Raw genomic sequence first — 57671 nt, 5'->3', positions numbered from 1 at the left:
TGAGGGCGATGGAGCGGCGGCGGAGGCTGGAGGAGAGTGCCGTGGTCGGCGCTTCTCCCGCGCGGGTGTACGCGCTCGTGTCGGAGCTGCGGAACATGGGGCGCTGGAGCCCCGAGTGCCGCGCCGTGTGGGTGCGGCCGGGGGCGGGGGCCGGGGCCCGGTTCGTCGGGTTCAACCGGCGGGGGCCGTTCGTCTGGTTCACCGTGGGGCGCGTGGTGGAGGCGGTGCCGGAGCGGGAGTTCGTCTTCGACGTCGGCGTGTTCGGGCTGCCGATCGCCCGCTGGGGCTACCGCTTCGAGGCGGCGGGCGAGGGCACCCTCGTCACCGAGTTCTGGGAGGACCTGCGCTCCGGTGGTCCCCGCGGCCGGTCCGCCGACCTGCTCGGCACGGTGTTCGCCGGGACGAACCCGGCCCGCCGGGTCGCCCTGAACCGGGCGGGGATGCGCGCCACCCTGGCCGCGATCGCCGAGACCGCGGCCCAGGGCCGGCCGGGGGTGTGACCCGTCCTCACACCCGGACGCGGGTGCGGGAGAGGGCCGCCGAGCGCCAGGCGGGGCGGAGCCCCGCCGTCGCCGGGCCCGAGAGCCGGGGGTGGTGGGTCTCGGCCTCGCGGTCCCCGTACAGCATGGTCACGTTGACCCGGAGGTTCTCGTAGCCGGGGTGGAAGCGGACCGCGTCCGAGGCGTGGAACAGGTCGGAGTTGAAGATCACCGCCCGGTTGTGCCGGTACGGCACGGTGACGCTGCGGGAGCGGCGGCTGCGCAGGAACGGGCGGATCAGGTCCTGCCGTCCGTTGTAGCTGTCGAAGCCCCAGGACAGCGGGGCGTCCACGTCGTGCACCACCAGGCCGCCCGAGTCCGGGTCGGCGTTGGCGCTGTCCGGCGTGATCCAGAAGTTGACGTTGACCGCGGCGAAGTCGGCGTGCGTCGTGACGTCGGCCGGGACCTCGGGGCCGCATTTGAAGCCCCAGATCTGGCGCAGCGGGTACCGCTCGCCGATCAGCTCCGGCAGGGCGTCCCGCAGCTCCTCGGCGATCTGCATGAGCAGCGGGTTGACGAACCCGTCCTGCATGAGCGAGCCGAGCCGGCCGTGGTCGTAGCGGTTGCCGAACCAGATCGTCGACTCCAGGCAGAACCGGTACAGCCCGTCCAGCGCCTCCTCGGTCAGGAAGTCGTCGACGGTGACCACGCCCGGCGCGTTCGCCAGGTACTCCCGCTGGACGGCCGCCGGATCCCACCGCGCGGACAGTGCCCGGTCCACGCGCGGGGTCTCCCGGACGTGCAGCAGCCGGTTGTACGTGCCGGTGAGGCCCGGGTGCGCCTCGGGGTCCAGCCGCTCCCGCGCGTCGGGGCCCCGCTCCGCGAGCCGCGCGTGCGCCTCCTCGTAGGCGGCGATGACGTCCGCGTACGCGGGGCCCAGGACGCCGAGCCCCCGCAGGTGCCGCAGCTGGGCGAGGTCGTGCCGCAGCTTGGGCACGCTCAGCGGCACCAGCGAGCGCGCCGCCGGGTCGTCCGCGCCCCAGCGCAGCCGCGCGAACAGCCGGGCGCAGCCCTCCGCGAGGGTGAAGTCGCACTGTTCGAGGGCGGCCGTCACGGCGTCCGGCAGCCAGTCCTCCAGCGGGCCCGCGCCCGTCACGGCGGGGTCCTCCGCGGCCTCGTCCCACCGTCCGGCGGCGAGCAGGAGCAGGACGGACTCGCGGTGGGCCGTCGGGTCCGCGGGCCCGGCCCGCAGGGCGTCGGCGAGGGCGCGCGCCCGCTCCTGTGTCCGGCCGGAGCCGGTGGCCGCCCGCACCCGGGCGACCACCGGACCGGCTTCCCATGTGCTGCCCACCCGCGTCACCCGAGCCGGAACGCGCCGCGGGCGCGGAGCTCCACCGCGTACCGGGCGAGGCCGTCGAGCGTCACCGTGACGTACGGCGGCGCGAAGTCGGTGCCGATCGCGTGGACCTCCTCGACCTGGGTGGTCCTGATCCAGGTGGTCCAGGTGATGGAGGTGAGCGGCGTGATGCCGCGCGGCTCGATCGCGGTGCCCTCGCGGGCCGCCTCCCCGTCGGGCCTGGCGCGCTCGTCGCCGCAGAGGGTGTGCGCGGCGTGCAGGTTGACGAAGTAGTGCAGCAGGTCCTCGGTCAGACCGTGAATGCCGGTCTCCGCCGCGCAGCCCTCCAGGAGGGCGGCGACGACGTCCTCGCCGCCGTGGCTCACCGTCGCCGCGCAGAAGTCGGTGAGGAAGGCGGCGCCGGTGGGCACCCGGTCGGTGTGCTCGTGGATGTAGTCCTGGAGCCAGCGGACCAGCCGCGGGTTGGCGAAGACGGTGTAGACGAGCCGGTCGGTGAGCAGCGCCTGTGGGGCGGTGACCGGCGGGACGTCGAGGTATTCGGTGAGGATCCGGGACGGGCCGGTGATGAACTGCTCGCGCAGCAGGAAGTCGGTCTCCATCGCCTGGAACAGGGCGTCGATGCGGCGCACGTTGGCGGCGCGGACCATCATGACGGCCCCTTGGGCGCCCCGGCTCCGCTCCCCCGGCCGCCCGTCGGGCTGCCCGCCGGTCCGTTCCGGAACCCGGTCCACGGGCACGTCCAGGGTCCTCTCCGCGGTGGTCTCCATGCTCTTCTCCTTCGGTGCCACGCCATGGGTGGGGGTCGTGGGCCGGGCGCAAAAGATCCCGGGCGACCCGGCCCGCGCCCATCGATACCAGCCGACGCCCGGGACACCGGGGAGCCGTCACCCGACGCCCCCCGACTGCATCCCAACAGCGGGCGCGCGCCGGGGGCACCGACGGGGCGCCCGGGCCCGAGGGGAACCACCGGGCACCGCTTCGCCGCGATCAACGAAGGGCTGTTCCTGCCGGGAGCGTCGGCCCCGCATGTCATTCTGGCCGCGATCAGGTCAGCGGGTCGAGGGGAGACAGGGCCGATGGGGGCTGCGTACTACCGGGCCGACAGCGAGAGCGGCGACCATATCGAGGACCCGTCCGAAGACGCGCTGTTCCTGCTGATCGACGACCTCGACGACTCGGGCAACACCTTCGTCGTCATCCAGCCCGACGAGGACGACCCGGCATGGTTCACCTCGGTCACGGTCCTGGCGGAAGGCGGCTACGAGGTCGTCCGGAGCGACACCACACGCCACGAACACGACGTCGCTGTCGAGACCAGCATCGACCGGATCGCCCGCGGCCTGACCATCTGGATGGCAGCGCGCAACAGACGGCCCACCCAGCACACCGGCAGATCCGAAACCGGCGGCTCGGCACCCGTGCCTTCGCCGGCATGCGCCTGCCAGACAACCGTCCGCGGAGAAGGTGGCGCTGCCGGCTCACCGGACACCCCCTAGCGCCAGTCGTCCCAGGGCGGCTCCTCCTCGTCGAACGGGGGCTCCTCGTCCGGGTCGAAGGAGGGGGCGCCGTCCTGTGGCGCCGGGCGGGCGGGGGTCCGGCGGCCGGCGGCTGCGGGTGCGGTGGCCGGGGGCTCGGTGGCGGCCGGAGTCGAGTCGGTGGCCGGGGCGGCGGCGGTGTGCTCCGCCAAGGTGTCGAGGACGCCCTGGCCGTACTTGGTCAGCTTGGCCTCGCCGACGCCGCCTACCGTCCCCAGTTCCTCGATGGTGCCGGGCAGGCGGGTCGCGATCTCCCGGAGGGTCGCGTCGTGGAAGACGACGTACGCCGGGACGCCCTGCTCCTTGGCCGCCGCGCCGCGCCAGGCGCGCAGGGCCTCGAAGACCGGGACGGCGGCGGCCGGAAGGTCCACCGGGGCCTTGGCGCCCTTCGCGGAGCGGGAGCCGGACTCCTTGCGGGAGGCCGCGGCCGGGGCCTTCTCCTTGCGCATGGGGACGCTGCGGCGCCCGCCGAGCACCTCGCCGCTGCCGTCGGTGAGGACGAGCGTGCCGTAGTCGCCCTCCACGGCGAGCAGGCCCTGCGCCAGCAGCTGGCGCACGACGCCGCGCCACTCCGACGTGCCGAGGTCCGCGCCGACGCCGAACACGGACAGCCCGTCGTGGTCGAACTGGATGACCTTGGCGGTCTTCTTGCCCTGGAGGATGTCGATGATCTGGCCCGCGCCGAACTTCTGGCGCCGCTCCTTCGCCAGCCGCCACACGGTGGACAGCAGCTTCTGCGCGGCGACCGTGCCGTCCCAGGACTCGGCGGGGGTCAGACACGTGTCGCAGTTGCCGCAGGGCTCCGCCTGCTGCCCGAAGTAGGCGAGGAGCCGGACCCGGCGGCACTCGACGGTCTCGCAGAGCGCGAGCATGGCGTCCAGGTGGGCGGCCAGCGAGCGGCGGTGCGCCTCGTCGCCCTCGGAGCCGTCGATGAGCTTGCGCTGCTGGACGACGTCCTGCAGCCCGTACGCCAGCCAGGCCGTGGCGGGCGCCCCGTCGCGGCCCGCGCGGCCCGTCTCCTGGTAGTAGCCCTCGACGGACTTCGGCAGGTCCAGGTGGGCCACGAAGCGCACGTCCGGCTTGTCGATGCCCATGCCGAACGCGATCGTCGCGACGACCACGACGCCGTCCTCGCGCAGGAACCGCGACTGGTTGGCGGCGCGCGTCGCCGCGTCCATGCCCGCGTGGTACGGCACGGCGTCCACGCCGTTCTCCACGAGGAAGGCGGCGGTCTTCTCGACCGAGGCCCGGGACAGGCAGTAGACGACGCCCGCGTCCCCCTCGTGCTCGGTACGGATCAGGTCCAGGACCTGCTTGAGCGGGCTGTTCTTCGGCGCGATGCGGTACTGGATGTTCGGCCGGTCGAAGCTGGCGACGAAGTGCCGGGCCTCCTGGAGGCCCAGCCGCCCGGCGATCTCGGCGTGCGTGGCCTCGGTCGCCGTCGCGGTCAGCGCGATCCTCGGCACCTTGGGCCAGCGTTCCTGGAGCATCGACAGGGCCAAGTAGTCAGGCCGGAAGTCGTGGCCCCACTGGGCGACGCAGTGTGCCTCGTCGATCGCGAAGAGCGAGATCTTCCCCCGGTCGAGCAGCCGCTGCATCCCCTCCGTACGCAGCCGCTCGGGCGCCAGATAGAGGATGTCGAGCTCGTCCGCGAGGAACGCCCGCTCGACCTCCTGCCGCTGGTACCCGTCCTGGGTGGAATTGAGGAAGCCGGCCCGCACACCGAGCGCGGTGAGCGCGTCCACCTGGTCCTGCATGAGCGCGATCAGCGGCGAGATGACCACGCCGGTGCCCTCTCTGACCAGCGCGGGAATCTGGTAGCAGAGCGACTTGCCGCCGCCGGTCGGCATGAGCACGAGGGCGTCGCCGCCGGCGACGACCTGCTCGATGATCTCTTCCTGCTCGCCGCGGAAGGAGCCGTAACCGAAGACGCGGTGCAGTACTCGCAGCGCGTCGGAGGTCTCGGGGGAAGCGTCGGTGAGGGCCATTCGAAAAGCCTAGCCGCCCGGACCGACACCCTGGGACCGCCCGCCGCGGCCTGTGGATAACTCGGACCCGGACCGTACGGACCCCCATCCGCGCCCCGGCCGCGCCCCGGGCACGCAACTTCCCGGCCGCCCCCGGCGTCCTTCCGCTCAGCGGGGGCGCAGGGCCGTGCCGCTCATGGAGCAGACCAGGGAACGGGACAGACGATGAGCGAGAAGGCTCGGATCCTCTTCGACGCGCTCGACCTCGACCAGGACGGCACGCTCACGCGGGCCGAGGTGATCCGCGCGCTGCGCGCCAAGGGACCGACGCTCGCCGCCCAGGGGGTGATCCCGGCCTGGGGGGTGGGGGACGACGACGCCTCGTCCGCGCTGTTCGACCAGGCCGACCAGAACGGCGACCGGGTGCTCAGCTTCGCGGAGTTCGCGGCCCTGGTGAACCGCCGCTTCGGCTGGTGACCGGCTCGTGATCAGCCAGGTGACCGGCTGGTGAACCGGCTCAGGGGGTCGTCCGCACGGGGAAGCTGAAGGTGTGGCCGCGCTGCTTGAGCCAGGGCAGCACCTGGTCCAGGGCGGCGACGGTCTGGCGCCGGTCGCCGCCGCCGTCGTGGAAGAGGATCGTCGGGCCGTTGGACAGCTCGTTCTTGACCGTGCGGACGATCGAGGCGGTGCCGGGGCGCTCGAAGTCCTTCGTGTCGACGTTCCAGCCGAGCGGGCGCATCCCGGCCGCCGCGGCGATGCGCCGGCTGTCGGGGGTGAACGCGCCGCCCGGGGCCCGGTAGTACTCCACCTTCGCGCCGCCGGACGCGTCCTCGATGAGCTTCTTCGCGTCCAGGATCTGCTTCTTCTGGTACGCGACGGACTTGCGGTCCATCGAGGTGTCGTGGTCCATGGTGTGGTCGCAGAGCCGGTGGCCCTCGGCGACGATCCGCTTCACCAGCTGGGGGTGGGCCTTGGCGTTCGGTCCGACCATGCAGAACACGGCCTTGACATCGTTCTCCTTCAGGATGTCGAGCATCTTGGGAGTCCACCGGGGGTCGGGGCCGTCGTCGATCGTGATGTTGACGGCGGAGCCGCCCGCCTCGGCGGCGTGCGCGATGCTCACCGGCACCTGCTCCGGGCGCACCCGCTCGGGCCCCTTGTCCGTCTGCCCGCCGCGCTCGCCGGGCGCGCTCGTCCCCGGCGCGGCCCCGGCTCCGGATCCGGACGCCGCGCCCGGATCCGTCAGCGCGGCGGCGCCCCACGCCGCCAGGCTCAGACCTATCGCCGACGCCACCACCGCTATGTGGGTGGTGTACGTGCGCTTCTCTCCCATGGAATGCCCACTCCCCGTAGGTTCCTGACCGTATCCCAGAAGAAAGGACGGCCGACCCGCCGGGAAGGTTTCACGCATACAGGACGCGAATGTCACACATTCGTCATGGTCAGGGGCGTGCGGCCGTCGTCGGCGCGGGGGTTCGCGGGCCCGTGGGGGCGGGGTGCGCGCAACGGGGCAGCGCGGGCCGGTCCTTGGTACGGACGGCGGGCAGCCAGGCCGTCGCGGAAGTCTTGGAAGCCCCGGAACCGGAAGACCCAGGAGACCCAGGAGACCCGGAAGCCCCGGGATGCGCGGGAGACCCGGAAGCTCCTCCCGTCCCCCCGCCCGGAAGGCGGACCCGGTACCAGACGGTCGAGGTCCGGTCCTCCTCGTCGATGACGGGCAGGCCGTCCGGCAGCCGGCACTCCGCCTCCAGCACGTCGCCGTGCCAGACCCGGGTCGGCACCACGTTCCGCGCGGTGTACGGGCGCAGCGGGTCGATCGCCAGGCCGAGGCTGCACTGCCGGTCGCGGTCCGCGCGCCCCTGGCAGCCGCGCTCGGCGTTGAACACCCGCACCGGCACCGGGGCGTCGGCGGCGCGGCCGTCCGTGCCGCCGGATCCGGCCGTCCCGGCCAGGACCGGGTACCACCAGGGCGAGGTGCCCGCCGCCGCCGCGCAGACCGCGAGCGCGAGCAGGGCGCCGAGCCGCCGGAGCGGGCCCCGGCCGGAGCGGGGGCGGCGCCCGTCGGGGGCGGGCCGAGCCGCGATGCGCGCCAGCAGGCCCTCGGCCGTGTGCGCGGCGCGCGCCTCGTGGCCGGGGGCCAGGCAGTCGGCCGCGAAGGCGCGCCAGAACGCGGGGACGGCGTGGTCCATGCGGAGCGGGGCGCGCCCCTCCGCGTACTCCCGCACGGCGGCGGCGCGCGCGGCCGGTGTGGCGCCGGGGAACGGTGAGGCGCCGGCGGCGAACACCTCGTGGACGACGACGCCCAGCGCCCAGATGTCGGCGCTGGGCCGGACCCGGACGCCGCGCTCGCCGAGCGGCTCGCGCCCCCGCTCGGGCGGCAGGTAGTCGAGGGTGCCCATCGGGGGCGTGTAGCCGTGGGTGCCGGTCAGTTCGATGGCGAAGCCGAAGTCGGAGAGCTTCACCGTGCCGTCCCGGCCGATGAGGATGTTCTCGGGCTTGAGGTCGGTGTGCACCCAGCCCGCCCCGTGCAGATGGGCCAGCCCCTCGCAGATCCCGGTGATCAGCCGGGCCCCCTCCGCCTCGCCCACCCCGGCGTCGAGGAGCTCGCGCAGGCTGCCCCGGGCCCGCTCCATGACCAGGACGATCGCGCCGTCCAGGACGGGGTCCCCGGCGGCGCCGAGGACGAAGGAGTCCAGCAGCCGGATCAGGCGCGGGTGGGCGGCGCGGCGGCCGAGGGCGACCTCGCGGGCGGCGGCCTCGGCGACGTCGCGGGCCTGGCGCGGGGCGAGTCCGGCGGTCGGCATGATCTTGAGCGCGACCTCTTCGGGCCCGTCCCCGGCCGGCCCGGCGGGCCGCGCCGCGTAGACGGTCGCCCAGCCGCCGGAGCCGATCGGCTCGGTGACGGCCCAGGCGCCGACCCGGTGGCCCGGCGGCAGGGGCTCCGGCCGCCCGCTCCCCCACGAGACGGTCCGCTCCTCCACGTGCACCACGCCCCTACCGTCCCCGCTCGGCGGGTTCGGCGCCGGGGGGTAAGAGCGCGAGGTGCTCCTCGCGGACGATGCCGAACTTGAGAGCGACGCCGACGACGGCCTCCCGCTTGCCGTTCCTGCGGTCCGCGCGCCCCGCCTCGTCGGCGCCGGGGCCGCCGATCCGCAGCTTCTCGTCGGCGAGGTAGTCGATGTGCGAGCTGACCGCGCGGGCCGTGAGCCGCGCGCAGGCGGCGTGGCCGCGCAGCCGCTCGACGACCTGCGGGGTGGTCGGCACGGCGGCGGGCGAGCGGTCCCGCAGCCAGGGCTCGCAGAGCGCGACGAGCACCAGGAAGTACGTGGCGGTCTCGTCCAGGGAGTACGCGGTGAGGGTGCGGCTGCCGCCGGGGCCGCCCATGCCGCGCGGGTCCAGGTAGACGTGGTCGGGCGCGAACACCTGGAAGGAGACGGCGGTGTCGCCGCGGGTGGGCAGCACCACACGGGAGAACTCGAAGGGGATGGGCGCGCCGGAGCGGCGCGGCGGCACCCGCAGGTACTCCCCCGCGCCCTCCGGGTTCTCCACGAGATAGCTGTGGGTGGTGCTGAGGTTGCTGAGCTGCCAGTGGTCGTCGGTGGCCCGGATCTCGCCCGCGAGGCGGGAGATGGCGGCGTCGGCGAGGCGGAGCTCGACGGGCGTGCCGGCCGAGCCCCGGCCGAACCGGGCCCGCTGCCCGGGCCCGAGGCGCAGCGTCACCGCGCCGCCGTCCGCCGTCCCGTCCGCGCCTCCGCCGCTGCCCTGCGGCAGGTGGATGACAATCCCGCTCACCGGTCCCCCGTCCCGCGTGCCGACCGCTGTCGCTGTCCGACACCCCGAACGTTACCGGGTGCAACCGGTGATGCACCGAGTGGCATCGGCCACTTCCACGGCCCGGTACGCGGCCCCTACGTGCGGGTTCGCCCCGCATGTGCCGTTCGTGACGGTCAGTCAGGGGGCGGGGGCGCCGGAGCGGAGCGTTGCGACCGCGCGGTCCCCGAACGCGGCCCACGGCAGCGTGCCCCCGCCGGTCCCGCCCTGGACGCGGAAGCGGATCCGGCCGTCCTCGGCGACGGCGAAGAGGTGGAGGCGGCCGGAGGCGTCGAGCGCGCCCGACGGGGTCGCGGTGAGCGTGACGCCGGGCTCGCCGTACTCCTCGGCGGGTCCCCAGGATCCGCCGGGCACGGACTGGCGGCGGCGGTCGAGGCGTTCGCCGCCGGGGGCGAGGACGACGGCCTCCAGGCATCCGTCGGCGCCCGCGACGAGCAGCGGGGCGGCGGTGGACCAGCCGAAGAGCGGCTGCCAGTCGTCCCAGCCGCCGCTGGGCACGGACTGGCGGCGCTGGAAGGAGCCGACACCGGACGGGGCGAGGGCCGCGACGGTGAGCCGGCCGCCGCCGTCCCGGGCCACCCGGGGCGCGTTGCCCGCGGCGGTGCCGAAGGCGCTCCAGGCCGACCAGGCCCCGCCGGGGGCGAGCTGCCAGCGGTGCCGGAGCGCGGTGCCGCCGGGCGCGAGGACGAAGACCTCCAGGCGCCCGTCCGCGTTGGCGGCGACCACCGGCGGCGCGCCCGCCGGTCCGCCGAAGCCCGCGTCCCAGGGGTCCCAGGCCGTGGACCCGGGGGCGGTCTGACGGCGCCGGGCCACGACGGAGCCGTCGGGGCTGAGCGCGAACGCCTCCAGGCGCCCGTCGGCGTTCCGGGCCACGGCGGGCGCGGCGGCGGCCGGACCGCCGAACTCCGCCCAGTCGCCCCAGCTCCCGTCCGCCCGCTGCGCCCGGTGGTGCAGGTTGACGCCGCCGGGGGCCAGCGAGAAGACCTCAAGGCGTCCGTCCGTATCGCGCGCGAGGGTGGGCACGGCACCGGCGGGGCCGCCGAAGCGCTCCCACTCCGACCAGTCGTCGGCGCCGGGGCCGAGCTGGACGCGCCGCAGCATCGAGCGGTCGGCGGCATCCAGGGCGAAGACGTTCAGCCGCCCGTCCACGTCGAGGGAGACGGCCGGGTTGTCCGGGCTCTGCCACGAGGGCGGGGTGGTACGCCACAGCAGCGGCGCCACGGACAGGCCGCGCCCGAACCAGCCCGCCGCGCTCGCGTACCGCCGGGCGCCGCCGGAGCTGTCGGTGCCGTCCGTCACGATCTCGACGGCGTGTCCGGGGACGTGCCCCGCGTACCCGTCCAGGGTGAAGCGGAACGGGTCGCGGGAGACAAGCACGTCGGTGCCCTCGTAGCCGACCCGGGGCCCGATGAACAGGTAGTACCAGCCGTCCTGTTCGAGGACGAAGGGCGATTCGGTGACCGACACCCCGGTGGCCTCGGTGGTCTCGTCGGCGTAGGCGGTGCCGGGCTCGCTCCAGTGGAGCAGGTCGTCGGAGACCCGGTGGCACACGAGGTGCCGGCCGTCCGTCGCCGAGACCTCCGTGTAGTACATGACCCACCGGCCGCCGATCCGCGTCACCATCGGGTCGCGCGCCGTGCGCCCCCGGAACAGCGGCCCCGAGGGCAGCCGGGTCCAGGTGACGAGGTCGGTGGAGGTGGCGAGGCCGATCGCCGCGCCGTCGGCGCCGCCCGCCGCGTAGAACATCCGGTAGGCGCCCTCGGCCTCGATGACGTGCGGGGCCCACAGGTACTCCTCGCCGAAGTAGTCGCGGTCGAGGGTCAGGGCGTCGGGATGGGTGGTCCAGGGGCCGTACGGGCCGGGGGCGGAGGCGTGGGCGAAGGCGGTCTCGGCCGAGCTGTCCGGGTTACGGCCGGGCGGCGCGCTGTCGCCGACGATCGAGAACAGGTGCCAGCGCCCGTCGGCCCGGATCAGGGTGTGGTCGTTGAGGTAGCGGCGGCGGCCGGGGACGGAGGGGTCGTACACGGGGGTGAAGGGGCCAGCGCCGACCCACCGGCGGGGCGGGAGCGTCCCGGCGGCGGCCGGGGTGGGCGCGAGGCCGGGAAGGACGGGAAAGCCCGCAAGGCCGAGCAGGCTGGGAAGGCCGGGAAGCCCGAGGGCGCCGACCGTTCCGGCCGCGACGCCCGCGCGCAGCAGCCCGCGGCGGCTGAGGGGATGCATGACGGGGGTCTCCTCGTGGGTCCCGCGGCCGGCCGGGGCCTACGGGGGCTGGTCCGGCCGGTCGCGGGGGTCATCGGCATCGGGGCGCCGGGGCATCGGGGCGTGGGGTCACCCGGTCACCGGGTCACCGGGTCACCGGGTCACCGGGTCACCGGGTCACCGGGTCAGTCGACGGCGGGCCCGGAGGTGCTGTTCAGCCAGGCCCATTCGGACCAGGCCGAGAAGCCGGTCTGCCACTTGTGGTACACCCCGGCGTGGCTGGTTCCGAACACCTCGATGCGTCCGTCGGCGTTGGTGGCGGCCGTGATCTCCGTACCGCCGCCGCCGTAGTCGACCCACTGGCCGTAGGCGCCGTTGACGTTTCCCTGCCAGAGGTGCTGGGCGACGGTCCCGTTGATGGCGAAGACCTCGACCCGCCCGTCCGGCGACCGCTCACTCGTCAGCTGCGAGTCCGCGGGACCACCGGTCGGCTCCCAGCCCGACCAACTCGTCGGATTCGTCTGATACTTGTGGAACACCCCGATCGGACCCGAGGCGAACACCTCGATCCGACCGTCCTGGTTGTGATCCACGGTGAGGTCGCGCCCGCCGCCGCCGAAGTCCTCCCACGCCGACCAGCCGCCGTTCACCGCCGTCTGGTACTTGTGCTGGAAGGTGCTGCCGTTCAGCGCGAAGACCTCAAGGCGCCCGTCCGGCGACTTCTCGACCTCCACCCGGGCGTCGGCGGGACCGCCGCCCGTCGGCTCCCAGCCCGACCAGCCGCCGTTGGGCGCCGTCTGGTAGCGGTGGAAGAGGCCGACCGGGCCCGAGGCGAAGACCTCCATGCGCCCGTCCGCGTTCGTGCCGACGGCGATGTCACGCCCGCCGCCGCCGAAGTCCTCCCAGCCCGACCAGCCGCCCGAAGGAGCCACCTGATAGCGGTGCTTGAACGTGCTGCCATTGATCGCGAACACCTCCAGACGCCCGTCCGCGTTCGCCGCGATCGCCAACTCCGCGCCGCCCGGGCCGCCGAGGGGCTCCCACTCGGACCAGGCGCCGTTCACGGCGAGCTGCCAGGCGTGGTGGATCCCGTCGGCACCGGCGGCGAAGGCTTCGAGCCGCCCGTCGGCCGAACGGGCCGAGACGACCCGGCCGGACTCCGCCGGGTAGACCACCGGGGCGGGCCCCGGGCCGGGGTGGCCGAGCCGGTCCACCGCGGCGCGCGCCTCGTCCAGGTGGCGCCGGTGGTAGCCCGCGTTGTAGGTGGACCAGGGCTCCCAGTTGGTGCCGCCGTTGGAGATGGTGAACGCCGCGTTCGCGTTGCACTGGGCGTCGTACGCGCAGGCGTCGTCGACCTCGGGGTGCCAGTAGTCGTTGATCTGCCACAGCCCGCGGTCGCGGGACGGGGGCGTGTTGTTGGTGGTGTTCGTCGCCGAGGGGTCGCAGCTGGACTCGGCGAGGGCGACGGCGACGGCCGTGACCAGGCCGTCGCCCCGGAAGCCCGCCTGGTAGCCGACCTGGGCGCACAGGTCGCTCGACGCGGCCTGGGCCGGCGAGGCGGTGCCGGAGAGGATGCCCGCCGCCAGGAGCAGCGAGGCGAGCGCCGACAGGACGGCGCGGTGGGGTGCGCGGGGGGACCGCCTTGCGGTTCTCACTGCTGGCTCCTCAGTCCGATCCGATTCAACTTCCACTCACGCCGCTTCAGTCGATCGCGGGACCGGCGGTGGCGTTCACCCACGCCCACTCGGACCAGGTCGCCGGGCCGGTCTGCCATTTGTGGTAGACGCCGGCGTGGCTGGTTCCGAACACCTCGATGCGTCCGTCGGCGTTGCTCGTCGCGGTGATCTCGGTGCCGCCGCCCCCGAAGTCGGCCCACTGGCCGTAGGGGGCGTTGATCCCGCTCTGCCAGAGGTGCTGGGCGACGGTCCCGTTGATCGCGAAGACCTCGACCCGCCCGTCCGGCGACCGCTCGCTCGTCAGCTGCGAGTCCGCGGGACCACCGGTCGACTCCCAGCCCGACCAACTCGTCGGATTCGTCTGGTACTTGTGGAACACCCCGACCGGACCCGAGGCGAAGACCTCGATCCGCCCGTCCTGGTTGTGATCCACAGTGAGGTCGCGGCCACCGCCGCCGAAGTCCTCCCAGCCCGACCAGCCGCCGTTCACGGCCGTCTGGTAGAGATGCTGGAAGGTGTTCCCGTTCAGCGCGAACACCTCAAGGCGCCCGTCCGGCGACTTCTCCATCTCCACGCGCGCGTCGGCGGGACCGCCGCCCGTCGGCTCCCAGCCCGACCAGCCGCCGCTGGGCGCCGTCTGATAGCGGTGGAAGAGCCCCACCGGGCCGGAGGCGAAGACCTCGATCCGGCCGTCGGCGTTGACCCCCGCGGCGATGTCACGCCCGCCGCCGCCGAAGTCCTCCCAGCCCGACCAGCCACCCGAAGGCGCCACCTGATAACGGTGCTTGAACGTGCTGCCATTGATCGCGAACACCTCCAGACGCCCGTCCGCGTTCGCCGCGATCGCCAGCTCCCCGCCGCCCGGACCGCCCAGGAACTCCCAGGTGGACCACTCGCCGTTCGAGGCGAGCTGCCAGGCGTGGTGGATCCCGTCGGCACCGGCCGCGAACACCTCCAGGCGCCCGTCGGCCGAACGGGCCGACACCACCCGGCCGGACTCCGCCGGGTAGACCAGCGGCCGGGGCTGCGGGACGCCGCCGGGGACGCAGGAGAGGGTGACCCCGCGCTCGGCCAGGTAGACCTCGGGATCGATCCCGTACGAGGTGGAGGTGTCGCCCCAGATCCGCAGGTGCAGGTGGGGGCCGGTCGAGTTGCCCTCCTGGCCCATCAGGGCGATCCGCTGCCCGGCCGTCACGTGCTCGCCGACGGCCACGAAGCGCTGGTACATGTGCCCGTACTCGGAGATCCGGCCGTCCGGGTGCAGGATGCGGATCCACTGGCCGTAGCCGTCGGCGTAGCCGGAGTGGGTCACCTCGCCGTCGCCGATGGCGAAGATCGGCGTGCCGATGTCGTTGCCGATGTCCACGCCGTTGTGACCGCTGTGGAAATGCTGGGTGACCTCGCCGGCGGCCGGGCAGGCCGCCGTGGCGGCGGCCCCCCGGACCGCCGCCGGCGCGGAGGCCGCGGCGGGGGCGGTCCGGGCGGCGGCGGCCGGGGCCGCGAGCAGTCCGGGCGCGAGGGCCGCCGTCACGGCCAGCAGGACCCGCAGGGCGCCGCGGGCGCGCCCGGCTCGGCGGGCTCTGCCGGCACGCGGAGCGCGCGAGGCACGCGAGGCGCGCGGGGGAAGGCCGGGCAGCACGTCGTGATCCCCCGTCATGCCTTGCGCAGGCGCGCGACGACGCCGTCGATGTCGCGCTGCAGCATGTCGTGGCGGACGAAGTGGCCGCCGGGCAGCTCGTACGACTCGTGCGGGATGCCGGCCCGGTCGAGCAGCGAGCGGAACTCGCGCTGTCCGGCGAGGACGTGCGTCTCGTTGGCGGTGTCGAACCAGCTCACCGGGTCGGGGCTGGTGCCCGCGACGAGGAAGACCCGCTTGTTGCGGTAGCTCTCGATGCGCTGCACCGGGTTGTCGGCGCTGACCCGGGCCTCGTCCCAGAACGGGGCCCCGTAGACCGTGCCGCCGCCCAGGTCCAGGGCGGACGTGGCGTTCGCCCAGTGGACGACGGTGCCGTTGTCGCGGCGCAGGCTGGCCGGGCCCGAGTGGGCGCTGACCGAGGCGAAGTGCCCGTAGTACTTGGCGGCGTACTTCAGCGCGCCGAAGCCGCCCATGGAGAAGCCGGAGACCGCCCGCCCGTCGTACTCGGCGAAGGTGCGGAAGTTGGCCTCCACCCACGGGAGGAGCTGGTTGATGTGGAAGTGCTCCCAGTTGCGGGGGCCGACGTTGGAGCTGACCGGGTTGGAGTACCAGCCCAGGTGGCCGCCGTCGGGCATGACGACGATGAGCCGGCGGCCGGCGGTCCAGTCGCGGATGCGCTCGCGGTCGAAGGTGATGAAGTCCTGGTCGTTGCCGCCGCCGTGGAAGAGGTAGAGCACGGGGTAGGTGCGGCCGCTGTAGTGGTAGTCGTCCGGGAGCAGCACGTTGACGCCGGGGTTCCAGCCGATCGCGTCCGTCGCGAAGCGGTAGTACCACATGCGGTAGTCGCTCTCGTTGCGGTCCACGATCCGCAGGCCGAAGCCGTCGCCGGCCGCGGCGGCCGAGGACGCCGAGCCGAGCACGCCTCCGGCGCCGAGGGCCAGGGCGGCGGACAGGCCGCCTGCGGACTTGAGGATGCTCCTGCGGGTGGGGGGCTGCGCGGTCAACGGGACCTCCTGGTCGTCGCGCGACGGTACCGGTGGATCGGCATGAGGACGCTAACGACGCGTCCCGGCCCGGGGAATCCGGAACCTTACGGACTGACAAAGGCGGCCGGCCGGGCTACTGGCGGAGGTCCACCCGTACGGCTCAGAGGCCCGCCGGTCCCAGGAGGCGGCGCAGCGCCTCGTAGCCGCGCCGGTCGTACGGGTCGCCGAGGTCGACGAACACCGTGTGCAGGGCGCCGTCGCGGGTGTACACGTCCAGGTGGCCGCTGGAGTAGGCGGGGCGGCGGCCGGTGGCCCACTCGGCGGACTCGATCTCGGCCGGGTCGAAGCTCCGGGAGCCGAGCCGGACGGGCTCCCCGGGCAGCAGGAAGCCGGGGTCCAGGTCGTGCAGCAGCGTGCGGGCCTGGCCCGCGGTCAGCTCGTCGCCGTCGGCCATCGCCCGCAGATAGACCTCGCGCGCCTCGGGCAGCCGGTCGGGGGCGAGTTCGACGAGCCGCCGGTGCGCGCGGTGGGCGGTGTCGCCCCGGAAGGGCGGCTCCATGGCGCGCAGCCACAGCTCACAAGCCTCGTCGGCCGCGCCCTCGTCGGCGGCGAGCCCGCCGAGGTTCAGCAGCGCCTTGCGGGCGTGCTCGGGGTGCCCGCTGTCGAGGGCGCGCCGGTACAGCTCGCGGGCGTGCGCCGGGTCGCCGGAGCGCTGCTCGAAGACCGCGTAGTTGAAGAGTGACTGCGGGGCGTGGTCGGGGTGGCCGGTGGCGATGGCCCGCTCGAACGCCTCGCGGGCGGCGGCGGCGCGCCCGTCCTGGGCCTCCAGGACGGCGAGGTTCGCGAGGGCCATGGGCCCGATGTCGGGGTGCCCGGTGCGGGCGGCCCGCCGGAACGCCTCCCGCGCGCCGTTCACCCACCCGGCGGTCCGGTCCTGGACCCCCTGCTCGAACGCCGCCCGGGCGGCGGCCTCGATCTCGTCGGGCGTGCCGGGTGAACTGCCGCCCGCCGTAGCGCCCGTACGGCCACCCGCCGTGCCGTCCGTCGTCCCGTCCACCATCACGTCGCCCCCCATGTCGCCCGATATGTCGCCCGGTATGCCGTCCCGTATGCCGTCCCGCCGGTCGCCCCGCACGCCGTCCGAGGCCGTCGGCTCCCCCTCGTACGCGCCCCGGCCGCGCCTCGTACGGGTCCGCGCCCGCTCAGCGGACCTCCGCCGCGATGCGGCGGGCGCAGTCCATTGCCTCGGTGTGCGTGGTGTCCACCTCCAGGTCGTAGCGGACGCCCTCGTGGACCTGCCCGGCCTGGAGCGCGGCCATGCCGGGGGTGCGGTCGCCCCGGGCGGTCTCGCGGCCGGTGGCCACCCGGGGGTCGCAGCGGACGCCGACCCACAGCACGTCGAGGCCGTCGAGGTGCCGCAGCCAGCGCCGCTGGGAGGCGGCGCCGCCGAGGAAGACCTCGTCGACGACGATCCGCGCGCCCGCCCGGGCCATGGCGGCGATGCCCGCCGTCCACGCCTCCTCCAGCCTGCCGAACTCGGCCCCGACGCTCACCCCGCCGTCCTCGGCGAACGCGATGCCGTCGTCGGACGCGCGTGTCCGGGCGGGCAGCGCGTCCACGAACGCGTCGGTGCCGAAGGCGAGCCAGGAGTCGGGGAGCACGGCCTGGAGGCAGCGTACGATTCCGGACTTCCCGGCGCTGGAACCGCCGTTGAGGATGATCACCCGAGTCGTCACCGCGCCACCCTAGGCACACGGGCGCGGCCCGGGGAAACGTGTTTCGGCGCGGTCCGCCGCTTCTCAGTCACGGGCGAACCGGCGTACGTACGGGGGTGCCGTGTCGGGCAGGTACGCGGGCCAGCCCGGGTCGCCGGTCGCGGTGAAGGCGGCCAGCGCACCACTGAACGCGCGGGCCAGCTCCCGGTCCCGCGCGTCGACCGGGCCCAGCATCGGGGCCTTCGCGTACGCGTCGAGCCGGTCGAAGGCAAAGGGTAGGTCGGCGCAGTGCGGGGCGCCGAGTCCGGGCACGCCGGTGGAGGCGCGGGCGAAACGGTACACGTGGGCCGGGGTGCCGTGGGCGGCGCATGCGCGGGCGAGGGTCTCGACACCTTCGCCGAACGCGGACCGGGTGACACCGGCGACGAGTTCGGCCGGGGCCTCGGGCCCGAGGAAGGCGGTGGCCTCGTGCTCGGTGCTGCCGACGAGGACGCCCTTGCCCGCGAGCGCCCCGGCGGCGAGGGCCGTCGGCCACGCGGTCCGGTGCCCGGCGCCGCCGAGGACCGGGTGCAGGGGCGGGGAGGCGTCGCGCGGGCGGGCGAGTTCGGTCGCCACGCGCGCGTACGCGTCGAGGAGCCGGGGGACGGGCACCTCGCTCAGGGCCTCGGCGAGCCCCGCGCCACGGGCGAGGCCGAGCGCGGCGAGGAAGTGGTCGGCGGCGCGGTCGGCGTCCTCGGGCCGCTGCGGGAGGAGGTTCCACGGACCGCTCTGGAGCACGAGCCGGTGGACCAGCGGGCCGGTCTCCGGGTCGAGCGCGAGGGCGAGGGCGGAGTACGCGCCCGCCGACTGGCCGCCGACGGTGATCCGCGCCGGGTCGCCGCCGAACGAGCCGACGGTGTCCCGGACCCAGCGCAGGGCGGCGGCCTGGTCGCGGGAGCCGAGGTTGTCGGCGCCCAGCTCCGGCAGGCGGAGGTAGCCGAGGGGCCCGAGGCGGTAGTTGGCGGAGACGACGACCACGTCCCCGGCGGCGGCCAGGCGGGCCCCGTCGTACCAGTCCCAGCCGCTGGAGCCGCTGCTGAAGCCGCCGCCGTGGAACCAGAGCAGCACCGGGCGGGGCCGGTCAGCCGCGCCGGCCGGGGTCCAGACGGTGAGGTGGAGGCAGCCGGCCTCGTCGCCGTCGGGGGCCCGGTCGCCCATCACCCCGGCGAGCCGGCCGGGGCCCTGGGGCACGGACGGTCCGGGGCGGGTGGCGTCGCGGACGCCCCGCCAGCCGGGAGGGGCGGCGGGCGGGCGGAAGCGGAGCGGGCCGACGGGCGGGGCGGCGTACGGGATGCCCCGGAAGGCGGTCACGCCGGGCACCCCGGGCGCCCCGCCGTCCGTCACGCCCCGCAGGCGCCCTTGCGGGATCTCCAGGACCACGCCCGTGGCCGCGCCGGTCGTGCCCGTCATGGAGCCGTCTGTGTAGTCGTCTGTGCTGTCGTCCCTGGTCACGCGTCCAGTCTGCCCGCCCCGTCCGCCGCCTTCGGCGCGGGGCCGAGCACCCGGTCCAGGTACGGGTTGGCGAAGAGGCCGGTCGGGTCGACCTCGTCCCGTACGCCCGTGAAGGCGTCGAAGTGCTCGTAGCGGGGGCGCAGCGCGGCTGCGTCCAGGTCGTGCATCTTGCCCCAGTGGGGGCGTCCGCCGAAGGAGCCGAGGATGTCCTGGCAGGCCCGGAAGTACCGCTCGTGGGGCATCCGGTGGTACTGGTGGAAGGCGATGTAGCAGCTCTCGCGCCCGTACGCGGTGGAGAGCCAGATGTCGTCGGGGGCGGCGAAGCGGACCTCCAGCGGGAACGACACCCGCTCGTCGTGGCGGTCGATCCACGCCTTGATCTCGCGCAGCGCGTCCACGACGTCCTCCCGGGGGATGGCGAACTCGCCCTCGTGGAAGCGCACGTCGCGGACCGAGGCGAAGACCTTGTACGAGAGGTCGGTCCACTCGCGGGCGGACATGGCGCGGGCGGCGAAGCGGGTGATGGGCGGGACGAGCCCGGGGAAGCGGGTGCCGAGCCGGTTGAGGAGGTCGAAGCCGGGGCCGCTGACGGCCTCGTCGAGCCTCCGGGAGAAGTCGCCGATCGGCTTCAGCGGGGTGTCGCCGGGCAGCCGGGTGAAGCTCCGGGTGAGCGTAGTGCCGCTGTGCGGGAACCAGAAGAACTCGAAGTGGTCGTGGGTGTCGGCGAGTTCGTGGACCCGCGCGAGGGTCTCGTCGACCGGGCGGGCCTCGTCGCGGGCGTGGAGGGCGAAGAGCGGCACGCACTGGAGGGTGACGCGGGTGAGGATGCCGAGGGCGCCGAGGCCGACGCGGGCGGCGGCGAAGAGTTCGGGCCGCTCCTGGGCCGAGCAGGTGACGAGGGTGCCGTCGGCGAGGACCAGTTCCAGGGCCCGCACCTGGGTGGCGATGCCGCCGAAGCCGGTGCCGCTGCCGTGGGTGCCGGTGGAGATGGCGCCGGAGACGGTCTGGCGGTCGATGTCGCCGAGGATCTCCAGGGCCAGTCCGTGCTCGGCGAGCAGCGGGTTCAGCCGCCACAGCGGCATCCCCGCGCCGACCGTGACCAGGCCGGTAGTGCGGTCCACCGATTCCAGCGTGGCGAGCCGGTCCAGGCGGAGCTGGACGCCGGGGGCGACGGCGACGGAGCTGAAGGAGTGGCCGGCGCCGACCGCCTTGACCCGGTTCCCGGCGCGCGCGGCGGCCGTCACGGCGGCGGCGACCTCGCCGGCGTCCATGGGGCGCAGCACCCGTACGGGGCTGGCGTGCTCGCTGCCCGACCAGTTGCTCCACGTGCCCGCCACGTTCGTCATGCCCGGGGTCCTCTCGCAGGGTTCGGCGGTCCGCGCGCCGTAGCGGACGCGGTGCACGGAAGACTGAACTCGGTCAGTTGTCCAAGTCAAGCGTCCTGAACCATTGACTTGGACGGGCGACCGGGAGATGGTGACGGCCCGAACCGCGCAGTCAGGGGAGCAGCCATGCCGGCCACCACCGCACTCCGCGCCGCCGCCGCGCCGATGTCCTTCGAGGAGCTGCGCCGGGTCACGGCCGAGCTCAGCCCGCCGTTCGCCGTGGTCGACCTCGGCGCGCTGCACGCGAACGCGGCGGGGATGGCGCGGCGGGCCGGCGGCAAGCCGATCCGGCTCGCCAGCAAGTCGCTGCGCTGCCGCCCGCTGATCGAGCGGGTCACCGCCCTGGCGGGCTTCTCCGGCGTCCTGGCGTTCACGCTGCCGGAGGCGCTGTGGCTGGCCCGTACCGCCGACGCGTCGGTGGGCGACATCCTGGTCGGCTATCCGTGCGCCGACCCGGCCCCGCTGCGCGCCCTCGCCGCCGACGAGGAGGCCGCCGCCCGGGTCACCGTCATGATCGACTCGCTGGAGCACCTCGATCTGCTGGACTCCGTGCTCGGCGCGGACGGCCCGGCCGTACGGGTCTGTCTCGACCTGGACGCCTCGCTGCGGCTGCTCGGCGGCCGGGTCCACCTGGGGATGCGCCGCTCGCCGCTGCACAGCCCGGCCGCCGCGGCGGCGCTGGCGCGGGCCGTGGTGGCCCGGCCTCGGCTGCGGCTGGTCGGCGTCATGTCGTACGAGGGGCAGATCGCGGGGGTCGGGGACGACCAGCCGGGTTCGCCGCTGACCCGCTCGGTGCTGCGCTTCGTGCAGCGGACCTCGGCGCGGGAGCTGCGCGCGCGGCGGGCGGCGGCGGTGCGCGCGGTACGCGCGGTGGCGCCGCTTGAGTTCGTGAACGGCGGCGGGACCGGCAGCCTGGAGGGCACGTCGGCGGAGCCCGTGATCACCGAGCTGGGGGCCGGCTCGGGCATCTACTCCCCCACGCTGTTCGACCACTACCGCGCCTTCCGGCCGGTGCCCGCCGCGTACTTCGCGCTGGACGTGGTGCGGCGGCCCGCGCCCCGGCACGTGACGGTGCTGGGCGGCGGCTGGATCGCCTCGGGCCCGCCGGGTGCGGACCGGCTTCCGGTGCCGGTGTGGCCCGCGGGGCTGCGGATGCTGGCCCAGGAGGGCGCGGGCGAGGTCCAGACCCCGCTGACCGGGGACGCCGCCGACGCGCTGCGGCTCGGCGACCGGGTCTGGTTCCGGCACGCGAAGGCCGGGGAGCTGTGCGAGCGGGTGGACCGGCTGCACCTGGTGGAGGCGGGCCGGATCGTGGACGTCGTGCCGACCTACCGGGGCGAGGGCCACGCCTTCCTGTGACGCTTCCCGCCGGAGGGGGCCGAGCCGGCCGGACCGGCGTCGTCTCCGGCGGACCGCGCCGAGCCAGCCGGACCGCGCCCAGCCGGCCGGACCGCGCCGAGCCGGCCGGACCGGCGTCGTCCCCCGCCGGAGGTGACGCCTCCGGCGGAGGGCTCCGTCCCCACCGGACCCGTGCCGTCCCCGCCCGGACCGCGCCGCCCCTGCCTGACTCCCCGCCCCCCGGCTCGGGATAGCGTGCTCCGACGTCCCCCCTCACCTCCGGGAGTTCCCATGGGCCGCCGATCCGCCGACGAGCGCCGCGAGCAGCTGATCGACGCGGCGATCCGGGTCATGATCCGCGACGGCGTGGCGAAGGCGACGACCCGGGCGGTGGTCGCCGAGGCGGGGCTGCCGCTGGGGGCCTTCCACTACTGCTTCCAGGCCAAGGAGCAGCTGCTGCACAGCGTGATCGAGCGGATCATGCTGCGCGCCCTGGACCCGCCCGCCCCGCGCGAGACGGAGGGCACGCAAACCGTCGACGAGGTGGTCCGGGGCACCCTGCGCGCCTACTGGGCCAGGGTCCGGGCGAACCCGGACGAGCACCTGCTGACGTACGAGTTGACGCAGTACGCGCTGCGCAAGCCGGGGCTCGCGGAGGTGGCCAGGGGCCAGTACCGGCACTACACCGAGGTGAGCCTGCGGCAGCTGGAGTCGATCGCCCGCCGCTCCGGCGCCGAGTGGACCCTGCCGCTGCCGGTGCTCGCCCGGTACGGGCTGAGCGTGCTGGACGGGCTGACCCTGAACTGGCTCATCGACCGGGACGACGCGGCGGCCTCGGCGGCGCTCGACACGTACGCCGACCACCTGGTCACCCTGGTCAGGCCCGTGGCGGAACCGGCCACCGCGCGCTGACCCGTATGGCAGGGTTCGGAGTACGGCAAGCACCACCACCCGATCCTGGAGCCGCAACGTGCACACGCTCAGCCACGCCGACGTCAAGACCGCAGCCGACCGGATCGCCGGCCAGATCCGTCCCGTCACGATCGCCCCCGGCGACGGCGACGGCGGGATGTGGTTCGCGCTCGAACTCCTCCAGCACACCGGTTCCTTCAAGGCGCGCGGCGCACTGAACTTCCTGCTCGCCCACCGCGAGGCGGGCACCCTGCCCGCGGCCGGGGTCACGATCGCGTCCGGCGGCAACGCGGGGCTCGCCTGCGCCTGGGCGGCCCGCCGCCAGGACGCGCGGGCCACGGTCTTCCTGCCGACGACGGCGCCGAAGCTGAAGGTGGAGCGGCTGCTCGGCTACGGGGCGGACGTGCGGCTGGTCGGCACCGAGTACGCGGAGGCCCTCGCCGCCTGCGAGACGTTCGCGGCGGAGACCGGGGCGCTGGCCTCGCACGCGTACGACCATCCCCTGATCGCCGCGGGCGCGGGCACCCTGCTGGAGGAGATCCGGCAGGGTCTGCCCGGCCTGGACACGGTGGTGGTCTCGGTGGGCGGCGGCGGGCTGTTCGCCGGGGTGGCCGCGGCGGCCCGCGCGCACGGCGTCCGGGTGGTCGCGGTCGAGCCGGAGAACTGCCGGGCGCTGGGCGCGGCCCTGGAGGCCGGGCGGCCCGTGGACGTGACCGTGGACTCGGTGGCCTCGGACTCGCTGGGCGCCCGCCGGGTCTCGGCGGCGGCGCTGGAGGCGGCCCGGCAGGGCGACGTCCGGGCCGTGCTGGTGAGCGACGCCGAGATCGTGCGGGCCCGCCGGGCCCTGTGGGACGAGCGGCGCCTGGTGGTCGAGCACGCGGCCGCGACCGCCCACGCCGCCGTGGGCGCGGCCTACCGGCCGGAGCCGGGCGAGCGGGTCTGCGTCGTGCTGTGCGGCGCGAACACGGACCCGTCCGACCTGGTCTGAGCGGGGGCGGCGGGCCGGGCGCCGGTCACTCGAAGCGCGAGGGGTCGCCCGCGCCGCGCCGGATGATCTCGGCCTCCCCGCCGGAGAAGTCGACGACCGTGGTCGGCTCGGTGCCGCAGTCGCCGGAGTCGACGACGGCGTCCAGGACGTGGTCGAGCCGCTCCTTGATCTCCCAGCCCTGGGTCAGCGGCTCGTCCTCGTCCGGGAGCAGCAGGGTGCTGGAGACCAGCGGCTCGCCGAGCTCGGCGAGCAGGGCGCGGGTCACGGTGTGGTCGGGGATGCGGACGCCGACCGTCTTCTTCTTGGGGTGCTGGAGGCGGCGCGGCACCTCCCGGGTGGCGGGCAGGATGAAGGTGTAGCTGCCCGGGGTGGACGCCTTGATGGCCCGGAACACGTCGTTGTCGACCTGGACGAACTGCCCGAGCTGGGAGAAGTTCTCGCACACCAGGGTGAAGTGGTGCCGGTCGTCGAGGTGCCGGATCGAGCGGATGCGCTCCAGCGCCTCGTGGTTGCCGAGCCGGCAGCCGAGCGCGAAGCAGGAGTCGGTGGGATACGCGATGAGGGCGCCGGCCCGGAGGCTGTCCACCACGGTGCCGATGGTGCGGGTCTGGGGGGTCTGCGGATGAACGTCGAAATACTTCGCCATCATCCGACCCTAACGGGAATCCGCACTTCCGGGAGGATCGCGTCGGCCCCCGGCGGGAACACGTCGCCCTCCGGGACCGCGAAGGTCCCGGAGGGCGAGCGTTCTCCATGACCGGATCATGACCGGATCAGAAGCGGATCACGAGCGGGTCATGAGCGGGTGATGAGCGGGTGATGAGCGGGTCAGGCCGGGGTCACCAGGTGCCCTGGAGGGACTGCCAGCTCTTCAGGCCGTTCTCGAAGCCCCCGTCGGCGCGCCCCTTGAAGGTGTACGCCGAGGTCGTGCCCTGGCCGTCGTTGTACATGATCGCGATGTCCTCGCGCCCGTCGTGGTCGGTGTCGCCCGAGACGGGGAACGACGCCTCCTGGACGTGCCAGGTGTTCGCGGGCGCCTGCCAGCTGCGGACGTCCTCGTTGAGCGTGCCGTCGGGCTTGGCCGTCAGCGTGAACAGCGAGGAGTTGCCGTAGCCGTAGTCGTACATCACGGCCAGGTCGGCGCGGCCGTCGCCGTTGTAGTCGCCGGCGGTGAGCTTGGAGCGCCACCACTCCCACTGGCCCGGGTTGCGGTGGAAGGACGGGGTGGTCGTCGCGAAGCCGCCGTCGGCCTTGCTGGGCATGGTCCACGCGGTGACCGAGCCGTCGTTGTAGCCGTAGAACGCGACGAGGTCGTCGCGGCCGTCGCCGTTGAAGTCGCCGCCGACGAACTTGGTCTGCCCCTGGCACCAGTTGCCGCCGCCGGAGCGCCAGCTGCCGAAGATGTTGTCGAAGGTGCCGTCGGCCTTGGACAGGAACGTGTACGCGCCGGTGTCGCAGTTGCCGTGGTCGAACATCATGACCACGTCGTCGCGCCCGTCGCCGTTGAAGTCGCCGGCGACCAGCTTGCCCTTGGCGGCGTCCCAGTTGCCCGGGCCCGTGTAGGCGCTGCGCGCGATCGAGGTGAAGGTGCCGTCGGGCTTGCCCAGGAAGGTGAACATGCCGCTGGAGCCGTCACCGTAGCCGTAGAGCGCGGCCAGGTCGTCCCGGCCGTCGCCGTTGAAGTCGCCGGCGACCCACTGGGACTGCGAGACCCGCCAGGTCCAGGCGCCCTGGGTGTGGGCGGCGACGGGGGCCGCGAAGCCGCCGTCGGCCTTGGCCGCGTGGGTGAACAGGCCCATCGCGTCGCTGCCGTAGTCGTAGACGGTGGCCAGGTCGGCGCGTCCGTCGCCGTTGAAGTCGCCCGACAGCTCCCTGCGGAGGGTGTCCGTGCGGTCGGTCCAGTGGTGCTCGACGGAGACGCCGGTCCAGCTGTTGTGCCGGATGTAGCCGTTCTGGAAGTCGGTCCGGGGACCGCCCGTCACGTCGTACTCCTCCGACTGCGGGTAGCCGAGCCAGCTCTTGCCTCCGCCGAGGGAGAGCCACTTGTTGCGGATGGTGCCCCAGACGCCCCACGCCTGGCCCGTGGTGGTGGTCCAGTAGATGGAGCGGGTGTCGGAGGTCTCGCCGCGGCGCCGGAAGTGGTTGTAGCGGCCGATGCCGTCGTCGACGTTGGTCTCGTCGGTGGTCGGGTAGCCGAAGCCGGACGGGCCGCCCAGCTCCAGGTACTTCTTGTAGATGGTGCCGTGGATGGAGCGTCCGCCGAAGTCGTACGTCCAGTAGATGGCGCCGTCGCCGCCGGAGCCGCGGAAGGTGGTGACCCAGGCGTCGCTCTCGAAGGTGGTCGACTCGTCGGAGGTCGGATAGCCGAGGAAGCCCCGCTCGGCGCCGAGCGAGCGCCAGTAGTCGCGGATGCCGTTCTGGACCATCCAGGCGCCGGTGGTCGGGTGCCAGTAGATGGAGGCGTTCTCGCCGTTCTGGCTGTTGTGCCGGATGCCCGCGTAGCGGCCCTCGCCGTCGGCGGCGACCAGGACGTCCGTGGTCGGGTAGCCGTAGCCGCCGGGGCCGCCCTTGGCCAGGTACTTGGCGAGGATCGGGCCGCAGAGGCTGTGGGTGCCGGTCGCGGCCGAGGTGAAGCTCTGGCACTCGGTCCAGGGGGTGCCGCCGAGGACGAGCCTGCGGCCCGCGCCGAAGACGGAGCCGCCGCTGGGGGCGCGGCCGGGGTACTCGGTGATCTCGCCGGTGGCGTCGCGCGACCACAGGTCGGCGTAGCCGTTGCCCTCGAAGTCGCCGTTGCTCTGGAGGTTCGCGGGCGCGGTGAAGCCGGTCGCTATCGCGCCGGCGCGGACCGTGGCATCGCCGTACACGGCGAGGTCGGCCTTGGTGAGCGAGGACGCGTCGGTGGTGACCCGGCTGGTGTACTGGTGGATCTTGCCGGTCACCTTGTCGCGGGCCCAGATCTCCGGCAGCGCGTCGCCGTTGAGGTCGCCGGGGGCGATCAGGGTCATGTTCTGCCAGTCGGCGTTGCCGAGCAGGATCGGCGCGCGGAACCCGGCCTCGGTGACGTCGAGGTAGGCCCCGGTCGAGCCGAGGTAGAGGTAGAGCTCGGCGCCGGTCTTGACCAGCAGGTCGGGCTGGTCGCCCTCGTCGATCCGGCCGTTCCCGTTGTCGTCGTCGACGCTGCCGATGACGAGGGCCTGGTCGGCGTGGGCCCACTTGTCGTTCTCCTCCATGGCCGTGGCCAGCAGGATGCGGTTGGCGTCGACCGGCTGGAGGTCGCCGTCGCCGTTGCCCGGGTAGACGACGAGGTCCTTGCGGGTGCCGTCGGGCGACGGGCGCAGCGCGACCAGGTCCTCGTAGTAGTCCGTGTTCCAGCTGCCGCGGTGGGACAGCGACACGGTGTCGCCGAACGGGCCGCGGTTGGTCAGCTTCTTCGACAGGTCGAAGGTGCCGTCGCCCTTGCCCGGGTGCATCCACAGGTGGCCGGAGCCCGGGTCGACGCTCCAGATGTCGATGGTGCCGTCGCCGTTGAGGTCGCCGGGCTTGTCGCGGGTCGGCTTGCGCTTGGCGTAGAAGGTGTACGCCTTGAGGTCGGAGCGGTTGTTCGCCGCGTCGAGGCTGCGCACGAACAGGCTCTGCGGGCCGGTCGTGTACGGGGTGTACTCGACGGACGCGTCACCGCCGGGCTGGGCCGGCGCTACCTCGCGGACCTTGGGGTCGGACTCGGTCCACCACTGGTACTTCACGACGTCGGTCTCGCCGTTGGCCTTGAAGGTGAAGACGCCCTTGGTACGGGCCTGGGAGGTGTTGTCCGGCTCGTTCTCGGGGAACTCGGCGGAGGACACCTTCGGCGGGTGGCCGGGCCGGGTCGTGTCGATGCTGAACACGCACTGGCCCGCCCAGGGACCGGCGGCGTAGTCGTCGAGCGCGCGGACGTCCCAGCGGTAGGTGCCGGTGGGGAGCTCGGCGGCGGGGATGCGCACCTGGGCGACATTGCCGCTGGCGACCCACACCTGGGGGCGCTTGATGGTGCCCCAGTAGTCCTTGTCGTTCCAGTAGTTGAACTCGGCGCGGATGCTGTTGTCGTCGCCGTCCGAGACGCGGGCGCGGAGCACGACCTCGTCGGTGGTGCCGATGATGCCGCCGCCGCAGGACACGGAGGGGTCGGAGCCGCGCTCGCCGACGGAGTCGGGCACGGTGTTGTACTGGGTGGAGATGCGGGCGCTGTCCGGGTTCATCTTGCGCCAGGACACGTCGACGGTGTCGTTGGCGGACTTGAGGCCCATGGTCCACGCGGGCCAGTGCCAACGGGCCGCGTCGGCGACGGCGGAGGTGACGTTGAGCTCGATCAGGTCGCCGTCGCCGGGGCAGTTGCGCCCGCCGAAGGACTGGCCGGAGGAGTCCACCATGCGCTTCCAGGCGGGCTGGTTGTTCCAGGTGGTGCCGCCGCCGATGCCGTCGGTGTCCCAGATCTGGATGTCACCGGACTTGCAGCTCCAGGAGCCCGCGTACTTCTGCTGGATGCGGAAGGTGGAGGACAGGATCTGCTTGTCCCACAGGGCGCCCATGCCGACCTGGAAGAAGGTCTTCGCGCAGACGACGTTGTTGTTGTTCGCGGCGTCCTTGGCGCAGCCGACCCGGGCCTCCTTGCTGAGGGTGCCGCCGTTCCAGTAGTTGGTGTTGGCGGAGTTCGGGAAGGAGTTGTGCTTGTACGCGAGGGCCCAGGCCGACTTCCAGTCGTCGCGCCACTGGGGGTCGATGACGACGGGGTAGTGGGTGCCGGGGGCGGTGAGCAGCTTCCGGTCGGGCGTGAGGGTGAGCGTGCCGCCCTTGAGCGCCACGCCGAGGTCGGCCTGCCGGGTGCCGGTGGAGATGCCGTCGACGGCGGGGACCCGGTCGGCGACGGGGGCGGTGGCCGGGGCTGTGGCCTTGGCGGTGGCCTTGTCCGTGGCCTTGGCGGTGCCGGCGGCGGTACGGGCCTGGGGTGCGGCGGCGGTGGCCCCCGCCGTGGCCTCGGTGGCCGGGCGGTCGGCGCCGGAGTCCCACATCTGGGGCTTGGCGGAGGTGAAGAGGGCCTTGCCGGAGGGGTCGAGGGCCCGCAGCTCGCCGTTGGCCTCCTTGCGGACGGTCAGCCCCTTGCCCGTGAGGCCGAAGCCGAGGGAGGCGAGGGCCGGGTTGTCGGCGGCGGCCCGGTCCTTGACGACCAGCTGGTGCGAGAAGCCGGTGACGTCGGCGGTGACCCGCAGGTCCACGCCGCGCAGCACCTCGGGGTAGACGGCGGTGTCGCCCTCGACGCGCGGGGCGGGCAGCGGCTTGGGCCAGGTCAGGGAGATGTCCCTGCCGTCCTTGCGCATGGTGACGAGCGGGGCGGTGCCGCCGCCGGAGAAGGTGAGGCCGACGCGGGTGGCGCGCGGGCCGATCCGTCCGTCGCCCTGCCGGGTCAGCCCGGTGTCCGCGGCCACCAGCTTCCCGTCGCGCCGGACGCGGATCGGGGTGAGGGCGTGGTTCTGGGTGAAGGTGCCGTCCGGGTTGGCCCAGACGTCGTCGGTCTCGGTGCGCTTGGAGGGGAGTTCGACCGGCTTGCCGGAGCGCTTGGCCGCGGCGCTCGCGGCGGCGTGCAGGGCGGTGTCCGCCGGGTCGGCCGTACGGTCCTTGGCCGCGTCCGCGGCGGCCTTGGTACGGCCGGAGGCGTCCGCCGGGCCGTCGGCGGCGGCCTCGGTGGCGGGCAGCGCGGCCAGCAGCGCGGCGGCCAGGAGCGCGGCGGTGGCGCGGGCGGCTCCGCCGCGGCGGGGCGGATCGTCGACGCGGGGGCGCGTCGGGGTGGGTCTCACTGAGCGGGTCCTCGGTGGTCGGTCGGCCACCGCGCCGGAGCGGGTGTCCGAGATCGGTCGCCCGGGACCGCACCACGAGGACGCCTTTCGGCCACCTCGACGGTCGGCCGTGGGCGTTCGATTATTTGTAGCAGCAGCGAGGCGTCCCGCGTGAGCCCGATCCCGGTGGACGTCACTCCGGGTACGGCCGCCTGAAGGGCAGATTGACGGAACCTCACATTCCCTCCGCCGTTGCGGATTTATCCAAGACGACCTGCCCCTTTCTCCTGATACACCCTCACCTGACAGGCACGCGCACGCTCGACGCTCCGGGACGCCGACTGTTAGGTTCGGCGCCGTCCCGTAAAGCGTGATCATGACACGTTCACGCTGTTCTCATTCTGGTCTCATGGAGTGTTCGAATCTTGAGAAGATCCAAGGCGCACGCCTGGCGTGCGCCTCTGAGGCGTGCCTGGCGGTGGCCGATACCGCTGCTGGCACTGAGCCTGCTGACCACCGGGCTCACCCCCCTGGACGCCGACGCGGCCTCCTCCGACCTGCGGCTCCTGGAAACCCAGCGGCTCACGAAGGTCGGCGGCGCGCCGGTCACCGGCAAGCCGGCGCCCGGACCCGCCGAGTCCCAGCGCAAGAGCTGGAAGCAGCCGCCCGCCATCGCGTGGCCCAAGGCCGGTTCGGCCGAGATCACCCTGCCGGCCCCCGAAGCGGCGCCCGCCGGGCAGCGAATTCCCGCCGCCCGAGGCGCCCTGACCTCGGCCGCCAAGCCCGGCAATCCAGGTAATTCAGGTAAGGCGGTCCGTGCGGGCACCCTGCCGGTGACCGTCGCCGCGCTGCCGTCGCGAGCCCCGGCCGCGTCGGCCGGATCCGCCGCGCGCGCCGCCGGTAAGCCGGTGGCCGGGCAGCCGACCGCCGGGGCGGGCACCGCCGCCCCCGTCAAGGTCAAGGTCGGCCTGCTCGACCAGGCCGCGGCCCGCCGGGCCGGACGCGCCGGCAGCCTGCTGCTCTCCGTCCAGCGCACCGACACGGGCGGCTCCTCGGCCCCCGTCTCGGTCTCGCTCGACTACAACGCCTTCAAGAACGCGTACGGCGGCGGCTGGGGCTCCCGGCTCCGCTTCACCGCGCTCCCGGCGTGCGCCCTGACCACGCCGGACCGGAAGGAGTGCCAGGCCGGCACCCCGGTCACCACGGTCAACGACCCGGTCACCGGCACGCTGGTCGCCACCTTCGACGCCCCGGCCCAGCCCGCCGCCACGGCCGCCCGAGCCACCGGCGCCCTCGGCGCGCGGGCCGCCACCGGCACCCAGGCCGTGACGCTGGCCGCCACCGCGGGCGCGGACGGCGCCAACGGCACGTACAAGGCGACCTCGCTGAACCCGAGCGGCTCCTGGCAGGCGGGCGGCTCCGCGGGCGACTTCTCCTGGTCGTACCCGCTGGACATCCCCGCCTCGCTCGGCGGCCCCAGCCCGTCGCTGACCCTCGGCTACTCCAGCTCGACCATCGACGGCCGGACCAACGCCTCCGCCCAGCAGACCTCCTGGGTCGGCGACGGCTGGGACCTGGCCTCGAACTTCATCGAGCGGTCGTACGTGCCGTGCAGCCAGGACAAGCGCCCCGACTCCGGGTTCAACAACCCGAAGGACGACACCGGCGACCTGTGCCACGGCGCGCCCATGGTCACGCTCTCCCTGAACGGCGGCTCCACCCAGCTCGTCCTCGACGACACCACCAAGAAGTGGCGTCCGGCCAAGGACGACGGCTCGCGGGTCGAGCTGCTCCAGGGCGCCCAGAACGGGGACAAGGAGGGTGACCACTGGCGGTTCACCAACCCCCAGGGCGTCCAGTTCTACTTCGGCCTCAACCGGGTCCCCGGCTGGACGGCGGGCAAGCCGCTGACCAACTCCGCCTGGACCGTCCCGGTCTACGGCAACCACCCCGGCGAGCCCTGCTACAACGCCACCTTCGCGAACGCCGTGTGCGACCAGGTCTACCGCTGGAACCTCGACTACGTCGTGGACCCGCGCGGCAACGCCATGACGTACTGGTACGAGAAGGAGACCAACTACTACGGCTCCAACTACCAGATCGCCGGCGGCTCCACCGCCCGCGCCTACGACCGCTCGGGCTGGCTCGACCACATCTCGTACGGTCTGCGCAACGACGCCCTGTTCGCCGAGCCGCCGGCCCAGGTGGACTTCGAGGTCGTCGAACGCTGCCTGGCGACGACGGACTTCGACTGCGCGCCCGGCAAGCTGAAGCCGGACGTCGACTGGAACATCGCCAAGCAGTGGCCCGACACCCCCGGCGACCAGCTGTGCGCCCAGGGCGAGGAGTGCAAGGGCCGGTTCACGCCGACCTTCTTCACCCGCAAGCGGCTGGCCGAGGTCTCCACCACCGTCTGGAACGGCGTCGAGCGCAAGCCGGTCGACACCTGGAAGCTCGTCCAGGACTTCCCGATGACCGGTGACGGCACGGACTACCCGCTGTGGCTGTCCGAGATCCGGCACACCGGGCGCAACGGCGGGGACCTGCCGCTGCCGCCCGTGAAGTTCCGCGGCAAGCAGCTCGACAACCGGGTCGACGGCACCGGCGACGGCAAGCCGCCGTACAAGCGCTACCGCGTCGAGGCGATCGACACCGAGACCGGCTCGACGATCCTCGCGCACTACGCCGACACCCAGTGCACCACCACCGTCCTGCCGGCGTCCCCCGAGACGAACAAGCTGCGGTGCTACCCGGTGATCACCGAGATCCCGGACCCGAACGACCCGAAGCGCGAGCGCAAGCTCTACGTCACCGACTGGTTCCACAAGCACGTCGTCGACTGGGTCCAGGAGGAGGACCGCAACGGCAACTCGCCGACGCGCCGCACCGAGTACCAGTTCCTCGGCGACCCGGCGTGGGCCTACGACGACGAGACCGAGATGATGCGGCCCAAGACCCGCACCTGGTCCCAGTGGCGTGGCTACGAGCGGGTCCGCACCCTCATCGGCGTGGCGCCGGACCGGCGCTCGCAGACGGAGACGCTGTTCTTCCGGGGCCTCGACGGCGACCGGGCGACGCCGAACGGCGGCACCCGCTCCGTCAAGGTCAAGGACTCCGAGGGCAACGAGCTCCCGGACCACCGCCTCTTCGCCGGCCAGACCCGCGAGGTCCTGGCGTACGACGGCGAGGGCGGCCCGCTGGAGGCGGCGACCACGTACACCCCGTGGCTGCGCGGCCCCACCGCGACCCGCCTGCGCAAGGGCGCGGTCCCGGAGGAGGACATCGAGCCGCAGCAGTCCTACGTCCAGCAGACCTCGGACGTGGCCTCCCGCATCCTCCTCTCCGACAACCGCGGCTGGCGCCGCACCGCGATGCACACCGACTACGACGACCGCGGCTTCGCCCTGTCGGTCTCGAACCGCGGCGACATCGCGGACCCGTCGGACGACAGCTGCACCCGCTACGAGTACGACGAGGACCCGGCGCGCTGGATCATCGCGCGGCAGAAGCGGGTGGAGTCGGTCGCGAAGGCGTGCGACGCGACGGATCTCACCCGGCCCGAGGACGTCACCTCGGACATCCGGATGCAGTACGACGCGGCCGGCAACGTCCGGTCGACGGAGTCGCTCTCCGGCTACTCGGGCGGCACGCCGCAGTACACGACGGACGGCAGCGCCGAGTACGACGTGTACGGGCGCCCGACGGCGATGACCGACGTCTTCGGCAAGGTCATCAGGACGGCCTACACGCCCGCCGCCGGCCAGATCGTGACCAAGGTCGTCACGACGAACCCGCTCGGCCACACGGAGACGACGGAGACGGACCAGGGCCGCGGCTCGGTCCTCGTCCAGGCGGACGCCAACGGCCGCAAGCAGGTCATGCGCTACGACCCGCTCGGCCGGCTCCTGAAGGTCTGGTCCCCGGACCGCGACCCGCAGACCAAGACGCCGGACGGCGAGTTCTCGTACGACGTCCGCACCGACGGCCCGGTGGTCATCACCAACAAGGCCCTGCTGGACGACGGCACCTACCGCACCAGCTACGACATCTACGACTCCAGCCTGCGCATCCGCCAGACCCAGATGGAGGCACTGGGCGGTGGCCGGATCATCTCGGACACCTTCTACAACAGCCTCGGCCAGGTCTGGAAGAGCAACGGCGCCTACTACACCGAGGGCACTGCCTCCGGGGTCCAGTGGGGCCCGAAGGACAACGAGGTCCCGTCCTCGACGATGACGCAGTACGACGGCTCCGGCCGTGCGACCGCGCAGATCTCCCGCAAGTTCGGCGTGGAGACCTCACGGACCACGACCAGCTACGGCGGCGACAACATCACCGTCGACCCGCCGAAGGGCGAGACCCCGAGCCGGGCCTTCCTGGACGGCCTCGGCCGCAAGACGGAGCTGCGCTTCTTCAAGGCGGACTCGCCGACCGGCGCGTATGACACCACGCGGTACTCCTACAACCGGCGCGGCATGCTGGAGTCGGTCGTCACCCAGGCCGGCGACCGGTGGGGCTTCGAGTACGACATCCGCGGGCGTCAGACGAAGCAGGCGGACCCGGACAAGGGCACGTCGACGACGACGTACGGTCTCGGTGACCGGCTGGAGTCCCTGACCGACGCCCGTGGCAGGACCATCGCGCCCGAGTACGACGCGCTCGGCCGCGTCGTCGCCATGCACGAGGGTTCGGCGACGGGCCCGGTCCTGACGTCGACCACGTACGACACCCTGCCGGGCGCCCTCGGCCTGCCGGTCGCCTCGACCCGGTACGTCGGCGGCAACGCCTACAAGCAGGAGGTCACCGGCTACGACAGCGAGTACCGGCCGACCGGGTCGAAGATCACCATCCCGACCTCGGAGGGTGCGCTCGCCGGCACGTACAGCTACTCCACCGGCTACCGGGCGAACACCGGACTGACCGCGTGGACCATGGCGCCGGCGGCGGGCGGTCTGCCCAGCGAGATCAGCACGATGACGTACAACCACTTCGAGCTGCCCACCGTCATGGGCATCGGAGGGAAGGCGTTCGTCGGCAAGGTCGACTACTCGCCCATGGGCGACGTGCTGCGCACGGAGTCGGGACCGGCCGGTGCCCAGGTCTACCAGACGAACTACTTCGACGAGCAGACCCGGGACGTCCTGCGGACCGTCAACGACCGCGAGGTGTCGCCGAGCCGGATCAACGACACGACGTTCGAGCGGGACGACGTCGGCAACGTCCTGAAGATCACGGACAAGGAGGGGACGAACGGCCCCACCGACGTCCAGTGCTTCACGTACGACTACCTGCGCCGGATGAACGAGGCGTGGACCGCGACGGACGACTGCGCCGCCAAGCCCGACGCCGCGGGCCCCGGCTCGAAGCCCTCGGTCGGCGGCCCCGCCGCGTACTGGTCCTCGTACAGCTTCGACGCCGCGGGCAACCGTACGAAGGAGGTCCAGCACTCCCCCACCGGTGACCTGACCAAGGACGTCACCCGCACCTACGTGTACGGAACGGCCGGTCAGGCCCGCGCCAACCAGCTCCAGCGGGTGGACACCACGGGTCCGGGCGGCTCGCGCACCGAGTCGTACGCCTACGACGAGGCCGGCAACACCCGCAGCAGGACCATCCAGGGCGACACGCAGACCCTGGACTGGGACATCGCGGGGCAGCTCGCGAAGGTCACCAAGGGCACCGAGTCGACCGAGTTCGTGTACGACGCCGGCGGCAGCCGGCTGATCAAGCGCGACAAGACCGGCACGACGCTCTACCTGCCGGGCACCGAGGTGACGCTGACCGCGGCGGGCAAGCTGGAGGGCACCCGGTACTACGCCCACCCGGCGGGTCCGGCCCTGGTCAAGACGGCCAAGGACGGCGTGATCAGCACGTCCTACCTGATGACCGACCAGAACGGTACCGCCACCACGGCGGTGGACGCGTCCAGCTCCGCCGTCACGCGCCGAAAGTACACCCCGTTCGGCGAGGTGCGCGGCACAGTCCCGTCCGTGTGGCCCGGCAAGAAGGGCTTCGTCGGCGGAGAGATCGACGAGTCCACGGGTCTGGTCCATCTCGGCGCGCGCGAGTACGACCCGGCGACGGGCCGGTTCCTGTCGGTCGACCCCGTGGTCGACTACAACGAGCCCAAGCAGATGAACCCGTACGCCTACGGCAACAACTCGCCGGTGACGTACGCCGACCCGAGCGGCCTGTCCATCGCACCGCCCGTGATGCCCGTCATGGACTTCACGGCCGCGGAGGAGGCTTGGGCCAAGATGGTCCAGGGCAAGAGCGCCCTGGACGTCGCCCTCGAAGTGGCCCTGGGCATCCTCAAGGACGTCTCCGGCTACAACGACATCAAGGCGTGCCTCGGCGGCGACGGCTGGGCCTGCGCGGGTCTGGCGCTCGACGCGGCACTGCCCTTCGCGGGCCGCGCCAAGCGCATCCTGAAGGCCCTCGACCGCGCCTGGGAGGCGTTCAACAGCTGGGCTTCGAAGCTGGCCCTCGCGCGCGACATCATGCGCAGGGTCGAGCGCTACCAGCAGGCCATGGCGAAGTACGCCGAGGACCTGGCCGAGTGGAAGCGCCAGATCGAGGAAGCCGCCGAACGCGCGAGAAAGCTGGAGGAAGAGGCCGCGGCGGCCCGCAGAGCCGCCCAGGAGGCCGCTGCCGCAGCCGCCAAGAAGGCCGACGAGGCCGCGGCGACGGCGGCGAAGCAGGGCAAGTCCTCGGCGCAGAAGGCGAAGAAGGCCGACGGGGACGGCAAGTCGTCGAAGTCCAAGGAGGCGAAGAAGGGGGACGAACCCAAGAAGTCGGAGTCCAAGGACGACGGTTCCAGCGGGTCCACGAGTGACGACCCGTGCAACAGCTTCGTGCCGGACACGCAGGTCCTGATGGCGGACGGCTCGTCGAAGGCCATCGAGGACGTCGAACTCGGCGACCAGGTCGTCGCGACGGACGAGAACTCCGGTGCCACCACCGCCCGGCCGGTCGTCGCCCGGATCATCGGCGAGGGGCAGAAGAACCTCGTCGAGGTCACGGTCGACACCGACGGCGCCGAGGGCGACGCCTCCGACACGATCACCGCGACCGACGGTCACCCCTTCTGGGCGCCGGCCCTGGGCAAGTGGCTGAACGCCACGGACCTCGACGCCGGTGAGTGGCTGCGCACCTCCTCCGGGACCTGGGTCCAGGTCACCGAGGTCAAGCGCTGGACCCAGCACGAGAAGGTCCGCAACCTCACGGTCGCGGGCGAGCACACGTACTACGTGCTCGCGGGCGCGACGCCCGTCCTGGTCCACAATTGCAACAAGACGGTCGTCGCGTACCACTACACGAAGAAGAGCTCCTTCCAGAAGATCATGAGTAGTGGCAGCAAGGAGTCCATCACGTTCAAGGGATCCACACCCAGCAAGGGCAATCCCAACGGCGTGTACACCACGGGCATGAGCCCCGCCGACCTCAGGAAGAAGCCGGGCGGCTTCAAGTCGTTCCTCGGTGTGACCCGGGAGAAATCCGAATACGTCATCGCCTTCGAGGTCTGTGCCTGCAAGGTGGCCGGAAGGCTACGCGGCAGCCGTGATCACGTCTGGTTGACGCCAGGGGACCTCGAAATCCTCAGGCCGAAGATCCTTTATGCTGGCGAGACGAAGAACTGGAGCGGCTGACACACGGCCACAAGGGATACACATGGACTTCTCCGGATACGCGACGGACTTCGTTCTGGCCGGTTCACCGGTCGACCTCTTCCGACGCCTCTCGTCCCGGCTCCACTCGACGTGGCCGGCGCACCTGCTGAACGGGATGGACCACCGCTCCTTCGACTTCGCCTCGATCGCCCCGGACATCCGGGGCGACGGAAGCGAGTCCGACATCGCGACATTCGCTCGTGACGCCGCCATGGAGGATTTCTGGGAGGAGCACGGATACTCCCTGGACAGCAGCGGAGAAGGACCGTTCGCGATCTTCTACAAGCCGTTTCGCGCGTTCTCCCTGCGAGTCGACAAAGGATTCCAGGAAGCGGGAGAAATCGACTGGGGAGGATCGTTCGTCCTCATCCCGGAGGGTTTCCATCTCTCCCTGGTGACCCCGGACGACCCGTCGTCCGGCTCATTCTCCGGATGGGTCCGACGGCAATTCGTCGAGTCGCTGTCGGAAACCTGACCCATGGTCGGGAGCGCGTGAAGGAAGCCCCCTCGGACTCGGTCCGAGGGGGCTTCCCCTTTTCCGCACGTCCCTACGGCGCCATCTCGTACGTCCCCGCCAGCGCCTCCACCCGCTGCCACACGCGGCCGGTGCGGGACTCGTCGACGACGGGGCGGCGGACGGCGTCCAGGGCCCAGTCCTGCTGCGCGGCGGTCGCCGAGTCCTTGCCGTGGAGTTCGACGGCGTGGGCGGAGAAGTCCCGTACGAGGACGCCGAACAGCTCGTCGAGGACGTCCTCGTCGAGGGTGGTCAGCGCGCTCTGCTCCAGGACCAGCTGGCCGTGGACGACCAGCGCGAAGAGCTGGCCGACGGCGAGCAGCAGGTCGAGGTCGCGGCTCTGCTCCTCGTCGGGCGCGGCCGTGGTGACGAACGCGCAGAGGGCGTCGGCCTGTTCGCGGAAGCGCGCGACGTTGGGCAGGTGGGCGTAGGCGTCGAAGGCCGGGCGCCAGTCGTGGAAGCGGACCGCGCCGAGGCCGCGGGCCGGGCCCTGGCGGAAGAGGAAGGCGTCGTCGGCCGCGTCGAGGCGGGTGGGGACGGGCTCGTACGCGGCCGGGTCGAGCAGGTGGTTCCGCATGAACTTGAGGATCAGCGCCAGGTTGACGTGGACCGTGCCCTCCAGCTTGGGCAGGCCGCGGATCTCGACGGCCGCCTGGTGGAAGTAGGTGTCCTTCTCGAAGCCCTTGGCGGCGATCACGTCCCACAGGAGGTCGATGACCTTTTCGCCCTCCGTCGTCACCTTCATCTTCGTCATCGGGTTGAAGAGGAGGTAGCGGCGGTCGTCGGGTCCCGCGGAGCGGAAGTAGTCGACGGCCCGGTCGCTGAAGAGCTTCATGCCGACCAGGCGGACGTACGCGTCGGTCAGCTCGCGCCGCACGTGCGGGAAGGCGGTGACGGGGCGGCCGTACAGGACGCGGCCGTGGGCGTGGGTGACGGCCTCGTACATCGCGTGCTCGCAGATGCCGATGGAGGCGGTGCAGAGGTTGAACTTGCCGACGTTGACCGTGTTGAGCGCGGCGTCGAACGCGGCGCGGCCGGTGTGCAGGACGTCCTCGGCGGCGACCGGGTAGTCCGTCAGGCGGAACTCGCTGACGAACTTGGACGAGTGGACGACGTTCTTGTGCAGGCGGTAGCCCGGGGCGCGGCTGTCGGCGGCGAAGAAGACGTACGCGTCCGGGCCCTCCAGGTCGGTGCGGCGGCCGAAGACGGAGACGAGTCCGGCGGCGTTGCCGTTGCCGATGTAGTACTTGGAGCCGGTGGCGCGGAAGCCGCCCTCGCCGTCGGGCTCCAGGAGCATGTCGGTGGAGTAGATGTCGGCGCCGTGCGTCTTCTCGGACAGGCCGAAGGCGAACACCTCGCCCTGCGCGAGGAGTTCGGCGGCGCGGGCGCGGGCGGCGGCGTTGTCGCTCTGCCAGACCGGGCCGAGGCCGAGGATGGTGACCTGCCAGGCGTACCAGTAGTCCAGGCCGTAGAAGCCGAGGATCTCGTTGAGGGCGGCGATGCGGGCGGTGTCCCAGCGCTTGTCCCGGGCGTCCCCGGCGGCGGCGGACGGAGTGAGGAAGGTCGCGAACAGGCCCTCCTTGGCGGCGAACTCCAGGAAGTCCGCGAGCCAGACGGCGTTGCGGTAGTCGTCGGTCAGGCGGCGCTTGCCGCGCTCCTCGAACCAGTCGACGGTGGCACGCAGCAGGCGGCGGGTCTCCGGGTCGAAGTGCGCGGGGTCGTAGGTGCGCGGGTTGAAGAGCAGCGGGTCGGCCATGGTGGGGACGCCTTTCGGCTGGTGGGAATCGGAGAGGGGGGCGCGGGGGCGCGGGGCCCGGGGCTCGGGGGCGCGAGAGCCCGGGGTGTACGGGGATACGGGGATACGGGGGTACGGGGCTTCCGGCGTTCCAGGGGTGCCGGGGTTGCCGGGCGCCCGGGCGCCCGGGCGCCTGGGCACCCGGGCGCCTGGCGCCGTCAGCCGTCCCCGTCGAAGCGGGCGAGTGTGCCGAGGACGTCGTCCAGCCAGGCGAGCATCATCCGTTCGTACGCGATGCCGCCGCGCAGCACCGCGTGCTGGAGCTCCCGTTCGGCCTCGCCGACGGTGGCGGCGCGCGCCTCGGGCCCGGTGAAGTCGCGCTCCTCGCCCGCGAGGTACCGGGCGAGGCGCTCCTCGTGGGCGGCGCGGTGCCGCCGGACCTCGGTGACGAGGGCGGCCGGGTCGTCGAAGGCGGCGCCGCGGATCTTGACCGCCAGGTCGTGCCGGACGCTCTCGGGTTCGATGGGCTCGTGGAGCCAGGAGGAGAGCGCGGCGCGGCCGAGGTCGGCGACGGAGTACTCCCGCTTGTCTGGGCGGCCCTGCTGCGGCACGTCCCGGGCGGCGACCCAGCCGTCGTTCTCCATGCGCTTGAGGACGCGGTAGATCTGCTGGTGGGTGGCGGTCCAGAAGTAGCCGATGGACCGCTCGAAGCGCCGGGCCAGCTCGTAGCCGGAGCCCGGCTTCTCCAGCAGGGAGACGAGGATCGCGTGTTCGAGCGCCATGCCCCGGATCTTGCTATGCAACTGAGTGCATAGCAAGCGGCCCGGCCTCCGATGAGACACGGCTCACGGCCGCCGACAGGCGGCGAGGCATGGGCGAGGTGTCCGGCGAGGTCGGGACGGGGCGTGCGGGGCAGATCGGGACGGGGCGGGGCACGTCGGTGCGGGGGCGGGGGCCGGCGGGCGGAACCGGCCCCCTGGCGCGTCAGCCGAGGACGACGGGCTCGCCCGTCAGCTCCACACCGGCCTCGCGCATCTCACCGAGGGCGCGGGCGGTGGTGTCGTGGGCGACGCCCGAGGTGTAGTCGAGCAGGACGCGCACGTCGAATCCGGCCCGTACGCCGCCCAGGGCGGTGGCCTTCACGCAGTGGTCGGTGGCGATGCCGACCACGTCGACGGCGTCGACGCCGTGCTCGCGCAGCCAGTCGGCGAGCGGCGCGCCGTCGGCGGTCGCTCCCTCGAAGCCGCTCTTCGAGGCGGAGTGGGCGCCCTTGAAGAAGACCTCGTGGACGGCGCCGGAGGTCACGACGGGCTCGAAGTCCGGGTGGAACTCACAGCCCTCGGTGCCGGCGACGGCGTGCTCGGGGAAGGAGTTCTCGAAGTCGGGCTCGTCGGAGAAGTGGTCCCCGGGGTCAATGTGGTGGTCCCGGGTGGCGACCACCCGTACGTAGGACTCACCGGCCCGGTCCTTGACGAACTCCGCGATGGCGCGGGCCTGTTCGGCACCGCCCTTCACGGGGACCTTCCCTCCTTCGCAGAAATCCCGCTGCACGTCGACGACGATGAGCGCGCGGCCCGTCATCTCTCCTCCTCTGTTCTCGTGTGTGCTCGACTGGCTTCGGTACGGGGGTGCTGCGGCTCAGCCGCCGAGCAGGTCCAGCAGCTCGACGTCCTCGAGGTCGATGTCCGGCACGTCCACGTCGTGGCTGAGCGTGGCGGCGGATGCCTCCGCCCGCGCCGGGGCGGCCTGCGCGGTGCCGGCGACGGCGGCGAGGGCCCCGCCCGCGAGGGCGAGAGCGGTGAGGGAACGCACGGTGAGGTTCATGACCGGTAAACGATTTTTGTACCTATTCGGTCACGACTCTCGGTGAACGATCTGCAGGAGATTTCCGCAGGTGTCGTCGAGCACGGCGATCGTCACCGGCCCCATCTCCATCGGCTCGCGGGTGAACCGCACCCCGAGCCCGCGCAGCCGCTCGTACGCGGCCGGCACGTCGTCGACGGCGAAGGCGGCGGCCGGGATGCCGTCCTCCACGAGCGCCTTCTTGTACGGCCCGACGGCCCGGTGCGCGTCGGGCTCCAGGAGCAGTTCGGTGCCCTCGGGGTCCTCGGGCGAGACGACGGTCAGCCAGCGGTAGGCGCCGAGCGGCACGTCCTCCTTCTTCACGAAGCCCAGCACCTCCGTGTAGAAGCGCAGGGCCTTGTCCTGGTCGTCGACGAAGACGCTGGTCAGATGGATCCGCATGGGTGCTCTCCGGTCGTGTCGGGGGTGTGTAGGTGGGACACCTGTCTATCAAGCGGACGGGCCGGACGCCTCGGACGCGCCCGGCGCGGGCGCCAGGGCGGAATGGGGGCGGAGATCGCCACCGCATCCTGAACCCGGCCGGGATTCCCGGGTGTTCGGGCCGTAAGCTCGTCACGTCGTCTCACCTCGGGGGCCGCCCGCCATGAGCACTGTCCGCGGAACCGTCCGCAGAACCGTTCCAGCCACCTCCATCGCAGCCACAGTCGCCGCCGCCGCGTCGGCCGCGCTGCTCCTGACGGCGTGCGGCCCGTCCGAGAGCGCCGGTCCGACCGCCGCGTCGGCGCCGCCGGAAACCCCCGCGACGACCGCCGCCCCGGCGCCGAAGCCCAGGCCGACGACCGCGCCGCCGGAGCTTCCGGCCGATCCGGACGTGGGCGTCTACCCGTGCGGCACGTACGACCTGACGTTCACGGCGAGCCTGGCCGAGAGGACGACCGGCAGCTATCTGCTGAAGATCACCAACAGGTCCGGGAAGCCGTGCCGGGTGCTCGGTCATCCGCTCGTGGCCTTCGGCCCGCTCTTCGGACCGGCGATCCTGCGGGGCACCGCGCCCTCCCCCGAGGAGTCCCTTCGGCTGGACCCGGGCGGCTCCGCGTACGCGGGGCTCCTGGGCGGCCCGCGCACCGGGAAGGGGGGCGCGACGGTCGACTCGGTCGCCATGACCATGGACACCGAGTCCGGCCTGGCGCAGAAGCCGCCGAAGGAGCAGAAGCCGCTGACGGCGTCGACTCCGGGCCTGCGCGTCTCCCCCGGCAAGACCGCGGTGACGCCCTGGACGGACGACGCCGAGGACGCCCTCACCCTCTAGGCCCGGCGGGCCCGGCGGCCTCAGCGCACGCCCCGGGTGCGGTACTGGACGCTGATCCGGGGGCCGACGGCGCGGCTCGTCTTGGGGACCGCGTGCTCCCAGGTGCGCTGGCAGGAGCCGCCCATCACGACCAGGTCGCCGTGGCCGAGCGGCAGCCGCAGCGCCGTGGGCCCGCCGCCGCGCGGGCGCAGGGCAAGGTCCCGGGGGTCGCCGAGGGAGAGGATCGCGACCATCGTGTCCCGGGTCGCGGAGCGGCCGGTGCGGTCGCCGTGCCAGGCGACGCTGTCGCGCCCGTCGCGGTAGAGGCAGAGCCCGGCGGTGGCGAAGGGCTCGCCGAGCTCGGGCGCGTAGTGGGCGCCGAGCCGGTCGCGGGCGTCGACGAGGGCGGGGTGCGGGAGCGGGGCGCCCTCGCGGTAGTACGCGAGCAGCCGGGGCACGGCGACGACGCTGTCGTACATGGCCCGCTCCTCGGCCTGCCAGGGCACCCGGCCCGCGAGCTCCTCGAACAGTGCGTCGGCGCCGTGCAGCCAGCCCGGCAGGTGGTCGATCCAGGCGCCGGCCCCGAGCACGGTCCGCCGCAGGCCGTCCAGCGGGCCGAGGCCGATGTCGTCGGTCTGGTCGAAGAGGGATCCCTGGAGGCCGGTCATGGGTCAAGGGTAGACCAGTAACCGAACAAACGAGCGAATCGCACGCGGGCCGTCAGGCGGTCAGGTGGCGGTAGGCGCCCGGGTGCGCCGCCAGGAAGTCCGCGAAGGGCTGCGGCGGGCGCCCGGTCAGGGTGCGGACCGCGTCCGAGACGGTGTCCATCTCGCCGGTCGCCACCGCCTCGTACGAGCTGACCCAGCCCTCGACCTCCCAGTCGGGCGCGCCGTAACCGGCCCGGGAGGCGAACGCCTCCTCGCGGGTCTCCGGCACGTAGGAGACGGGGCGGCCCGCGGCCCGGCCGAGGGCCTCGGCGATCTCGGCGAAGGAGAGGGCCTCCGGGCCGGTCATGTCGTAGGTCGCGCCGTCGTGGGCGCCGTCGGCGAGCAGGACGGCGGCGGCCGAGGCGGCGACGTCGTCGTGGGTGACGGCGGCGACCCGGCCGTCGCCCGCCGGGCCGCGCAGGATCCCGTCGGCCCCGGTCATGGCCGCCAGGTCGGACTGGTAGGAGCTGTCGCGCAGGAAGGTGTACGGCACGCCGGTGGAGCGGATGTGCTGTTCGGTGTACCAGTGGTCGCGGGCGTACGTGAAGGTGGCGTGCGGCGCGGCGGAGAGGTACGACAGGTAGACCACCCGGCGCACCCCGGCGGCGAGGGCCGCGTCCACCGCCGTGGTGTGGGTCCTGACCCGGCCGGGCCCCTCGTGGGCGGAGACGAGGAAGAGGGCGCCCGCCCCGTCGAGCGCGGCGCGCATCGCGGCCGCGTCCTCGTAGGAGGCCGTGCGGGTGTCGGCGGCGGGCAGGGCGGCGAGCTTCCCCGGGTCCCGGCCGAGCGCCCGCACGGGGGCGCCCGCCTCGGCGAGCCGCCGGACCACGCGCCCGCCGATCCGCCCGGTCGCTCCGGTGACCGCGATCAGTTCCGTCATGTCCTCGTGCCCTTCCGCCGTGCCGGTCGCTGTCGTACGGGTGCCCCGGCGCGGATCGCCCCGCGCCGGTCTCCCCCATTCGACCCCGGCCCGGGCCCCCGCGCACCCCTCGGGGCCTCGGGGCCCTCCCGTACGCCCCCCGTTTACGCCCGCCCGGCCGTCATGTCCATCAGCCGGGCGAGGACCCGGCCCCCGGAGGCGCTCACGCCGTCGTGCTCCCACTCGTTGGTGACCCAGGCGCGGGCGGCGCCGATCGCGCGGACCGTGGCCAGCGAGATGCCCGCGTCCACGTACATGTCGTCGTGGTAGACGACGGCGGCCAGCGGGACCTCGTTGGCGGCGAGCCGGGCGGGGTCGTAGAGCGGGGCCCAGTCGGTGCGCCGGGCGAGCAGTTCGGCCGCTCCGGCGAACGGGCGCAGTCCGGCGATCTCCTCGAACATCCAGGGGTGGATGGACTCGCCGGTGAGCAGCAGCGGTTCGGCGTCCTCGGCGAACTCGGGGAGGGCGGCGAGGGCCCGTTCGGCGGCCCAGGCGGTCGGTCCGGCGCCCTGGGCGTAGATGGACTCGTGCAGCACGGCGAAGAGCGGGTTGTCGGTGAAGCCGGTGAGGGCCTCGACCTGGTGGAGGAAGGTGTCGGTCAGGCCGCCGCCCTCGGCGGTGTCCTCGACGGCCTCGTCGAGGAGCCAGTGGAGGCGCTCGTAGCCGTCGCCCATGCCGAGGGCGAGCCCGAGGCTGCGCAGCCGGCAGGTGGTGAGCCGGTCGCCGCCGGGCAGCCGGACGTCCTCGGCGGCGAGCTTCGCGGCGATCGCGCGGAGCCGGGCGGCGTCGCCGGGGTAGCGGGCGTACAGGCCGAGGACGCGGTCGCGCACGCGCGGGGAGGTGTGGGCGTAGACGTCGTCGGCGGTGGCGGTGAGGCCGGGCAGCCCGCCGGTGACGTGGCAGCGCCGCAGGCCCTCGGGCGCGTACGAGAGGTAGCTGAGGGTGACGAAGCCGCCGTAGCTCTGGCCGAGGGTGTCCCAGGGGGTGTCGCCGCAGAGCCGGCGGCGGATGAGTTCGGCGTCGCGGACGATCGCGTCGGCGCGGAAGTGGGCGAGGTGCGCGGCGAGCCGTTCGGGGCTGCCGAAGCGGGCGGCGGTACGGGCCGTGACCGGGGTGGAGCGGCCGGTCCCGCGCTGGTCGAGCAGGAGCACCCGGTGGGTCCGCAGCGCCTGGTCGAGCCAGCCGGGCGAACCGTGCACGGGGCGGGGGGACTTGCCACCGGGGCCGCCCTGGAGGTAGAGCAGCCAGGGCAGCGGCTCGGCGGCGCGGGCGGGGTCGACGACCTCGCGGGCGAAGACCCGCAGGGTGGGGCCGGCGGGGTCGTCGTGGTCGAGCGGGACCTCGAAGACGTGGTCGGTGGTCGCGTACGCGGGGTGCATGGCTTCCTTCGGGGCGGGGCGGGGACGCGGCGGGCGGGACGGGGCGGGGCGTGCGGCCCGGTCGGCGGGCGGGACGCGGCGGGCGCGGGCGGGGCAGGCTCGGCGGGACGGGGCGAGGCGGCGCGACCGGGACGGCGCGGGGCGGGGCGGCGCGGCGGGAGCGCGGCCCGCTCAGCGGGCGGGGGCGAGGGTGTAGGTGCGGGAGGAGGTGTAGAAGTCCACGGCGGCGGTGCCCTGTTCGCGCGGGCCGAAGCTGGACGCCTTGGAGCCGCCGAAGGGGAGGTGGAAGTCGACGCCGGTGGAAGGGGCGTTGATCCGGACCATGCCGGTGTCGAGCTGGTCGAGGCCGTGCAGGGCGGTGTCGAGGTCGGCGGTGTGCACGGAGGTGACGAGGCCGTAGCGGGCGGAGTTGCTCAGGCGTACGGCGTGGTCGAGGTCGTGCGCGGTGAGCAGGGCGGCGACGGGGCCGAAGACCTCCTCGCGGAGCAGCCGGTGGCCGGGGGCGGCCTTCTCGACCAGGGTGGGGGCGGCGTACCAGCCGGGGCGCTCGGGCACGTCGCCGCCGGCGAGGACGGGCAGGTCGCGCCAGGCGGTGGTGACCTCGGTGCGGGCGCGCTCGTCGATGAGCGGGCCGCAGACGGTGGCGGGGTCGGCGGGGTCGCCGACGGGGACGGCGCGCAGGGCCTCGGCGAGGGCTTCGCGGAGCGGGCCGAGGGCGGTGCCGACGGCGATGACCCGGCTGGTGGCGGTGCACTTCTGGCCCGCGTAGCCGGCGATGGCGGCGGCGATGTGGGCGGCGGCGCGCTCGATGTCGGCGTCGGGGAGCACGATGGCGGCGTTGAGGCCGCCCATCTCGGCCTGGACCGGGATGCCTCGGGCGGTGGCGCTGCGCACGACGGAGCGGCCGACGGCGGAGGAGCCGGTGAAGGAGACGACGTCGGCGGCGGAGACGAGGGCGCCGCCCTCGGTGGCGCCGCCGGGGACGACGGTGAACACCCCGGCGGGCAGGGCCCGTTCGACGAGTTCGGCGAGCCGCTGGGCGCAGGCGGTGGCCTGGGGGGCGGGCTTGAGGACGACGGCGTTGCCGGCGGCGAGGGCGGGGGCGGCCTTCCAGGTGGGGATGGCGAAGGGGAAGTTCCAGGGGGTGACGAGTCCGGCGACGCCATGCGGGCGGCGGCGGGTGAGCAGCAGGCCGGGGCCGGCGGCGGTCTCGTGGACGGCGCCGGTGGGCGCGTAGGGGGCCTGCGCGTAGTAGCGCCAGATGGCGACGGTGCGGGCGACCTCGGCGCGGGCCTCGGCGAGCGGCTTGCCGACCTCGCGGACGGCGAGCGCGGCGAGTTCGGCGGCGGCGGCCTCGACGGTGTCGGCGACGGCGCCGAGGGCGGCGGAGCGGGCGGCGGCACCGGCGGCGGCCCAGGCGGTCTGGGCGGTGCGGGCGCGCTCGACGGCGTCGGCGGCGGCGAAGGCGCCGGGGGCGGTGAGCCGGACGAGGACGTCGGCGGGGTCGGCCGGGTTGCTGGAGACGAGGGTCACGGGGCGAGCCTTCCGGGCGGGGCGAGGGTGTGGGCTGCGCGGGTTCAGGACGTTCAAGGGCTTGCGCAGTACAATTTCACATTACTATGTTACGGGTCACATTCCAGCCGTCGCGTGGTCCCGGCGGCTGTCCGAACCTCCCCACCCGGAGTGACCCCTGATGGACAAGCACACCCGAAACGCCCTCGCCGCCGCCGTCCTGGCGGCCCTCACCCTCGGTGCGACCGGCTGCTCCGGCACCGGCGGAGGCGGCACGGCCGGGAGCGGCGGACACCGCGGCGCCAACCCCGCGACCGGCACGAACGGGCAGGTCATCGGGGGCACCCCGGTCAAGGGCGGCACCCTCACCGTGCTGTCCAACCAGGACTTCACGCACCTCGACCCGGCCCGCAACTGGGTCATGCCCGACATGGACTTCGGCACCCGGCTGCTCTACCGGACCCTCGTCACGTACCAGGCGGCGCCCGGCGCCCGGGGCAGCGAGCTGGTCCCCGACCTCGCCGAGGACCTCGGCACCCCGTCCAACGGCGCCAAGACCTGGACCTTCCGCCTCAAGCCCGGCCTGAAGTACGAGGACGGCACCCCGATCACCGCGCAGGACATCAAGCACAACGTCGAGCGCTCCTTCTCCCCCGACCTGCCCGGCGGCCCCGACTACGCCGCCCGCTACCTCGTCGGCGGCAAGGACTACCGGGGCCCGGCCGAGGGCAGGCACCTGGACTCGGTGAAGACCCCGGACACCCGCACGATCGTCTTCGAACTCCACAAGCCCTTCGCCGAGTTCCCCTTCGCCGCCACCCTGCCGACCTTCGCACCGGTGCCCGAGGCCCAGGACAAGGGCCCCCAGTACGACAACCGCCCGTTCTCCTCCGGCCCGTACAAGGTGGAGAGCTACGCCCGCGACAAGCAGCTCGTGCTGGTCCGCAACACCCACTGGGACCCGAAGAGCGACACCGTCCGCAAGGCGTACCCGGACCGGATCGTCGTCACCATGGGCCTCAAGGGCAACCAGATCGACGACCGGCTGATCGCCTCCTCCGGCCCCGACGCCTCCGCCGTCTCCTGGGCGCAGCTGCGCCCCGAGTCCATCTCCAAGGTGCTCACCAAGGCCGAGGTGAAGTCCCGGCTGCTCGCCGAGTCCAGCAGCTGCACCGAGATGGTCCAGATGCACACCGGGCGCGCCCCCTTCGACGACGTGAAGGTCCGCCAGGCCGTGCAGTACGCCCTCGACCGGGAGGCCATCGTCACCGCCGCCGGCGGCCCGGCCGTCGTCGACGCCTCCACCGCCGTCATGCCCGGCGCCCTGTTCACCGGCGGCAAGCAGCCCGACACCCTGAAGATCCCGCTCTCCGGCGACGTGGCGAAGGCCAAGCAGCTCCTCAAGGAGGCCGGCAAGCCCGACGGCTTCTCCACCCGTCTCACCGTCAACATCAACGACAAGCGGATCGGCGAGGCCGTCCAGGAGTCCCTGGGCCGGGCCGGCATCAAGGTGACCATCGAGACGGTCGACCCGTCGGCCTTCTACGACACCATCGGCGACACCAGGAACCGCACCGACCTCGTCTACACCGGCTGGTGTCCCGACTACCCCTCCGGCTCCACCTTCCTCCCCTTCGTCTTCGACGGGCGCTTCATCAAGGAGAAGGGCAACTCCGGCAACCACTCGCTCTTCAAGGACGAGGCCACCATGAAGCGGATGGACGAGATCGCCGCCCTGGCCGACGGCGCCCAGGCCAACAAGGCGTGGCAGGAGCTCGACGGGCAGATCCTCGCCAAGGCCCCGGTCGCCCCCGGCGCCTCCAAGCGCCGCACCCTGCTCATCGGCACCAACGTCGCCGGCGCCTTCGGCCACACCTCCTGGAGCGGCCAGCTCGACTACGCGACCGTCGGTCTCAAGGACCCGGCGAAGAGCGCGAACTGAAGGACGCCCCTGCCATGACGCTCACCACCAAGCCCCCGGCACCGGCCGGGGGCGACGGGGCCTGGCGCACGGTCCGCGCGGAACTGCGCCGCCGCCCCTCGCTCAAGGTCTCCCTCGCCGTCGTCGCCCTCTTCGCCCTGATGACCGTCGCCGCGCCGCTCATCGGCTCGCTCGGCGGCTGGGGCCCCGAGGAGTTCGACAAGTCCGCCGTCGACCCCTACCTCGGCGGCCAGCCGATCGGACCGCTCGGCGGGGTCTCCGCCGAGCACTGGCTCGGCGTCGAGCCCATCACCGGCCGCGACCTGTACGCCCGGGTCGTGCACGGCGCCCAGGTGTCCCTGCTCATCGCCTTCGCCGCCACCGCGATCGTCGTGGTGGCGGGCACCGCCGCCGGGATCGCGGCCGGCTACTTCGGCGGCCGCACCGACACCGTGCTCTCCCGCCTGATGGACCTCACCATGTCCTTCCCCTCCCTCATCTTCATGATCGCGATGATGTCGGTGGCCCGGGACGTCAACCGCACCCTCCTGATGATCCTGGTCATCGGCCTCTTCGGCTGGCCCGGCGTGGCCCGGGTGGTGCGCGGCCAGACCCTCTCGCTCAAGCACCGCGAGTACGTCGACGCGGCCCGCGTCGGCGGCTCCGGCCCCTGGCGGATCCTCGGCCGCGACATCCTCCCGGGGGTCGCGGGGCCCGTCATCGCGTACACCACGCTGATGATCCCCGGCATGATCGCCACCGAGGCGGACCTCAGCTACCTCGGCGTCGGCGTCCGCCCGCCGACCCCGTCCTGGGGGCAGATGATCGCGGAGAGCGTCGCCTACTACGACACCGACCCGATGTACTTCCTCGTCCCCAGCGTCTGCCTCTTCCTCACCGTGCTCGCGTTCACCCTGCTCGGCGACGCGCTGCGCGACATCCTCGACCCCCGAGGGGGCCGCTCGTGATCCTCTACCTCGGCCGCCGGCTGCTCGGGGTGGCGGGCGTGCTGCTCGCCATCGCCGCCGTCACCTTCGTCATCTTCTACGTGCTCCCCTCCGACCCGGCGGCGGCGGCCTGCGGCAAGTCGTGCAGCGACGAGCGCCTGGAGGCGATCCGCGCCCACATGGGCCTGGACGCCCCGCTGTGGCGCCAGTTCGCCGACTTCGTCACCGGCATCTTCACCGGCCGCACCATGGGCACCGGCCGCTACGCGCTGCGCTGCGAGTTCCCCTGCCTCGGCTACTCCTACGAGAACAGCGAGGCCGTCTGGGACCTGCTCGTCGACCGGCTGCCGGTCTCCGCCTCGCTCGCCTTCGGCGCCGCCGCCCTCTGGCTGCTCCTCGGGCTCTCCGCCGGGGTCACCGCCGCGCTCCGCAAGGACACCCTCACCGACCGGGCCCTGATGGTCGGCGCGGTCGCCGCCGCCTCCCTGCCGGTGTACTTCACCTCCGTGCTGCTCATCTACGGCTTCATCCGGCTCACCGGACTGCTGCCCTACCCGCAGTACGTGCCCCTCACCGGCGACCCGCTGTCCTGGGCCTCCAACCTGCTGCTGCCCTGGCTGGCGCTGGCCGTGCTCTACGCGGCCATGTACGCCCGGCAGAGCCGCGGCTCGATGATCGAGTCGATGGCGGAGCCGTACATCCGCACCGCCCGCGCCAAGGGCCTGCCGCGCCGCACCGTCGTCGTCAAGCACGGGCTGCGGGCGGGCATGACCCCGGTCCTCACCCTCTTCGGCATGGACCTCGGCGGGCTCCTCGCCGGGGCCGTCATCACCGAGTCCCTCTTCGGACTCCCCGGCATCGGACGCCTCTTCTACGGCGCCCTCACCACCGGCGACCAGCCCGTCATCCTCGGCGTCACGCTGCTCGCCGCCACCTTCATCGTCGTCGCCAACCTGTGCGTCGACCTGCTCTACGCCGTCGTCGACCCCCGAGTGAGGTACTGATGGGCGCACCGGAACCCCTGCTGCGGGTCAGCGGCCTCACCGTCACCTTCCCGACCCCGCGCGGCCCCGTCCGCGCCGTGGACTCCCTCTCCTTCGAGGTGCCGCACGGGCGGACCCTCGGCATCGTCGGCGAGTCCGGCTCCGGCAAGTCGGTGACCTCGCTCGCCGTCATGGGCCTGCACACCGGCGCCGAGGTGACCGGCTCCGTCGCGCTCGACGGGCGCGAGCTGGTCGGGCTGCCGGACCGGGACCTCAACCGGCTGCGCGGCCGGCGGATGGCGATGATCTTCCAGGACCCGCTGTCCAGCCTGCACCCGTACTACACGGTCGGCGAGCAGATCGCCGAGCACCACCGGGTGCACTTCGGCTCCCGGCGGGCCACCGCCCGCGCGCGGGCCGTGGAGGCGCTCGCCGAGGTCGGCATCCCGGAGCCGAGGCGCCGGGCGGGCGAGTACCCGCACCAGTTCTCCGGCGGGATGCGCCAGCGGGTGATGATCGCGATGGCGCTGGTCTGCGAACCGGACCTGCTCATCGCCGACGAGCCGACCACCGCGCTCGACGTGACCGTGCAGGCGCAGATCCTCGACCTGCTGGTCCGGCTCCAGCGCGAGCGGCGGCTCTCCGTCGTCATGATCACCCACGATCTGGGCGTGGTCGCCCGGGTCGCCCACGAGGTGCTCGTGATGTACGGCGGGCGGGCGGCCGAACAGGCCCCGGTGGACGCCCTGTTCGCCGCGCCCGCGCACCCGTACACCCGCGGGCTGCTCGACTCGCTGCCCCGGCTCGACGACCCCGACGACGCCCCGCTGCGGGCGATCCCCGGCACCCCGCCCTCGCTGCTCGACCCGGCGCCCGGCTGCGCCTTCGCGCCGCGCTGCGCGCGGGCCGCCGCCGGGACCGACGAGGAGCGGGCGCGCTGCGCGGGCGAACGCCCCGGGCTCGGCGGACCCTCGGGGCACGTGGCCGCCTGCCACTTCCCGTCGTTCCCGGCGCCGTCCGCGGCGCCCTCCCCGTACGAAAGGGCCGGCTCATGACCCGCTCCCCCGCGGCCCCGCCGCATCCGGCGCCCGCGCCCGACGAGGACTCCGCCGCCGAGGCGCCGCTGCTGCGGGTCCGCGAGCTGACGATGACCTTCCCGGGGCGGCGCCGCTCGGCGCCGGTGCGCGCCGTCGACGGGGTCGGCTTCGACCTGGCGGCGGGCGAGACCCTGGGCCTGGTCGGCGAGTCCGGCTGCGGCAAGTCGACCACCGGCCGCATGATCGTGCGGCTCCTGGAGCCGACCTCGGGCTCCGTGACGTACGGCGGCCGGGACGTCACGCATCTGTCGCAGCGGGCGCTGAAGCCGCTGCGGCGGGAGATCCAGATGGTCTTCCAGGACCCGCACTCCTCGCTGAACCCGCGCCAGTCGGTGGCCCGGATCATCGCCGACCCGCTGCTGGTGCAGGGCGCCTCGGCGGCGGACGCGCTGGCGCGGGCCCGGGAGCTGATGGAGCTGGTGGGGCTGATCCCGGAGCACGCGGACCGCTTCCCGCACGAGTTCTCCGGCGGGCAGGCGCAGCGCATCGGGATCGCCCGCGCGCTGGCGACCGGGCCGCGGCTGGTCGTGGCGGACGAGCCGGTGTCGGCGCTGGACGTGTCGGTGCAGGCGCAGATCGTCAACCTGATGGAGCGGCTCCAGAAGGAGCTGGGGCTCGCGTACCTCTTCATCGCCCACGACCTGTCGGTGGTGAAGCGGGTCTGCGACCGGGTCGCCGTGATGTACCTGGGGCGGATCGTGGAGATCGGCGCGAAGGAGCGGGTGTACGGGGCGCCCGCGCACCCCTACACCCGGGCGCTGCTGTCGGCGGTGCCGCTGCCGGATCCGGCGGCCGAGCGGGCCCGGGAGCGGATCACGCTGCTGGGCGACCCGCCGAGCCCGGCCGCGCCGCCGCCGGGCTGCACCTTCCATCCGCGCTGCCCGAAGGCGCGGGCGGTCTGCCGGACGGAGGCCCCGCCGCTGCGGAGCCTGGCCGTGGGCGAGCCGAGGGAGGTGGCCTGCCACTTCCCGGAGACGGAGGCGTAGGGCGCGCCCCGGCCCGGCTCGCCCCGGCGGGCTCAGCTGTGGTCGGGGCAGCGGTAGACGGGGACGAAGCTGTCGCCCCAGGCCGTCATGACGAACTTCTCGATCGGGGACTCGCCCGCCTCGCAGGGCGGGAAGCCGAAGCGGGTGGTGCTGCCGAGGTCCTGCCCCGTCGCCTGGTCGTAGCCGTTGTGGCGGCGCCGCCAGGTCGCCCCGCACCGCCCGCGCATCAGGTGAGGCGTCCCGTTGGGGTCGCGGGTGGTGTCCTGGCTGTACCCGATGTACTCGATGCTCATCTGTCCCGGTCCTTGGCTCGTGAGTCGCCTTCAAGCCTCGGGGACCGGGCGGGACCGCTCAAGGGACTTAGGTCGCTCCCGGGCGCGACCAAGCTCCCGACTTGCGCCGGACCCAAGTCCGCCCGGGCGGTGGCTCAGTTGGTGGCGGGGCGCAGCCGGTCGACGGGGTTGCTCTCGACGTACGCGCCGACGGAGTCGTCCCGGTACGCCTTCCACAGGGCCGCCGCGCGGGTGGTGTCGAGGTGCACGACCGACTGGCCCCCCACCATGCCGGTGCCCTTGACGGGGGCGTTCATGAAGGTCATGTCGCCGGCCCGGACGTCGCGCATGTTCCAGACCAGTTCGCGCAGTTGGCCGTCGCCGAAGCGCTCGTCGACGCTGACGGTGGCGGTGAAGATGTCGAGGGTCTTCTTGAGCTGGAGCGGGTCCTTGAGGGAGGCGGAGCTCATGACCTTCTCCAGGACCGTGCGCAGGTAGTTCTGCTGCCGGTGGGTGCGGTCGAAGTCGCCGTTGGGCAGGTCCTTGCGCTCGCCGACGTAGTCGAGGGCCTGCTCGCCGTTCATGTGCCGGCGCTCGCCGTCGGACATCAGGATGTCCACGCCGCCGACGGCGTCGGTGAGCTTGCGGAAGCCGTTCCAGTCGATGACGGCGAAGTGGTCCACCCGTACGTCGGTGAGGCGCTGCACGGTGTCGATGAGGAGCGGCGGGCCGCCCCAGGAGAAGGCCGCGTTGAGCTTGGCCCGGCCCCGGCCGGGGATGTCGACCCAGGAGTCGCGGGGCAGCGAGACGACGTACGCGGCGGAGTGGTCGGCCGGGATGTGCACGAGCATCATGGCGTCGCTGCGCTGGTCCCCGTACTTCCAGAGCGAGCCCTTGGCGTCGCTGCCGGTGGTGGGGACGTCCGAGCGGGAGTCGAGCCCCATCAGCAGGAAGTTCTGGCCACCCTTGGAGGCGGCGGGCACCGGGGCGTTCGTGGGGAAGGTCTGCGGGATCCGCTGGACCCGGCCCGTGTAGTGCTCGTAGGCCCAGTAGCCGACGCCGGAGGTGAGCAGGACCGCCGCCACCAGCAGGGTGAGGGCGGTCAGCAGCACCGTACGGGCCCGGGGCCGCCGCCTCCCGCGTCGTACGGGTATGCCGTCCTCGGCCTCTGCTTCCCCGCTCATCCGGTACGGCTCCCCCTCCGCTGGACACGCCGACTCGCCCCGTCCGGGGCGTACTTCAGGCCACCAAGGATGCCGAAGATCGGCGGGAACCGCGAGGAGTCGACGGAAGCCGGTGTCGCGCCCGGCTTCCGCCGTGGGTCAGGAGCCGCCGCGGCGGACCCGGGCGGCCTTGCGGGCCTCGGCGGCGCGCTTGGCGTCGGCGGTCTTGCGGTCGGCGTTCTTGCCTCGGCCGGGGCGGCCCGGGACGGTGCCCCGGCCGCGGAACTCGGCGCCGCGCCGGTCGCGGCCGGCGGTCGTGTCGGGGGCCCCGGCGGCGGCCTTCGCGCCGGTGATCCGGAGCAGCTCGGGCGAGCCGGGGCGGACGTCGGCGGTGCGGGCGCGGACACCGGCCTCGGCGAGCAGCTTGGCGAGGTCGCGGCGCTGGTCGGGCAGGGCGAGGGTGACGACGTCGCCGGAGGCCCCGGCGCGCGCGGTGCGGCCCGCGCGGTGGAGGTAGTCCTTGGGGTCGGTGGGCGGGTCCACGTTGACGACGAGGTCGAGGTCGTCGACGTGCAGGCCGCGGGCGGCGACGTTGGTCGCGACGAGGACGGTGACGGCGCCGGTCCTGAAGCGCTCCAGGGTGGCCGTGCGCTGCGGCTGGGACTTGTCGCCGTGCAGGGCGGCGGCCTTCAGCCCGGCGGCGACGAGCTGCCGGGTGAAGCGGTCGACGGACGCCTTGGTGTGGAGGAACATCAGCACCCGGCCCTCGCGGCCCGCGATCTCCCCGGCGACGGCGAACTTGTCGCCGCCGTGGACGCGCAGCACGTGGTGCTCGGCCGTGCCCGCGGAGCCGTCGGCCGGGTCGGCGGAGTGGACCGCCGGGTCCTTGAGGTAGCGGTCGACCAGGGTCTCGACGTCCTGGTCGAGGGTGGCCGAGAAGAGCATCCGCTGGCCGCCGGCCGGCACCTGGTCGAGGAGTTCCGTCACCTGCGGAAGGAATCCGAGGTCGGCCATCTGGTCGGCCTCGTCGAGGACGGTGACGGCCACCTGGTCGAGCCGGCAGTCGCGGCGCTCGACGAGGTCCTTGAGGCGTCCGGGGGTGGCGACGAGGACCTCGGCCCCGGCCCGCAGCTCCCCGGCCTGGCGGCCCGCCTGGAGCCCGCCGACGACGGTCGCGAGCCGCAGATCCAGGGCGCGCGCGTAGGGCGTCAGCGCCTCGGTGACCTGCTGGGCGAGCTCGCGGGTGGGGACGAGCACGAGGGCGAGCGGCTTCTTGGCGGCGGCGCGGCGGCCCGCGGTGCGGGCGAGCAGGGCGAGCCCGAAGGCGAGCGTCTTGCCCGAGCCGGTGCGCCCGCGGCCGAGCACGTCACGGCCCGCGAGGGCGCTGGGCAGGGCGGCGGCCTGGATCGGGAAGGGGGCGGTGACACCCTGGGCGGCGAGGGTCTCCAGGACCGCCTCGGGCAGCTCCATGGCGTCGAAGCCCGCCGCGGCCGGGAGCGACGGGGTGCCGCCGAGGTCGTCGAGGCCGGTGGGGTCTCCCGTACGGGCCGAGCGGTTCATGGGGTGCGCCTTCTTCGGTCGGATGTCCGTCAAGCAAATCACGACGGCGAGGAGGCGGCCGAATCCACGCCCCGGGGCGGGTGCCCGGGGTGGCCCCGGGGCGTGGGTGACGCTCGGTGACCGGGCGGTGGGGCGCCCGGTCGGGCGGTGGGGCGCCGGTCGGGCCGCCGTCAGCCGGTGACGGTGATCTGCTGGGCCGGGTCGGTGGTGTCGGTGAGCTGGTAGGTGGCGCTGAACGTGGCCGACTGGTTGCCGGTCGGGCACAGGAAGCCGCCGGTGCCGGTCGCGGCGACGGGCGCGCCCGCGATGGCGAGGGCGGAGGGGGCGCCGTTGGTCCAGGTGCCGTTGACGGCGGTGGGCCCGGCGGGCGAGGCGGTGAGGGTGCAGCTGGCGAGGCCGCTGGTCTTGATCACGACGCCGCCCTTGGGAATGGTGAAGCCGCCGGTGGCGGGGGTGCCGTTCTGGACGGAGAGGGTCCAGGCGCCGTTGGCGGCGTTGCTGGTGATGGTGGCGTTCACGCCGAGGATGCTGGTGGAGCAGCCGCTGAAGGTCGGGGGGTTGATCGGGACGGTGACGGCACCGGCGGCGTTGTGGTTGGCCGGGGCGGCGGGGACCGCGTTGTTGGCCCCGCCGGTGGGTGTGGAGGCGGAGACCGTGCAGGTCATGGTGGTGGACCCGGCGACGAAGGTGGCCTTGCCGGAGAGCTTGGCGGCGAAGGAGTGCCCGGCCGGGAGCAGGGTGGTGGAGGCGGCCTGGGTGACGGTGGCGCCGAAGGACAGGGCCGTGGCGGCGGCGAGGCCGGTCAGGGAGACGAGCAGCTTGGACATGGGGGATCTCCTCGGTGTTCGACGGTGGGGTGCGAGGAGGTGCGGTCATCGCGGTGTGGTGGGGGGACGCGCAAAAGCGACTTGAGAGTAGAACCGGCCAGTAGGGGTCTCCAAGCAGGTTTCCCGCCACTACTGACAGACCGTCAAGAACGTTGACCCGTCTCGGTACTTGACACCCCCACCGGGCGAGGCGGGCTGGTGCGGCGGCGGGCCGCCCGAGCAGACTGGCCGCATGGAGACGATGGTGAGGACCGACGGCGGCGAACTCTGGGCGGACGACACGGGCGGGCCGGGCGGCGCGGTCGCGGCGGGCCCGCCGCTGGTCCTGGTCCATCCGGGGGTCGGCGACTCGACGATCTGGGACCCGGTGCTGCCCGCGCTCGCCGCGCGGCACCGGGTGATCCGCTACGACGCCCGGGGTTACGGGCGCTCGCCCGCGCCCACCGTGCCGTACCTCCCGGTCGCGGACCTCGCGGCGGTGCTGGACCACTTCGGCCTGGAGCGCGCGGTGCTGGTGGGCTCCAGCATGGGCGGGGCCGCCTCGCTCGGGCTCGCCCTGGACCAGCCCGAGCGGGTCGCGGGCCTCGCGCTGTTCGTGCCGGGGGTCACGGGCTACCCGGCGCTGGAGGAGGCGAGCTTCTACGCGGAGCTGGAGCGCTTCGGGCGGGCCGGGGACCTGGAGGGCATCGTGCGGCTCGGCCTCGACACCTGGGGCGGGGCGGGCGGCGGCACCCCCGAGACGGACCCGGTGGCCGCCGCGCAGCTGCGGGGCGTCCTTCCGGCCTGGTTCGCGAACGTCGGGCACCAGCGGACCGACGCCCCGGCCTTCGACCGGCTCGGCGAGATCACCGCGCCGACCCTGCTGGCGCTGGGCGAGCTCGACCAGCCCGTGGTCGTGCGGTGCAACGAGGAGATGGCCTCCCGGATCCCCGGCTGCCGCCTCGTCCGGCTGGCCGGCTGCGACCACTACCCGACCCTGCGGCAGCCGGAGACCGTCGCGCGGCTGGTCGAGGAGCTGTACGCCGGGGCGGTGTGAGCCGGGGGCGTGGACCGAAGGAGCACGGGCCGGAGGGGGCGTGAGCCGGA

Annotated in this window: 43 protein-coding genes and 1 pseudogene; 15 read left to right on the top strand and 29 right to left on the bottom strand. The window is 73.6% G+C overall.

All coding sequences use genetic code 11. The annotated features are described in order from the left end of the window. Positions 1–8 precede the first annotated feature (8 nt). A complete protein-coding gene (locus tag AB0C99_RS06450; RefSeq protein WP_362470164.1) occupies positions 9–500 on the top strand; it encodes an SRPBCC family protein in 492 nt (163 codons plus the stop codon). Positions 501–507: 7 nt separating this feature from the next. Here the strand turns inward: AB0C99_RS06450 and AB0C99_RS06445 are convergent, their stop codons facing one another. Continuing rightward, positions 508–1830 carry a hypothetical protein gene (locus AB0C99_RS06445; protein ID WP_362470162.1) on the bottom strand — a complete coding sequence of 441 codons (1323 nt, stop codon included), beginning with the start codon at positions 1828–1830 and terminating at the stop codon, positions 508–510. A gap of 5 nt (positions 1831–1835) precedes the next feature. Then, positions 1836–2603 carry a hypothetical protein gene (locus AB0C99_RS06440; protein WP_362470159.1) on the bottom strand — a complete coding sequence of 256 codons (768 nt, stop codon included), beginning with the start codon at positions 2601–2603 and terminating at the stop codon, positions 1836–1838. A 309-nt stretch (positions 2604–2912) separates the two neighbouring features. On the opposite strand from AB0C99_RS06440, the pseudogene AB0C99_RS06435 reads away from it, so the two are divergent. Further along, positions 2913–3215, top strand: a pseudogene (locus tag AB0C99_RS06435) (hypothetical protein); the annotation flags it as partial. Between the two features lie 113 nt (positions 3216–3328). Here the strand turns inward: AB0C99_RS06435 and recQ are convergent. Then, the gene (gene recQ / locus AB0C99_RS06430; RefSeq protein WP_362470156.1) at positions 3329–5359 is read right to left on the bottom strand and encodes a DNA helicase RecQ; all 2031 of its coding nucleotides are present in this window, start codon (positions 5357–5359) and stop codon (positions 3329–3331) included. A 204-nt stretch (positions 5360–5563) separates the two neighbouring features. On the opposite strand from recQ, the gene AB0C99_RS06425 reads away from it, so the two are divergent. Then, entirely contained in the window at positions 5564–5815 is a 252-nt protein-coding gene (locus tag AB0C99_RS06425; protein ID WP_362470154.1) for an EF-hand domain-containing protein, read from the top strand. A 40-nt stretch (positions 5816–5855) separates the two neighbouring features. On the opposite strand, the gene AB0C99_RS06420 is transcribed toward AB0C99_RS06425, so the two are convergent. The 11 genes from AB0C99_RS06420 to AB0C99_RS06370 form a co-directional block, all read right to left on the bottom strand. Next, positions 5856–6671: a polysaccharide deacetylase family protein gene (locus AB0C99_RS06420; protein WP_362470151.1), complete on the bottom strand. Its 816-nt coding sequence runs from the start codon at positions 6669–6671 to the stop codon at positions 5856–5858. A gap of 109 nt (positions 6672–6780) precedes the next feature. Continuing rightward, the gene (locus tag AB0C99_RS06415) at positions 6781–8328 is read right to left on the bottom strand and encodes a serine/threonine-protein kinase (protein WP_362470148.1); all 1548 of its coding nucleotides are present in this window, start codon (positions 8326–8328) and stop codon (positions 6781–6783) included. Between the two features lie 4 nt (positions 8329–8332). Beyond that, positions 8333–9130 carry a serine/threonine protein kinase gene (locus AB0C99_RS06410; protein WP_362470145.1) on the bottom strand — a complete coding sequence of 266 codons (798 nt, stop codon included), beginning with the start codon at positions 9128–9130 and terminating at the stop codon, positions 8333–8335. 159 nt (positions 9131–9289) lie between these two features. Beyond that, positions 9290–11389: a family 43 glycosylhydrolase gene (locus tag AB0C99_RS06405; RefSeq protein WP_362470143.1), complete on the bottom strand. Its 2100-nt coding sequence runs from the start codon at positions 11387–11389 to the stop codon at positions 9290–9292. 164 nt (positions 11390–11553) lie between these two features. Further along, a complete protein-coding gene (locus tag AB0C99_RS06400) occupies positions 11554–13023 on the bottom strand; it encodes a hypothetical protein (RefSeq protein ID WP_362470140.1) in 1470 nt (489 codons plus the stop codon). A gap of 46 nt (positions 13024–13069) precedes the next feature. Then, on the bottom strand, positions 13070–14701 hold the full coding sequence (locus AB0C99_RS06395) for a peptidoglycan DD-metalloendopeptidase family protein (protein WP_362470138.1): 1632 nt from the start codon (positions 14699–14701) through the stop codon (positions 13070–13072). Further along, a complete protein-coding gene (locus tag AB0C99_RS06390) occupies positions 14698–15684 on the bottom strand; it encodes an esterase family protein (protein ID WP_362470135.1) in 987 nt (328 codons plus the stop codon). The genes AB0C99_RS06395 and AB0C99_RS06390 overlap by 4 nt, the downstream gene beginning before the upstream one ends. Positions 15685–15826: 142 nt before the next feature. Further along, positions 15827–16741, bottom strand: a complete 915-nt coding sequence (locus AB0C99_RS06385) for a tetratricopeptide repeat protein (protein WP_362470132.1) — start codon at positions 16739–16741, stop codon at positions 15827–15829. Between the two features lie 127 nt (positions 16742–16868). Further along, positions 16869–17402, bottom strand: coding sequence for a chloramphenicol phosphotransferase CPT (gene cpt, locus AB0C99_RS06380; RefSeq protein ID WP_362470129.1), 534 nt, complete (start codon positions 17400–17402; stop codon positions 16869–16871). Positions 17403–17465: 63 nt separating this feature from the next. Then, positions 17466–18830 (bottom strand): carboxylesterase family protein, encoded by a 1365-nt coding sequence (locus tag AB0C99_RS06375; RefSeq protein WP_362470126.1) that lies wholly within the window; start codon positions 18828–18830, stop codon positions 17466–17468. Between the two features lie 38 nt (positions 18831–18868). After that, positions 18869–20218 carry a D-arabinono-1,4-lactone oxidase gene (locus AB0C99_RS06370; RefSeq protein WP_362470123.1) on the bottom strand — a complete coding sequence of 450 codons (1350 nt, stop codon included), beginning with the start codon at positions 20216–20218 and terminating at the stop codon, positions 18869–18871. Positions 20219–20383: 165 nt separating this feature from the next. Between AB0C99_RS06370 and AB0C99_RS06365 the strand changes: the two genes are divergently transcribed. From AB0C99_RS06365 to AB0C99_RS06355, 3 genes are all read left to right on the top strand, one after another. Continuing rightward, complete coding sequence (locus AB0C99_RS06365) at positions 20384–21616, top strand: amino acid deaminase/aldolase (RefSeq protein WP_362470120.1); 1233 nt, start codon at positions 20384–20386, stop codon at positions 21614–21616. Positions 21617–21886: 270 nt separating this feature from the next. Then, positions 21887–22507: a TetR/AcrR family transcriptional regulator gene (locus tag AB0C99_RS06360; RefSeq protein ID WP_362470119.1), complete on the top strand. Its 621-nt coding sequence runs from the start codon at positions 21887–21889 to the stop codon at positions 22505–22507. Between the two features lie 58 nt (positions 22508–22565). Then, on the top strand, positions 22566–23495 hold the full coding sequence (locus tag AB0C99_RS06355) for a serine/threonine dehydratase (RefSeq protein WP_362470117.1): 930 nt from the start codon (positions 22566–22568) through the stop codon (positions 23493–23495). A 25-nt stretch (positions 23496–23520) separates the two neighbouring features. Here AB0C99_RS06355 and AB0C99_RS06350 read toward each other — a convergent pair whose 3' ends face one another. Further along, the gene (locus AB0C99_RS06350) at positions 23521–24141 is read right to left on the bottom strand and encodes an L-threonylcarbamoyladenylate synthase (RefSeq protein WP_362470114.1); all 621 of its coding nucleotides are present in this window, start codon (positions 24139–24141) and stop codon (positions 23521–23523) included. Positions 24142–24334: 193 nt separating this feature from the next. After that, positions 24335–29323 (bottom strand): FG-GAP-like repeat-containing protein, encoded by a 4989-nt coding sequence (locus AB0C99_RS06345; RefSeq protein ID WP_362470111.1) that lies wholly within the window; start codon positions 29321–29323, stop codon positions 24335–24337. 404 nt (positions 29324–29727) lie between these two features. Here AB0C99_RS06345 and AB0C99_RS06340 point away from each other — a divergent pair, with 404 nt between their 5' ends. Further along, positions 29728–36951: a polymorphic toxin-type HINT domain-containing protein gene (locus AB0C99_RS06340; RefSeq protein ID WP_362470109.1), complete on the top strand. Its 7224-nt coding sequence runs from the start codon at positions 29728–29730 to the stop codon at positions 36949–36951. 22 nt (positions 36952–36973) lie between these two features. Continuing rightward, positions 36974–37447, top strand: coding sequence for a hypothetical protein (locus AB0C99_RS06335; RefSeq protein WP_362470106.1), 474 nt, complete (start codon positions 36974–36976; stop codon positions 37445–37447). Positions 37448–37520: 73 nt separating this feature from the next. Here the strand turns inward: AB0C99_RS06335 and AB0C99_RS06330 are convergent, their stop codons facing one another. The 5 genes from AB0C99_RS06330 to AB0C99_RS06310 all read right to left on the bottom strand — a co-directional run bounded on the left by AB0C99_RS06330 (position 37521) and on the right by AB0C99_RS06310 (position 41465). Continuing rightward, a complete protein-coding gene (locus AB0C99_RS06330) occupies positions 37521–39242 on the bottom strand; it encodes an acyl-CoA dehydrogenase family protein (RefSeq protein WP_362470103.1) in 1722 nt (573 codons plus the stop codon). A 197-nt stretch (positions 39243–39439) separates the two neighbouring features. Then, entirely contained in the window at positions 39440–40003 is a 564-nt protein-coding gene (locus AB0C99_RS06325; protein ID WP_362470100.1) for a PadR family transcriptional regulator, read from the bottom strand. Positions 40004–40205: 202 nt separating this feature from the next. Then, complete coding sequence (locus tag AB0C99_RS06320) at positions 40206–40802, bottom strand: isochorismatase family protein (RefSeq protein ID WP_362470098.1); 597 nt, start codon at positions 40800–40802, stop codon at positions 40206–40208. 57 nt (positions 40803–40859) lie between these two features. Next, entirely contained in the window at positions 40860–41045 is a 186-nt protein-coding gene (locus AB0C99_RS06315; protein ID WP_362470095.1) for a hypothetical protein, read from the bottom strand. 30 nt (positions 41046–41075) lie between these two features. After that, the gene (locus AB0C99_RS06310) at positions 41076–41465 is read right to left on the bottom strand and encodes a VOC family protein (protein ID WP_362470092.1); all 390 of its coding nucleotides are present in this window, start codon (positions 41463–41465) and stop codon (positions 41076–41078) included. 202 nt (positions 41466–41667) lie between these two features. Here AB0C99_RS06310 and AB0C99_RS06305 point away from each other — a divergent pair, with 202 nt between their 5' ends. Then, complete coding sequence (locus AB0C99_RS06305) at positions 41668–42333, top strand: DUF4232 domain-containing protein (protein WP_362470089.1); 666 nt, start codon at positions 41668–41670, stop codon at positions 42331–42333. 20 nt (positions 42334–42353) lie between these two features. On the opposite strand, the gene AB0C99_RS06300 is transcribed toward AB0C99_RS06305, so the two are convergent. The 4 genes from AB0C99_RS06300 to AB0C99_RS06285 form a co-directional block, all read right to left on the bottom strand. Further along, positions 42354–42980, bottom strand: coding sequence for an alpha-ketoglutarate-dependent dioxygenase AlkB (locus AB0C99_RS06300; protein WP_362470086.1), 627 nt, complete (start codon positions 42978–42980; stop codon positions 42354–42356). A gap of 52 nt (positions 42981–43032) precedes the next feature. Next, positions 43033–43899, bottom strand: a complete 867-nt coding sequence (locus tag AB0C99_RS06295; RefSeq protein WP_362470083.1) for an SDR family oxidoreductase — start codon at positions 43897–43899, stop codon at positions 43033–43035. Positions 43900–44042: 143 nt separating this feature from the next. Next, the gene (locus AB0C99_RS06290) at positions 44043–45317 is read right to left on the bottom strand and encodes an alpha/beta fold hydrolase (protein ID WP_362470080.1); all 1275 of its coding nucleotides are present in this window, start codon (positions 45315–45317) and stop codon (positions 44043–44045) included. 171 nt (positions 45318–45488) lie between these two features. Beyond that, on the bottom strand, positions 45489–46850 hold the full coding sequence (locus AB0C99_RS06285; RefSeq protein WP_362470077.1) for an aldehyde dehydrogenase family protein: 1362 nt from the start codon (positions 46848–46850) through the stop codon (positions 45489–45491). 160 nt (positions 46851–47010) lie between these two features. On the opposite strand from AB0C99_RS06285, the gene AB0C99_RS06280 reads away from it, so the two are divergent. The 5 genes from AB0C99_RS06280 to AB0C99_RS06260 all read left to right on the top strand — a co-directional run bounded on the left by AB0C99_RS06280 (position 47011) and on the right by AB0C99_RS06260 (position 52763). Beyond that, positions 47011–48771, top strand: a complete 1761-nt coding sequence (locus AB0C99_RS06280) for an ABC transporter substrate-binding protein (protein WP_362470074.1) — start codon at positions 47011–47013, stop codon at positions 48769–48771. Between the two features lie 14 nt (positions 48772–48785). Beyond that, on the top strand, positions 48786–49718 hold the full coding sequence (locus tag AB0C99_RS06275; protein ID WP_362470071.1) for an ABC transporter permease: 933 nt from the start codon (positions 48786–48788) through the stop codon (positions 49716–49718). Continuing rightward, the gene (locus AB0C99_RS06270; protein WP_362470068.1) at positions 49715–50701 is read left to right on the top strand and encodes an ABC transporter permease; all 987 of its coding nucleotides are present in this window, start codon (positions 49715–49717) and stop codon (positions 50699–50701) included. Before AB0C99_RS06275 ends, AB0C99_RS06270 begins: the two co-directional genes overlap by 4 nt. Then, positions 50701–51735: an ABC transporter ATP-binding protein gene (locus AB0C99_RS06265; RefSeq protein WP_362470065.1), complete on the top strand. Its 1035-nt coding sequence runs from the start codon at positions 50701–50703 to the stop codon at positions 51733–51735. Before AB0C99_RS06270 ends, AB0C99_RS06265 begins: the two co-directional genes overlap by 1 nt. A gap of 92 nt (positions 51736–51827) precedes the next feature. Further along, positions 51828–52763, top strand: a complete 936-nt coding sequence (locus AB0C99_RS06260; protein ID WP_362470263.1) for an oligopeptide/dipeptide ABC transporter ATP-binding protein — start codon at positions 51828–51830, stop codon at positions 52761–52763. Between the two features lie 32 nt (positions 52764–52795). Here AB0C99_RS06260 and AB0C99_RS06255 read toward each other — a convergent pair whose 3' ends face one another. The 4 genes from AB0C99_RS06255 to AB0C99_RS06240 all read right to left on the bottom strand — a co-directional run bounded on the left by AB0C99_RS06255 (position 52796) and on the right by AB0C99_RS06240 (position 56585). After that, a complete protein-coding gene (locus AB0C99_RS06255; RefSeq protein WP_362470063.1) occupies positions 52796–53056 on the bottom strand; it encodes a hypothetical protein in 261 nt (86 codons plus the stop codon). 134 nt (positions 53057–53190) lie between these two features. Further along, positions 53191–54219: an LCP family protein gene (locus tag AB0C99_RS06250; RefSeq protein ID WP_362470060.1), complete on the bottom strand. Its 1029-nt coding sequence runs from the start codon at positions 54217–54219 to the stop codon at positions 53191–53193. A gap of 138 nt (positions 54220–54357) precedes the next feature. Beyond that, entirely contained in the window at positions 54358–55758 is a 1401-nt protein-coding gene (locus AB0C99_RS06245; protein ID WP_362470057.1) for a DEAD/DEAH box helicase, read from the bottom strand. Positions 55759–55928: 170 nt separating this feature from the next. Beyond that, positions 55929–56585, bottom strand: coding sequence for a hypothetical protein (locus AB0C99_RS06240; RefSeq protein ID WP_362470054.1), 657 nt, complete (start codon positions 56583–56585; stop codon positions 55929–55931). A gap of 232 nt (positions 56586–56817) precedes the next feature. Between AB0C99_RS06240 and AB0C99_RS06235 the strand changes: the two genes are divergently transcribed. Continuing rightward, on the top strand, positions 56818–57621 hold the full coding sequence (locus AB0C99_RS06235; RefSeq protein ID WP_362470051.1) for an alpha/beta fold hydrolase: 804 nt from the start codon (positions 56818–56820) through the stop codon (positions 57619–57621). The last annotated feature ends 50 nt before the right edge of the window (positions 57622–57671 follow it).

The sequence above is a fragment of the Streptomyces sp. NPDC048659 genome, from assembly GCF_040650575.1.
Lineage (GTDB): Bacteria > Actinomycetota > Actinomycetes > Streptomycetales > Streptomycetaceae > Streptomyces.
This window is presented reverse-complemented; position numbering and strand designations above follow the sequence as displayed.

Excerpts from the sequence above, each read along its gene's own strand:
- AB0C99_RS06260 (WP_362470263.1), top strand. The coding sequence starts at position 51,828 with ATGACCTTCCCGGGGCGGCGCCGCTCGGCGCCGGTGCGCGCCGTCGAC.
- AB0C99_RS06255 (WP_362470063.1), bottom strand. The coding sequence starts at position 53,056 with ATGAGCATCGAGTACATCGGGTACAGCCAGGACACCACCCGCGACCCC.
- AB0C99_RS06370 (WP_362470123.1), bottom strand. The coding sequence starts at position 20,218 with ATGACGAACGTGGCGGGCACGTGGAGCAACTGGTCGGGCAGCGAGCAC.
- AB0C99_RS06280 (WP_362470074.1), top strand. The coding sequence starts at position 47,011 with ATGGACAAGCACACCCGAAACGCCCTCGCCGCCGCCGTCCTGGCGGCC.
- AB0C99_RS06245 (WP_362470057.1), bottom strand. The coding sequence starts at position 55,758 with ATGAACCGCTCGGCCCGTACGGGAGACCCCACCGGCCTCGACGACCTC.
- AB0C99_RS06295 (WP_362470083.1), bottom strand. The coding sequence starts at position 43,899 with ATGACGGAACTGATCGCGGTCACCGGAGCGACCGGGCGGATCGGCGGG.
- AB0C99_RS06315 (WP_362470095.1), bottom strand. The coding sequence starts at position 41,045 with ATGAACCTCACCGTGCGTTCCCTCACCGCTCTCGCCCTCGCGGGCGGG.
- AB0C99_RS06235 (WP_362470051.1), top strand. The coding sequence starts at position 56,818 with ATGGAGACGATGGTGAGGACCGACGGCGGCGAACTCTGGGCGGACGAC.
- AB0C99_RS06300 (WP_362470086.1), bottom strand. The coding sequence starts at position 42,980 with ATGACCGGCCTCCAGGGATCCCTCTTCGACCAGACCGACGACATCGGC.
- AB0C99_RS06325 (WP_362470100.1), bottom strand. The coding sequence starts at position 40,003 with ATGGCGCTCGAACACGCGATCCTCGTCTCCCTGCTGGAGAAGCCGGGC.
- AB0C99_RS06240 (WP_362470054.1), bottom strand. The coding sequence starts at position 56,585 with ATGTCCAAGCTGCTCGTCTCCCTGACCGGCCTCGCCGCCGCCACGGCC.
- AB0C99_RS06440 (WP_362470159.1), bottom strand. The coding sequence starts at position 2,603 with ATGGAGACCACCGCGGAGAGGACCCTGGACGTGCCCGTGGACCGGGTT.
- AB0C99_RS06385 (WP_362470132.1), bottom strand. The coding sequence starts at position 16,741 with ATGGGGGGCGACGTGATGGTGGACGGGACGACGGACGGCACGGCGGGT.
- AB0C99_RS06335 (WP_362470106.1), top strand. The coding sequence starts at position 36,974 with ATGGACTTCTCCGGATACGCGACGGACTTCGTTCTGGCCGGTTCACCG.
- AB0C99_RS06395 (WP_362470138.1), bottom strand. The coding sequence starts at position 14,701 with ATGACGGGGGATCACGACGTGCTGCCCGGCCTTCCCCCGCGCGCCTCG.
- AB0C99_RS06350 (WP_362470114.1), bottom strand. The coding sequence starts at position 24,141 with ATGGCGAAGTATTTCGACGTTCATCCGCAGACCCCCCAGACCCGCACC.
- AB0C99_RS06365 (WP_362470120.1), top strand. The coding sequence starts at position 20,384 with ATGCCGGCCACCACCGCACTCCGCGCCGCCGCCGCGCCGATGTCCTTC.
- AB0C99_RS06360 (WP_362470119.1), top strand. The coding sequence starts at position 21,887 with ATGGGCCGCCGATCCGCCGACGAGCGCCGCGAGCAGCTGATCGACGCG.
- AB0C99_RS06250 (WP_362470060.1), bottom strand. The coding sequence starts at position 54,219 with ATGAGCGGGGAAGCAGAGGCCGAGGACGGCATACCCGTACGACGCGGG.
- AB0C99_RS06375 (WP_362470126.1), bottom strand. The coding sequence starts at position 18,830 with ATGACGGGCACGACCGGCGCGGCCACGGGCGTGGTCCTGGAGATCCCG.
- recQ (WP_362470156.1), bottom strand. The coding sequence starts at position 5,359 with ATGGCCCTCACCGACGCTTCCCCCGAGACCTCCGACGCGCTGCGAGTA.
- AB0C99_RS06425 (WP_362470154.1), top strand. The coding sequence starts at position 5,564 with ATGAGCGAGAAGGCTCGGATCCTCTTCGACGCGCTCGACCTCGACCAG.
- AB0C99_RS06305 (WP_362470089.1), top strand. The coding sequence starts at position 41,668 with ATGAGCACTGTCCGCGGAACCGTCCGCAGAACCGTTCCAGCCACCTCC.
- AB0C99_RS06290 (WP_362470080.1), bottom strand. The coding sequence starts at position 45,317 with ATGCACCCCGCGTACGCGACCACCGACCACGTCTTCGAGGTCCCGCTC.
- AB0C99_RS06405 (WP_362470143.1), bottom strand. The coding sequence starts at position 11,389 with ATGCATCCCCTCAGCCGCCGCGGGCTGCTGCGCGCGGGCGTCGCGGCC.
- AB0C99_RS06275 (WP_362470071.1), top strand. The coding sequence starts at position 48,786 with ATGACGCTCACCACCAAGCCCCCGGCACCGGCCGGGGGCGACGGGGCC.
- AB0C99_RS06450 (WP_362470164.1), top strand. The coding sequence starts at position 9 with ATGGAGCGGCGGCGGAGGCTGGAGGAGAGTGCCGTGGTCGGCGCTTCT.
- AB0C99_RS06320 (WP_362470098.1), bottom strand. The coding sequence starts at position 40,802 with ATGACGGGCCGCGCGCTCATCGTCGTCGACGTGCAGCGGGATTTCTGC.
- AB0C99_RS06310 (WP_362470092.1), bottom strand. The coding sequence starts at position 41,465 with ATGCGGATCCATCTGACCAGCGTCTTCGTCGACGACCAGGACAAGGCC.
- AB0C99_RS06330 (WP_362470103.1), bottom strand. The coding sequence starts at position 39,242 with ATGGCCGACCCGCTGCTCTTCAACCCGCGCACCTACGACCCCGCGCAC.
- AB0C99_RS06265 (WP_362470065.1), top strand. The coding sequence starts at position 50,701 with ATGGGCGCACCGGAACCCCTGCTGCGGGTCAGCGGCCTCACCGTCACC.
- AB0C99_RS06420 (WP_362470151.1), bottom strand. The coding sequence starts at position 6,671 with ATGGGAGAGAAGCGCACGTACACCACCCACATAGCGGTGGTGGCGTCG.